Annotated in this window: 44 protein-coding genes; 25 read left to right on the forward strand and 19 right to left on the reverse strand. The window is 75.4% G+C overall.

Going from position 1 to position 42,611, the window contains the following annotated elements:
- Together ACSNN9_RS12635 and ACSNN9_RS12640 are read right to left on the reverse strand one after the other, a co-directional pair.
- The coding region (locus tag ACSNN9_RS12635; RefSeq protein ID WP_436673236.1) for a pentapeptide repeat-containing protein at positions 1-853 on the reverse strand (853 nt) is incomplete at its 3' end.
- Positions 854-1,053: 200 nt separating this feature from the next.
- A complete protein-coding gene (locus ACSNN9_RS12640; RefSeq protein WP_436673237.1) occupies positions 1,054-1,866 on the reverse strand; it encodes an SDR family oxidoreductase in 813 nt (270 codons plus the stop codon).
- A 171-nt stretch (positions 1,867-2,037) separates the two neighbouring features.
- On the opposite strand from ACSNN9_RS12640, the gene ACSNN9_RS12645 reads away from it, so the two are divergent.
- From ACSNN9_RS12645 to ACSNN9_RS12675, 7 genes are all read left to right on the forward strand, one after another.
- Positions 2,038-4,830, forward strand: a complete 2,793-nt coding sequence (locus tag ACSNN9_RS12645; protein ID WP_436673238.1) for a WD40/YVTN/BNR-like repeat-containing protein — start codon at positions 2,038-2,040, stop codon at positions 4,828-4,830.
- Between the two features lie 26 nt (positions 4,831-4,856).
- Entirely contained in the window at positions 4,857-5,711 is an 855-nt protein-coding gene (locus ACSNN9_RS12650; protein WP_436673239.1) for a carbohydrate ABC transporter permease, read from the forward strand.
- 26 nt (positions 5,712-5,737) lie between these two features.
- Complete coding sequence (locus tag ACSNN9_RS12655; protein ID WP_436673240.1) at positions 5,738-7,060, forward strand: ABC transporter substrate-binding protein; 1,323 nt, start codon at positions 5,738-5,740, stop codon at positions 7,058-7,060.
- Positions 7,057-8,106, forward strand: coding sequence for an ABC transporter ATP-binding protein (locus tag ACSNN9_RS12660; protein WP_436673241.1), 1,050 nt, complete (start codon positions 7,057-7,059; stop codon positions 8,104-8,106). Before ACSNN9_RS12655 ends, ACSNN9_RS12660 begins: the two co-directional genes overlap by 4 nt.
- A gap of 38 nt (positions 8,107-8,144) precedes the next feature.
- Positions 8,145-9,014: a carbohydrate ABC transporter permease gene (locus tag ACSNN9_RS12665; protein ID WP_357881537.1), complete on the forward strand. Its 870-nt coding sequence runs from the start codon at positions 8,145-8,147 to the stop codon at positions 9,012-9,014.
- 100 nt (positions 9,015-9,114) lie between these two features.
- The gene (locus ACSNN9_RS12670; protein WP_436673275.1) at positions 9,115-9,729 is read left to right on the forward strand and encodes a GNAT family N-acetyltransferase; all 615 of its coding nucleotides are present in this window, start codon (positions 9,115-9,117) and stop codon (positions 9,727-9,729) included.
- A gap of 28 nt (positions 9,730-9,757) precedes the next feature.
- Entirely contained in the window at positions 9,758-11,176 is a 1,419-nt protein-coding gene (locus ACSNN9_RS12675) for an RtcB family protein (protein WP_436673242.1), read from the forward strand.
- Between the two features lie 35 nt (positions 11,177-11,211).
- On the opposite strand, the gene ACSNN9_RS12680 is transcribed toward ACSNN9_RS12675, so the two are convergent.
- Both ACSNN9_RS12680 and ACSNN9_RS12685 read right to left on the reverse strand, forming a co-directional pair.
- On the reverse strand, positions 11,212-11,643 hold the full coding sequence (locus tag ACSNN9_RS12680) for an archease (RefSeq protein WP_436673243.1): 432 nt from the start codon (positions 11,641-11,643) through the stop codon (positions 11,212-11,214).
- Between the two features lie 41 nt (positions 11,644-11,684).
- Entirely contained in the window at positions 11,685-13,253 is a 1,569-nt protein-coding gene (locus ACSNN9_RS12685; RefSeq protein WP_436673244.1) for an LLM class flavin-dependent oxidoreductase, read from the reverse strand.
- 157 nt (positions 13,254-13,410) lie between these two features.
- On the opposite strand from ACSNN9_RS12685, the gene ACSNN9_RS12690 reads away from it, so the two are divergent.
- From ACSNN9_RS12690 to ygiD, 3 genes are all read left to right on the forward strand, one after another.
- A complete protein-coding gene (locus ACSNN9_RS12690; RefSeq protein ID WP_357883802.1) occupies positions 13,411-14,013 on the forward strand; it encodes an MBL fold metallo-hydrolase in 603 nt (200 codons plus the stop codon).
- 79 nt (positions 14,014-14,092) lie between these two features.
- On the forward strand, positions 14,093-14,311 hold the full coding sequence (locus ACSNN9_RS12695) for a hypothetical protein (RefSeq protein WP_357883799.1): 219 nt from the start codon (positions 14,093-14,095) through the stop codon (positions 14,309-14,311).
- A gap of 110 nt (positions 14,312-14,421) precedes the next feature.
- Positions 14,422-15,291, forward strand: coding sequence for a 4,5-DOPA dioxygenase extradiol (gene ygiD / locus ACSNN9_RS12700; RefSeq protein ID WP_436673245.1), 870 nt, complete (start codon positions 14,422-14,424; stop codon positions 15,289-15,291).
- A gap of 39 nt (positions 15,292-15,330) precedes the next feature.
- Here ygiD and ACSNN9_RS12705 read toward each other — a convergent pair whose 3' ends face one another.
- Complete coding sequence (locus tag ACSNN9_RS12705; protein ID WP_436673246.1) at positions 15,331-15,816, reverse strand: SRPBCC family protein; 486 nt, start codon at positions 15,814-15,816, stop codon at positions 15,331-15,333.
- Entirely contained in the window at positions 15,813-16,175 is a 363-nt protein-coding gene (locus tag ACSNN9_RS12710) for an ArsR/SmtB family transcription factor (protein WP_436673247.1), read from the reverse strand. Before ACSNN9_RS12710 ends, ACSNN9_RS12705 begins: the two co-directional genes overlap by 4 nt.
- A 90-nt stretch (positions 16,176-16,265) precedes the next feature.
- On the opposite strand from ACSNN9_RS12710, the gene ACSNN9_RS12715 reads away from it, so the two are divergent.
- Both ACSNN9_RS12715 and ACSNN9_RS12720 read left to right on the forward strand, forming a co-directional pair.
- Positions 16,266-16,577, forward strand: coding sequence for a hypothetical protein (locus ACSNN9_RS12715; RefSeq protein WP_436673248.1), 312 nt, complete (start codon positions 16,266-16,268; stop codon positions 16,575-16,577).
- Positions 16,578-16,605: 28 nt separating this feature from the next.
- A complete protein-coding gene (locus ACSNN9_RS12720; protein WP_436673249.1) occupies positions 16,606-16,866 on the forward strand; it encodes a hypothetical protein in 261 nt (86 codons plus the stop codon).
- A gap of 36 nt (positions 16,867-16,902) precedes the next feature.
- Here the strand turns inward: ACSNN9_RS12720 and ACSNN9_RS12725 are convergent, their stop codons facing one another.
- The 5 genes from ACSNN9_RS12725 to ACSNN9_RS12745 all read right to left on the reverse strand — a co-directional run bounded on the left by ACSNN9_RS12725 (position 16,903) and on the right by ACSNN9_RS12745 (position 24,040).
- A complete protein-coding gene (locus tag ACSNN9_RS12725) occupies positions 16,903-19,278 on the reverse strand; it encodes a hypothetical protein (protein ID WP_436673250.1) in 2,376 nt (791 codons plus the stop codon).
- Positions 19,275-21,038, reverse strand: a complete 1,764-nt coding sequence (locus ACSNN9_RS12730; RefSeq protein WP_436673251.1) for an ABC transporter permease — start codon at positions 21,036-21,038, stop codon at positions 19,275-19,277. Before ACSNN9_RS12730 ends, ACSNN9_RS12725 begins: the two co-directional genes overlap by 4 nt.
- The gene (locus ACSNN9_RS12735) at positions 21,035-22,333 is read right to left on the reverse strand and encodes an ABC transporter substrate-binding protein (RefSeq protein WP_436673252.1); all 1,299 of its coding nucleotides are present in this window, start codon (positions 22,331-22,333) and stop codon (positions 21,035-21,037) included. The genes ACSNN9_RS12730 and ACSNN9_RS12735 overlap by 4 nt, the downstream gene beginning before the upstream one ends.
- Positions 22,330-22,938 carry an ATP-binding cassette domain-containing protein gene (locus ACSNN9_RS12740; RefSeq protein ID WP_436673253.1) on the reverse strand — a complete coding sequence of 203 codons (609 nt, stop codon included), beginning with the start codon at positions 22,936-22,938 and terminating at the stop codon, positions 22,330-22,332. Before ACSNN9_RS12740 ends, ACSNN9_RS12735 begins: the two co-directional genes overlap by 4 nt.
- 91 nt (positions 22,939-23,029) lie before the next feature.
- Complete coding sequence (locus ACSNN9_RS12745) at positions 23,030-24,040, reverse strand: helix-turn-helix transcriptional regulator (protein ID WP_436673254.1); 1,011 nt, start codon at positions 24,038-24,040, stop codon at positions 23,030-23,032.
- Between the two features lie 44 nt (positions 24,041-24,084).
- On the opposite strand from ACSNN9_RS12745, the gene ACSNN9_RS12750 reads away from it, so the two are divergent.
- The gene (locus ACSNN9_RS12750) at positions 24,085-24,564 is read left to right on the forward strand and encodes a hypothetical protein (RefSeq protein WP_436673255.1); all 480 of its coding nucleotides are present in this window, start codon (positions 24,085-24,087) and stop codon (positions 24,562-24,564) included.
- Positions 24,565-24,616: 52 nt separating this feature from the next.
- Here the strand turns inward: ACSNN9_RS12750 and ACSNN9_RS12755 are convergent, their stop codons facing one another.
- The 3 genes from ACSNN9_RS12755 to ACSNN9_RS12765 all read right to left on the reverse strand — a co-directional run bounded on the left by ACSNN9_RS12755 (position 24,617) and on the right by ACSNN9_RS12765 (position 26,345).
- Positions 24,617-24,922 carry a DUF2470 domain-containing protein gene (locus ACSNN9_RS12755; RefSeq protein WP_436673256.1) on the reverse strand — a complete coding sequence of 102 codons (306 nt, stop codon included), beginning with the start codon at positions 24,920-24,922 and terminating at the stop codon, positions 24,617-24,619.
- Positions 24,919-25,584 (reverse strand): heme oxygenase (biliverdin-producing), encoded by a 666-nt coding sequence (locus tag ACSNN9_RS12760; protein ID WP_436673257.1) that lies wholly within the window; start codon positions 25,582-25,584, stop codon positions 24,919-24,921. The genes ACSNN9_RS12755 and ACSNN9_RS12760 overlap by 4 nt, the downstream gene beginning before the upstream one ends.
- Before the next feature lie 110 nt (positions 25,585-25,694).
- A complete protein-coding gene (locus ACSNN9_RS12765) occupies positions 25,695-26,345 on the reverse strand; it encodes a TetR/AcrR family transcriptional regulator (protein WP_436673258.1) in 651 nt (216 codons plus the stop codon).
- Between the two features lie 113 nt (positions 26,346-26,458).
- On the opposite strand from ACSNN9_RS12765, the gene ACSNN9_RS12770 reads away from it, so the two are divergent.
- The 6 genes from ACSNN9_RS12770 (at position 26,459) to ACSNN9_RS12795 (ending at position 32,968) form a co-directional block, all read left to right on the forward strand.
- Complete coding sequence (locus ACSNN9_RS12770) at positions 26,459-27,943, forward strand: flavin-containing monooxygenase (RefSeq protein WP_436673259.1); 1,485 nt, start codon at positions 26,459-26,461, stop codon at positions 27,941-27,943.
- Entirely contained in the window at positions 27,936-28,862 is a 927-nt protein-coding gene (locus tag ACSNN9_RS12775; protein ID WP_436673260.1) for an SDR family NAD(P)-dependent oxidoreductase, read from the forward strand. The genes ACSNN9_RS12770 and ACSNN9_RS12775 overlap by 8 nt, the downstream gene beginning before the upstream one ends.
- Positions 28,859-29,767, forward strand: coding sequence for an alpha/beta fold hydrolase (locus ACSNN9_RS12780; RefSeq protein ID WP_436673261.1), 909 nt, complete (start codon positions 28,859-28,861; stop codon positions 29,765-29,767). Before ACSNN9_RS12775 ends, ACSNN9_RS12780 begins: the two co-directional genes overlap by 4 nt.
- A gap of 72 nt (positions 29,768-29,839) precedes the next feature.
- Complete coding sequence (locus tag ACSNN9_RS12785) at positions 29,840-30,946, forward strand: CapA family protein (RefSeq protein ID WP_436673262.1); 1,107 nt, start codon at positions 29,840-29,842, stop codon at positions 30,944-30,946.
- A 67-nt stretch (positions 30,947-31,013) separates the two neighbouring features.
- Positions 31,014-31,676 carry a GntR family transcriptional regulator gene (locus ACSNN9_RS12790; protein ID WP_436673263.1) on the forward strand — a complete coding sequence of 221 codons (663 nt, stop codon included), beginning with the start codon at positions 31,014-31,016 and terminating at the stop codon, positions 31,674-31,676.
- Positions 31,673-32,968, forward strand: coding sequence for an MFS transporter (locus tag ACSNN9_RS12795; RefSeq protein ID WP_436673264.1), 1,296 nt, complete (start codon positions 31,673-31,675; stop codon positions 32,966-32,968). Before ACSNN9_RS12790 ends, ACSNN9_RS12795 begins: the two co-directional genes overlap by 4 nt.
- A gap of 77 nt (positions 32,969-33,045) precedes the next feature.
- Here ACSNN9_RS12795 and ACSNN9_RS12800 read toward each other — a convergent pair whose 3' ends face one another.
- Positions 33,046-33,465: a hypothetical protein gene (locus ACSNN9_RS12800; protein WP_436673265.1), complete on the reverse strand. Its 420-nt coding sequence runs from the start codon at positions 33,463-33,465 to the stop codon at positions 33,046-33,048.
- Positions 33,466-33,651: 186 nt separating this feature from the next.
- Here ACSNN9_RS12800 and ACSNN9_RS12805 point away from each other — a divergent pair, with 186 nt between their 5' ends.
- A complete protein-coding gene (locus tag ACSNN9_RS12805; RefSeq protein ID WP_436673266.1) occupies positions 33,652-34,737 on the forward strand; it encodes an S-(hydroxymethyl)mycothiol dehydrogenase in 1,086 nt (361 codons plus the stop codon).
- Positions 34,737-35,366, forward strand: a complete 630-nt coding sequence (locus tag ACSNN9_RS12810; RefSeq protein ID WP_436673267.1) for an MBL fold metallo-hydrolase — start codon at positions 34,737-34,739, stop codon at positions 35,364-35,366. The genes ACSNN9_RS12805 and ACSNN9_RS12810 overlap by 1 nt, the downstream gene beginning before the upstream one ends.
- 67 nt (positions 35,367-35,433) lie before the next feature.
- Here the strand turns inward: ACSNN9_RS12810 and ACSNN9_RS12815 are convergent, their stop codons facing one another.
- Complete coding sequence (locus ACSNN9_RS12815) at positions 35,434-36,378, reverse strand: anti-sigma factor RsbA family regulatory protein (protein WP_436673268.1); 945 nt, start codon at positions 36,376-36,378, stop codon at positions 35,434-35,436.
- Positions 36,375-37,247 carry an MEDS domain-containing protein gene (locus tag ACSNN9_RS12820; protein ID WP_436673269.1) on the reverse strand — a complete coding sequence of 291 codons (873 nt, stop codon included), beginning with the start codon at positions 37,245-37,247 and terminating at the stop codon, positions 36,375-36,377. Before ACSNN9_RS12820 ends, ACSNN9_RS12815 begins: the two co-directional genes overlap by 4 nt.
- Positions 37,248-37,417: 170 nt before the next feature.
- On the opposite strand from ACSNN9_RS12820, the gene ACSNN9_RS12825 reads away from it, so the two are divergent.
- Positions 37,418-37,894 carry a VOC family protein gene (locus ACSNN9_RS12825; protein ID WP_436673270.1) on the forward strand — a complete coding sequence of 159 codons (477 nt, stop codon included), beginning with the start codon at positions 37,418-37,420 and terminating at the stop codon, positions 37,892-37,894.
- A gap of 341 nt (positions 37,895-38,235) precedes the next feature.
- Positions 38,236-38,943: a hypothetical protein gene (locus ACSNN9_RS12830; protein ID WP_436673271.1), complete on the forward strand. Its 708-nt coding sequence runs from the start codon at positions 38,236-38,238 to the stop codon at positions 38,941-38,943.
- Between the two features lie 90 nt (positions 38,944-39,033).
- On the opposite strand, the gene ACSNN9_RS12835 is transcribed toward ACSNN9_RS12830, so the two are convergent.
- Positions 39,034-40,476: an MFS transporter gene (locus ACSNN9_RS12835; protein ID WP_436673272.1), complete on the reverse strand. Its 1,443-nt coding sequence runs from the start codon at positions 40,474-40,476 to the stop codon at positions 39,034-39,036.
- Between the two features lie 85 nt (positions 40,477-40,561).
- Complete coding sequence (locus ACSNN9_RS12840) at positions 40,562-40,798, reverse strand: hypothetical protein (RefSeq protein ID WP_132239717.1); 237 nt, start codon at positions 40,796-40,798, stop codon at positions 40,562-40,564.
- Between the two features lie 147 nt (positions 40,799-40,945).
- Between ACSNN9_RS12840 and ACSNN9_RS12845 the strand changes: the two genes are divergently transcribed.
- Positions 40,946-42,076, forward strand: coding sequence for a geranylgeranyl reductase family protein (locus ACSNN9_RS12845; protein ID WP_436673273.1), 1,131 nt, complete (start codon positions 40,946-40,948; stop codon positions 42,074-42,076).
- 193 nt (positions 42,077-42,269) lie between these two features.
- Positions 42,270-42,461, forward strand: coding sequence for a hypothetical protein (locus ACSNN9_RS12850; protein WP_436673274.1), 192 nt, complete (start codon positions 42,270-42,272; stop codon positions 42,459-42,461).
- Positions 42,462-42,611: the final 150 nt, after the last annotated feature.

The raw sequence follows: 42,611 nt of genomic DNA on the forward strand, positions 1-42,611 counted from the left end.
GGCGGCGCAGGGGGGTGAGGGACAGCGGTGACCAGTGCCCGGGGCGGGTCCGGCCGGACGGCAGGGCGGTGTGCCGGTCGCCCCGGGCCGCGTCGAGCTGCGACTGGTGCAGGAACAGGCTGCCGGACAGGTCCGCGCCGCGCAGGTCGGCCCCGCGCAGGTCGGCGCCGGTGAGGTCGGCCAGGCCGAGGTCGACGCCGCGCAGGTCGGCGCCGATCAGCAGCGCCCCGCGCAGGTTGGCCCGGCGCAGGTCGGCCCGGCGCAGGTCGACGCCGAACAGGTGGGCGCCCCGCCGGTCCACGCCCGGCCGGCCGCCCCGGGCCCGGGCCGCGTCCCCGGCGCGCGACAGCAGCGGGTTGACCCGCCCCCGGTACGCGTCCACGTCGAGTGCCAGCAGCGTCCCGGCGGGCTCCCGGGTGAGCCGCGCGGTCTCGTCGAGCGCGACGGACAACTCGTCGCGCAGCGGCTGCGGCGGTCGCGTCGCGAGCGCCTCGGTCAGGTACCAGAGCAACTCGTGCAGCGGCCGCATCACCGCGAACGTGTCGAACATCCGCGCGGCGGTCTCCGGCGCGTCGCGCCAGTCCCGCCCGCCGAAGGTGTCCTGGGCCACCCGCTGCCCGGCACCGAAGCAGTCGAAGACGGTGCAGCCGGGGAAGCCCCGGTCGCGCAGGTCGGCGTGGATGCCGCAGCGCGAGTCGGCCCGCAGGTTCGGGCAGGGCCGGCCGGCGGGCTTGTCGATGGCGAAGTCGGCCGACGCGGCGAAGGCGGGCGCGACGCAGCAGAGCCCGAAGCACCGGGCGCAGTCGGCGCGCAGCCCGTCCGCCGACGGCGTCGCCTCGGAGGTTTGCGACACGCTGACCGTTCTCCTGCCGATCGGGGGGAATCCCGCCGGCGGCCTCGCGGGCGGAGGCTCCCATTGTCCCGCCGCCGCCCTGCTCACCGGCCGCGGGGTGCGGCTGCCCGCACCCGACGGGCGGGCCGTCGCGAGCCGTCCCGCCCCGGCTCCGCTCACCCCGCGTCGGCGCTACCCGGCGGGCGTGGCCGTGGCCCCGGTCATTCCCCCACCGAACGCCAGCCGTGCGACTCCAGGGCGCTGGCCTGCGGGCCCATCATCAGCATGCCGCCGTCCACCGGCCAGGACGCGCCGGTGACGTACGCGGCGGCGGGCGAGGCGAGCAGCGCGACCACGGCGGCCACCTCCCGCGCGTCGCCGGGCCGCCCGACCGGCACCCCGGGCCGCTCCTCGGTGAACGGGTCGACGTCCTCCTGCCCGGTCATCGGGGTGGCGATCTCACCCGGGGCGACCGCGTTGACGGTGATCCCGTCCGCCGCCAACTCCTGCGCCATGACCTTGGTCAGCAGGCCGAGCCCGCCCTTGGCGGCGCAGTACGCGGCCGAGCCGACCCGGGGCGCGTGCTCGTGCACGCTGGTGATGTTGACGATCCGTCCGCCCAGCCCCGCCGCGCGCATCCGCCGGGCGGCCCGCTGTCCGCACAGGAACGGCCCGTCGAGGTCGACGGAGAGCACCTCGCGCCACTGCTCCCAGCCGGTGTCGACGAACGGGGTGGAGGCCCCGGTGCCGGCGTTGTTGACGAGCACGCCGAGGCCGCCGAGGCGCTCGGCCAGCTCGTCGACGACCGCGTCGGCACCCGGCAGCCGGGTCAGGTCCAGCTCGGCGACCTCGCAGCGCCGGCCGGCGGCGCGCACCTCGGCGGCGGTCCGCTCGGCGCCCTCGGCGTCGCGGTGCCAGGTGACGCCGACGTCGAAGCCGGCCTCGGCGAGGGCGACGGCGCAGGCCCGGCCGATGCCGGAATCGGCGCCCGTGACGACGGCGATCCTCGGGTAGTTCTCGTAACGCGATGGCATGCTGGCGCACTACCCGTTCCATGCGAATGCAACCATGCGTCGATCCCGATCCATGCAGGGGATTGTCTGCGTCGATGCGCTCTGCCATTCTCCACCGTGGACGCTGCCAGCGACGATCGCCAATCCGGAGGGTCGCACCGAGGTGGCGCCGTCATCTGCCGGAGGGACCTCGTGAAGCGCAGACGTCGCCATCTGCTCGTAGGACTGGCGGTCGGTGCCCTGGTGGCGTCGACCGGGCTCATCGGAATCCACTTCGCCGGGGCCCAGGTGCCGGCCCCCGTAGCCGCGGCCGGCGACGGGGAGATGCCGGGCGCGCTCGGCGCCCACATGGAGCGGTTGCGCCAGGCCGTGCCGGGCAGCGACGGCATGTCGCCGGAGGGACCCGGCAACGCCGCGCAGCAGGAGTTCCTGGAGCGCGCGTACCCGGCCGACACGATCAGCATCGCCCAGGTCGACCGGTCCAAGTCGGCGTACGCCGCCGCGGAGCGGCGTGCCGGCGGCACCCGCGGCTGGACCAACATCGGCCCCAGCGAGGCCCTCTACCCGTTCACCGAGTTCCGCAACGCCTCCAACTACGTGCCGAACGCGTACGTCGCGGGTGGCCGGGTCACCTCCATCGACATCGCGCCGGACTGCAACGCCCTGCTCTGCCGGGCGTACGTCACGCCGGCCGGCGGCGGCGTCTGGGGCACCCTGAACGTCCTGGCGGCCGAGCCGAAGTGGTTCTACCTGGGCGGGCCGCTCGGCATCAACGCCGCCGGCTCGGTCAAGATCGACCGCAACGACAAGACCGGGCTGACCATCTACGTCGGCACCGGCGAGGCGAACACCTGCGCCTCCGGCTGCGTCGCCGGCGTCGGCCTCTACAAGTCCACCAACGGCGGCGTCACCTGGAACGGCCCGCTGGGCAAGGACGCGCTCGCGGGCAAGGGCATCGGTGAGATCACCGTCAAGCCCGGCGACCCGAAGACGCTCTACGTCGCCACCACCACCGCCCTGCGCGGCATGTCCAGCTCCTGCTGCACCGGCGTCACCCGGCCCGTGCCCGACGCGGAGAAGTGGGGCCTCTACAAGTCCACCGACGGCGGCGCGAACTGGAAGTTCATCCACAACGGCTCGGCCGACGCCACCCAGTGCACGGGCAGCGCCGCGGAGTACAACAACACCGCCACCTGCTCGCCGCGCGGCGTGCGCTACGTCAAGCTCGACCCGCGCGACGCGAACACCGTCTACGCCTCCTCGTACGCCCGGGGGGTGTGGCGCTCCGCGGACGCCGGCGCCACCTGGACGCAGATCAAGCCCTCGCTGAACCCGGCGGTCTTCCAGACCCGGGCCGCGATCGACGTGACCGCCCTGCCCAACGGCAAGACCCGCATGTACGTCTACGAGGGCAACATCGGCAACCCGTACTCGCGGCTGTTCCGCAGCGACGACGTGGCCGGCGCCGCCCCCGCGTTCACCGACCTGAGCAGCGCCAACCCGGCCGACCCGGGCTACGCCACCTACAACCAGTGCACCGGCCAGTGCTGGTACGACGTGTTCGTGCACACCCCGGCCGGGCACCCGGACATCGTCTACACCGGCGGCTCCTACGTCTACGGCGAGACCGTCGCCCACAAGCGGGCGGTGGTCCTCTCCACCGACGCCGGCGTCAGCGGCACCGACATGACCTACGACGGCACCGACGAGCTGCACCCCAACGGCCTGCACCCCGACCAGCACGCCCTGGTCACCAACCCGCGCAACCCGTACCAGTTCTTCGAGGCCAACGACGGTGGCGTGATGCGCTCCAGCGGCCAGTTCGTGGACCGCTCGGCCTGGTGCGACAACCCGGACCGCAACCTGACCACGCAGGCGCAGAAGGACCGCTGCCGGCAGATGCTGTCGAAGATCCCGTCGAAGCTGGACGGCATCAACAAGGGCATGAACACGCTGCAGTTCATCAGCCTCTCGGCCAGCCCGCACGACCACCGCCTGCTGCAGGGCGGCACCCAGGACAACGGCACCTGGGAGAACAAGGGCGAGCGCCGGCGCTGGGTCAACACGATGATCGGTGACGGCGGCGCGTCCGGCTTCGACGTCGGCAAGCCGGAGTTCCGCTTCCACACCTTCTACGACGCCTCGCCCGAGGTGAACTTCGCCAATGGCGACGTGGGCAGCTGGATCTCGATCTCGGACCCGATCTTCGGGCAGCCGGGCACCCTGTTCTACGCCCCGGTGATCACCGACCCGAAGGTGAGCGGCACGATGTTCGCCGGCACCTCGCGCACCGTCTACCGGACGAAGACGTTCGGGCTGGGCGACCGGAGCCTGGCCGAGGCCAACCGGATCTGCAACACCTGGACCGGCACCTTCGAGGCGCAGTGCGGCGACTTCGCGCCGCTGGGCACGGTCAACCTGACCGACGCCGCGTGGGGCGACCGGGCCGGCGGCGCCGTCTCGGTCGTCGAGCGGGTCGCCTCCGACTCGTCCACGGCGTACGCGGCCACCAGCACCGGTCGGGTGTTCGTGTCCCGCAACGTCGACGCCGAGCCGGCGTCGGCGGTCACCTGGACGCGGATCGACACCGCCGCCACGCCGAACCGCTTCGTCACCAGCATCCACGTCGACCCGGCCGACCCGGCCCGGGCGTGGGTCTCCTACAGCGGGTTCAACTCGAACACCCCGGCCACCGTGGGGCACGCGTTCGAGGTGCGGCTGGCCGACGCCGGCGCGACCTGGACCGACCGGTCGTACGACTTCGGCGACCAGCCGATCACCGACCTGGTCCGCGACGACGTCACCGGCACCCTCTACGCGGCCACCGACTTCGGCGTCCTGCGGCTCGCCAAGGGCAGCACCACCTGGGTGAAGGCGGCCCGCGGCATGCCGAACGTGGAGGTCGCCGGGTTGACCATCGTGCCGGGCAAGCGGCTGCTCTACGCCGCCTCGCACGGCCTCGGCGCCTGGCAGCTCACGCTCTGAGGAAGGCGACCATCGGCAACGACACGGTGAGGGGCCGCGCGCGCGGCCCCTCACCGCTGCCCGAGGTGGCCGGCCGCGCCTGGCGCACCCTCGGCGCGGCCTTCGTCCTGCTCGTCTTCGTCCCGCCGCTGCTGCTGCTGCTCTCCGGCTCGCTCACCGAGCCGGGCCTGCCGCCGCCGCCCACCCCGCAGCTCGTGCCGGATCCGGTCTCCACCACCGGTTACCAGCAGGCCGTCGAGCTGGGCGGGCTGCTGCGCGCCTCGCTCAACTCGGTCCTGGTCGCGGTCGTCGCGGTGCCGCTGAGCGTGCTCGTCGCCTCGCTGGCCGGCTTCGCGCTGGCCCGGATCTCCCCGCGCGCCACCGCCGTCGTCGTGGCGGCCTCCCTGGTCGCGCTGATGGTGCCGGCCACGGCGCTGCTCGTGCCCCGCTTCGCGATCTTCCGGGCGCTCGGCCTGACCGACACCCTGGTGCCGCTGGTCGCTCCGGCGTTGCTGGGCACCTCGCCGCTCTACGTCCTGGTCTACTACCTGGCGTTCCGGGCGCTGCCGACCGACCTCTACGACGCCTGCCTGGTGGCGGACCTCTCGCCGCTGCGCACCTGGTGGCGGGTCGCCCTGCCGCTGGTCCGCCCGGTCACCGCCGGCCTCACCGCGCTGACCTTCGTGCTCACCTGGTCGAACTTCCTCGACCCGCTGGTCTACGTCTACGACCGCGAGCTGTTCACCCTGCCGCTGGCGCTGCGCTCCCTGTCGGTGCTGGACCCGACGAACTTCCCGGTGTTCCTGGCCGGCGCGGTGCTGGCCACGGCACCGGCGCTGGCCGTCTTCGTGCTCGCCCAGCGGCGCTTCCTCCACCACGACGACCCGACGGGACGAGACTGACGATGCGACCGAGGACGGGACCGACCATGCGACCGAAGGCGCTGCTCGCGCTGCTGCTCACCGCCGTGCTGGCCGCCACCGGGTGCGGCTCGGGCTCCGGGTCGTCCGCCGACGGGCCGGTGCGGCTGCTGGTCTTCGGGGCCCCCGAGGAACTCGCCGCCTACCGCACCCTCGTCGAGGCGTACGAGAAGGCCCGCCCCGGCGCCGACGTGCAACTCGTCGAGGCCAGCGACCGCAAGGACCTGCTTGCCCGGCTGGCCACCTCCGTGGCCGGCGGCGCCCCGCCGGACCTGTTTCTGATGAACTACCGCTTCTACGGCCAGTTCGCCGCCAAGGACGTCATCGAGCCGCTGGACGACCGGCTGGCCGCCTCCGAGGTTGTCGACCCGGCCGACTACTACCCGGTGGCGTGGGACGCCTTCCGGTGGAAGGACCGGCAGCTCTGCCTGCCGCAGAACGTCTCCAGCCTGGCCGTCTACTACAACCGCACCCTGTTCGCGAAGTACGGGGTGCCGGAGCCGAGGGCCGGCTGGACCTGGAACGACCTGGTAACCACGGCGACGGCGATGACCCGCGACTCCCGCGGCGTGGTGGTCAAGGCCACCGAGAGCGAGGGCGCGGCGCGGCGCCCGGCCGTGCACGGCCTCGGCGTGGAGCCGTCGATCATCCGACTCGCCCCGTTCGTCTGGTCGGCCGGCGGCGAGATCGTCGACGACCCGGCGAAGCCGACCCGGCTGACCCTGGACACCCCGGCGGCCCGGGAGGCGCTGAAGAACCTCGTCGACCTGCGGCTGGCGTACGGGGTGGTGCCCACCGACGAGGAGGTGGAGGCCGAGGACGACGAGTCGCGGTTCGCCAACGGCCGGCTCGCCATGCTCATGAGTTCCCGCCGCTCCACGACCACCTTCCGCTCGATCACCGGCTTCGAGTGGGACGTCGCCCCGCTGCCGGTCTACAAGGAGCAGGTCGGCGTGCTGCACTCCGACGCGTACTGCATGACCCGGGGCGCGAAGCACAAGGACGCCGCGTGGCGGTTCCTGGAGTTCGCCATCGCCGAGGAGGGCCAGCGGATCATCGCGGCCACCGGCCGTACCGTCCCGTCGCACATCGAGGTGTCGCGGTCGCCCGCGTTCCTCGGCCCGGCCCAGCCGCCGCGCAGCGCGAAGGTCTTCCTCGACGCCATCCCCACCGTCCGGGCGCTGCCGACCGTCTCCACCTGGCCGGAGATCGAGGACGTCACCTACGGCATCCTGGAGAACGCCGTGCACCGGGGCGACCGGCTCGACGACGTCATCCGCGACCTCGACCGGCAGACCCGGCCGATCTTCGCCCGCGGGGAGCACGGGTGAGCGATCCGGGCCTCGCCCTGGCCGGCGTCTCGGCCGCGTACCGGGGTGCGACCGTCCTGCACGAGGTGGACCTCAGCGTCGCCCGGGGGGAGCTGCTGGTGGTGCTCGGCCCGTCGGGGGCCGGCAAGTCGACCGTGCTGCGGGTCGTCGCCGGCCTGGAGCCGGTCACCGCCGGCCGCGTCCGCATCGCCGGCCGCGACGTCACCACCGAGCGTCCGGGCCGGCGCAACGTGTCGATGGTGTTCCAGTCGTACGCGCTCTTCCCGCACCTGAGCGTGGCGGAGAACATCGCCTTCGGCCTTGAGGTGCGCGACACGCCTCGCGCGGTGGCCCGGGAGCGGGCCCGCGCGGCGGCGGAGACCGTCGGCTGCGCCGCCCTGCTGGACCGGCGGCCCGGGCAGCTCTCCGGCGGGGAACGGCAGCGGGTGGCGCTGGCCCGGGCGCTGGTCCGCGAGCCGGACGTGTTCCTGCTCGACGAGCCGCTGTCCAACCTCGACCTGGCGCTGCGGGTGCAGATGCGCGCCGAGCTGCGGGCCCTGCACGACCGGCTGGGCGCGACGATGGTGCACGTCACCCACGACCAGACCGAGGCGCTGGTGCTCGCCGACCGGATCGCCGTGCTGCGCGACGGGCGCATCGAGCAGGTCGGCACCCCCGACGAGATCTGGCGTACCCCGGCCACCACCTTCGTCGCCCGTTTCGTCGGTTCCCCGGCGATGAACCTGCTCCCCGCGCACGGGCCGGTGCGGCCCACGGGCACGGCACCGCGCGGGGCGACCGTCACCGAGTCCGGCCGGCTGGAGATCGGCTTCCGGCCCGAGGCGGTCACCCTGGACGCGACCGACGGCGCGGCGGCCACCGTCGAGCGGGTCGAGGTGGTGGGCGAGGACGCGTACGCGTACCTGACCCTCGACGGCGGCCACCCCGTCGTCGCCCGGGTGCCGGCCGCCCGCCGGCCCGACCGCGGCGCGGCGGTACGCGTCGGCGTGCGCTGGGACGACGTGCACGTCTTCCACGCCGGCTCCGGGCGCCGGTACGCCCCGTGACGAGCCCGGACCGCCGCTCGCGCCGGCAGTTGGCGCTGATGCTGACGCCGTACCTGGTCGGGCTGGTCGGGCTGGTGCTGCTGCCCGCCGCGGTCACCCTGGCGCTGGCCTTCACCGAGTACGACCTGCTGCGTCCGCCCCGCTGGGTGGGGCTGGACAACTTCGCGGCGCTGCTGGACGACCCGGTGTTCCGGGTGTCGCTGACCAACTCGCTGGTCTTCGCGCTGGTGGCCGTACCGCTGCGGGTGCTCTTCGCCCTCGGCCTGGCGCTACTGCTGCACCGCCGGGCGCTCGGCGTCGGCAGCGCCCGCACCGCGGCGGTGCTGCCGACCGCGGTGCCGGAGATCGCCTACGGGCTGCTCTGGCTCTGGCTGCTCAACCCGCTCTACGGCCCGATCAACCAGCTGCTGCGCACGGGCGGGGAGAACGGCCTGACGGCGCTGGGACGCACCCCGCCGCAGTGGCTCACCGACCCGACCGACGCCCGCGCGGCGATCATCGGAATGAGCCTGTTCACCGTGGGGGAGACCTTCGTGGTGCTGCTGGCCGCCCGCCGGGCGCTGCCCCGCGACGTCTACGAGATGGCGGCGATCGAGGACGCCACCGGCTGGGACGTGTTCCGCCGGGTCACGCTGCCGCTGATGGCGCCCGTGCTCGGGCTGCTGGCGGTGCGCGACGCCATCCAGAGCCTGCACTTCTCCTTCGTGCCGGCCTTCGTGGTGACCGACGGCGGCCCGCCCCCGTACGCCACCACCTACCTGTCGCTGTTCGTCTACCGCACCGGCTTCGAGTACCTGCGCTACGGCTACGCGGCCGCCGCGACCCTCGTGATGATCCTGCTGACCGTGGCGGCGGTGCTGGTGCAGTGGCGGCTGATCCGCCGCTACCGGGCGTTCTACCGGCTCTGAGGCACCCGGGGCGGGCCTGTTAATCCCGCGCGCCGGCCCCGGACGCCGTGGCATGATCGCGCACTGCGCCGGCCGCGTGGCGGCGCGCGAGGAGGACGGCATGGAGTTCGAGGTACGCCGGATCGGGCCGGAGTCGACCGCGGCGGCGGCTGCCGTGCTGGCCGACGCCTTCGACGGGTACCCCTGGATGACCTGGACGGTGGCGGCCGACCGGCACCGGGAGCGGCTGGAGGCGATGTTCGCCGGCACCGTCGACGCCGTCGGGCTGCCCTACGGTGACGTCTGGGCGGCGGTCGACCCCGACGGGCGGCCGGCGGCGGTGGCGGTCTGGCTGCGCCCGGACCGGCCGGTGCCCGACGAGGTCTGGGCCGGTGTCGCGGCGCGCAACGCGGAGCTGGCCGGCGACCGGCAGTCGGCGCTGCGCGCCGCCGACGCGGCCTGCGCCTCGCTGCGGTCGGCCGAGCCGGCGTTCCTGCTCGCCACCGTGGGCGTGCGCCGGTCCGACCAGGGCCGAGGGCTGGGTGCCCGGGTGTTGCGGCCCGGCCTCACCGAGGCCGACCGGTCCGGCCTGCCCGTCGTGTTGGAGACCTCCTCGGAGCCGAACGTGCGGTTCTACCGGCGGCTCGGGTTCGACGTCACCGGCCAGGCGCGGGTGCCCGACGGCGGACCCGACGTCTGGGCGATGCGGCGGCCGGCCGCCGGCGAGCGGGTGTAAGGACCGTCCGCCCGGGTAGCCGCCGGGAATGGAGCTGGTCGAGGAGTCGCCGTACCGCTTCCGGATCGACCGGCACGACCCGATGCGGGTGCCGGGGGTGGTGTTCGCGTCCCGGTCCCTGCTGCCCGACGCCGGCGAGGACAAGTCGCTGGAGCAGGTCGCGAACGTCGCCACGCTGCCCGGCATCGTCGGCGCCTCGTACGCCATGCCCGACGTGCACTGGGGCTACGGGTTCCCGATCGGCGGGGTGGCCGCCACCGATGTCGCGCACGGCGGCGTGGTCTCGCCCGGCGGGGTGGGCTTCGACATCTCCTGCGGCGTCCGGCTGCTCGCCGCCGACACCGACCGCGACGGGTTGCGGCCCCGGTTGGACGCGCTGATGGACGGGCTGGGCGAGGCCACCCCGCGCGGCATGGGCAGGGGCGCGGTGTGGCACCTGTCGACACGCGCGGAACTCGACGCGGTGCTGCGCGGCGGCTCCCGGTACGCCGTGGAGCGCGGCTTCGGCGTCGAGCGGGACCTGTACCGCTGCGAGGACACCGGCGCCGTCGGCGACGCCGATCCGGCGCGGGTCAGCGAGCGGGCGATCGAGCGCGGCGCGCGCCAGGTCGGCAGCCTCGGCTCCGGCAACCACTTCCTGGAGGTGCAGGCCGTCGAGGAGGTGTACGACGACACCGCCGCCACCGCCTTCGGGCTGCGCCCCGGCCAGGTCTGCGTGATGATCCACTGCGGGTCCCGGGGGCTGGGCCACCAGATCTGCACCGACTACGTGCGCAGGATGGAGAAGGTGATGTCCCGCCACGGCATCCACGTGCCGGACCGGCAGCTCGCCTGCGCCCCGGTCTCCTCGCCCGAGGGCCGCGCCTACCTGGGCGCGATGGCCGCCGCCGCGAACTACGCCCGGGCGAACCGGCAACTGCTCACCGACGCCGCCCGGCGGGTCTTCGCCCGGGTCACCGGCAGCCGCCTCGACCTGGTCTACGACATCTCGCACAACCTCGCGAAGATCGAGACGCACGACGTCGACGGCGAGCGGCGCGCGCTCTGCGTGCACCGCAAGGGCGCCACCCGCGCGTTGCCGCCGGGCCACGACGACCTGCCCGACGACCTGCGGGACGTGGGCCAGCCCGTGCTGATCCCCGGCTCCATGGGCACCGGCTCGTACGTGCTCACCGGCGTGCCGGGGGCGCCGGCCTTCGCGTCCACCTGCCACGGGGCCGGCCGGGTGCAGAGCCGCAAGCAGGCCGTGCGGTCGGAGCGCGGGCAGGACCCGCGTGCCCAGCTGGAGGCGCGGGACATCGCGGTGCGCGGCGCGTCCCGGCGCGGCCTGGCCGAGGAGATGCCGACGGCGTACAAGGACGTCTCGGCGGTGGTGGCCGCCGCCGAGGGCGCCGGGCTGTGTCGGAAGGTGGCCCGGCTGGTCCCGCTGGGCGTGGTGAAGGGCTGAGCGGCACGCGGCGTGGGGAGGGGTGAGCGGGCGGCTCACACGTCCAGCGTCACCGCGCAGGACCAGCCCTCGCCGTCGGGGCCGAAGCGCAACCCGTGCAGGGAGACGGCCTTTGGCACCGCGCCGACCAGCTCGACGGCGTCGGTGTCCGTCGTGCGCCAGCGCACCACCAGGCCGCCGGCGCCGTCGTCGGCCACCTCGGTGTGCAGCGGCAGCTCACCCGCCGTCTCCATCCGGAAGATCACCTCGTCGAGTACGCCCACCAGCAGGTCCGCGTCGTCCTCGCCGGCCGGCGCGCGGAACTCCCGCCGCGGGCCCGGCCGCGCCCCGGCGGGGTCGACGAACGTGCCGACCAGCGCGGCGACCGCCTCGGCGACGCACTCCTCGCGGCTCGGCGCCCACGCCTCGATGCGGACGTCGGCGGTGTGCGGCAGGCGGCGGTGTCCCCGCCCGGGTCGTCGCGGCATGCCCCGATCCTCCGCCACCCGGGCGCCGCGCGACGGCCGGTTCAGTTCAGGCCGAGCCGGGCGATGGGCTCGACGAGCTCGCGTTCCTCGTACGCGAGGTGGGACAGCAGCGTGTCGCTGAGCAGGTCGACCGCCGCGCGCAGCTCCGCCATCCCGTCGGTGACGGAGACGAACGCGACAAGCGCGCGGTCCACCCGCTCCAGCACGTCGTGGATCGCGTGGTGCTCCTGCTCGAGGCGGTCCAGCACCGGGGCGAGGCGGGCGTCGCCCCGGCGCAGGTGCGGGAAGGTGCCCCGGTCCTCCAGCGTGTGGTGGGTGGTGACCACCCGGCAGTACGACTCGCAGTACGTGCCGAGGGTCCACTTGTTCTGGCGGATGGTCATGGTGTTGATGTGCGAGCGCGCCGTGCCCGCGTCGACCAGCCCGGCGCCCACCTGCTCCACCAGGTCGTACAGCCGGGTCAGCTCGGCGCGCAACCCGTCGTGCACGTCGATGAGGTGCTGGGCGCCGGCCTGGTCGTGCGGGGTGTAGGTGCGCGCCGGGTCCGGCGGTGGGCCGGTGGGCCGCGTGGTCTCGTCCCAGACCCGGATCGCGCTGCGGCGCACGCCGTCGTCGGGCGTCGGCACGACGGCGAAGGATCCGGCGGGCGGGCGGGGAGCGGCCGGCGCCGCCGCCGGGGCCGGCCCGGCCGCCGGCGGGGCCGCGGCGGGCGCGGTGCCGGCCGCGCGCTCGCCGGCCACGAGTTCGCGGACGGCGGGAGCCACCTCGGCGGCGAAGCGCCGCAGGTCCTCGGGGTCGTCGCTGCCCAGAATGAAGGTGCTGACCCCGTCGCTGAGCGCGAGGTCCGCCAGCTCCTCGGCCCACTGCTCGGCGGGCCCGTGCAGCGGTCCCCGGCCGACGGGGGCGAAGCGGCCGGTGACGTTGAGCAGGCGGCGCACGTCGGCCGGCTCCCGGCCGGCCTCCCGCGCGGAGTCGTCGATGATCGTGTTGCCTTTGCCGAGGTCGCCGGGTTGCAGGTAGCCCAGCGACGGCAGCCACCCGTCGGCCCGGCTCCCGGTCAACGCCAGCATCCGCGGCTTGTACGCGCCGAGCCAGATGCCCACGTCGTGGGCGGGGGCGGGGCCCCGCTTCGCGCCGACCACCCGGTGGAACTCGCCGTCGACCCGGACGCCGCCGCGCGCGTCGACGTCCCAGACCTGGCGGATGACGTCGATCGCCTCGGCCAGGGCCCGCACGCCCTGCCCGGGGGAGAGCCGGCGGCCGCCCATCGCCTCGATGGCCTCCCAGAACGCGCCGGCGCCCAGGCCGAGCTCCACCCGCCCGCCGCTGAGCAGGTCGAGGCTCGCCACGCTGCGGGCGAGCACGGCCGGCGGGCGCAGCGGCAGGTTCGTCACGTTGGCGGCCAGCCGCACCGTGCCGGTCCGGGCCGCCACGAAGCTCATCAGCGTCCACGTGTCGAGAAACGCGGGCTGGTAGGGGTGGTCCTGGAAGGTGACCAGGTCGAACCCGACCTGCTCGGCCAGCATGGCGAGGCCCACCACCCGCCCGGGCTCGGCGTTGCCGGGCGTCAGGAACGCCCCGAATGCCAGCGGGTGGCCGTAGTCGCTCATGTCGGCACTCCCTTCCGCCCCAGCCTCTCACGCGGGTCGGGTGCCCGAGTCGCCCGCCCGCCCCGACCGGTCGCGTCCGCCGGGTGTCAGCGGCGGGAGCGGCGAGCGGGGCGCGGGGAGGGCTGCCGTCGCGGGGACGCCGGCGTACGGTCGGCGGGTGCGGATCACGAAGTTCACCCACTCCTGCGTCCGGCTGGAGCACGACGGCGGCGTGCTGGTCATCGACCCCGGCACCTGGAGCGAGCCACGGGCCCTGGCCGGCGCGGACGCCGTGTTGGTCACCCACGAGCACACCGACCACGTCGACGTGCTCCGGTTGGCGGGCCTCGGCGTGCCGGTCTTCGCGCCGGAGGGCGCCGCGCTGCCCGATCTGGCGCCGCTGCCCGTGACCAGGGTCCGCGCCGGTCAACGGTTCACCGCCGCCGGTCTCGCCGTCACCGCGCTCGGCGGTCGGCACGCGACCATCCACGGCGGCCAGCCCGACTGCGCCAACCTGGGCTACCTCGTCGGCGACGCCGTCTACCACCCGGGCGACTCCCTGCACCGGCCGGACCGGCCCGTCGAGACGCTGTTGGTCCCGGCACAGGCATCCTGGCTGAAGCTCACCGAGGCGATCGACTTCGCCGACGCCGTCGGGGCCGAGCGGGTGTTCCCGATCCACGACGCCCAGCTCAACGAGCGCGGCCTGACCAGCGTGAACGGCTGGTTCGCCGAGACCGTGCGCGGCTACCGTCACCTGGCGCCGGGGGAGTCCGCCTGACCGGCGTTCCCCCGTCCGGCGTCGATCTCCACCGCCACCGGCCGTGTCGTCCGCGGGCCAACTGCTATACGGTCGCTGGGTGAGGGTCGAAGAACACTGGTGGAACGGCGACACGTCCCAGCGCGGGCGTCGGGACGTGTATATCCGCACTGACGGGCAGCGTTGGGACGTACAGGTACGGATCGGCGGCGAATCCGGCCGCTCCCGGGTGCAGGAATGCCCCGGGCGGACGTCGGCGGTCATTTTGGCCGGCGCCTGGCGCGGCAACCACCCCGCCTGGCGCGAGATATCCGGCTGACGGCGACCGTCGGCCTCGGCCGGTGACAACCGGTCGCGGCCGGCGTTGAGGCGGCTGCTCCCTCCGACGATGGTTACGCTCAGGTCACCATCGCCCTCGGGGGGAGCAGCATGAGCAGCGCGACCGTCCCGGCGGTGATGCCGGCCGCGTTCATCGGTCACGGCAGTCCGACGAACGCCCTGGAGCTCAACCGCTACACGCAGGCGTGGCGTGCCTTCGGGCGGGCGGTCCCGCGGCCGCGGGCGATCCTGGTGGTGTCGGCCCACTGGTACATCGGCGCCACGGCCGTCACCGCGATGCCCCGGCCGAGGACGATCCACGACTTCTACGGCTTCCCGCAGGAGCTGTTCGACGTCCGCTACCCGGCGCCCGGCCTGCCGGAGCTGGCCGAGGAGATCGGCGAGGTCGTCCAGCCCACCTGGGTCGGTGCGGACGTCGACTCGTGGGGGATCGACCACGGCACCTGGTCGGTGCTCACCCACGCGTTTCCCGACGCGGACGTTCCGGTCGTGCAGTTGAGCATCAACGCGTTCAAGGGCCCGGACTACCACCTGGGCCTGGGCGCGAGGCTCGCCCCGTTACGCGAGCGTGGAGTGCTCGTCGTCGCCAGCGGCAACGTGGTGCACAACCTGCGGGGGGTGGACCCGCGCATGGCCGACGAGGGCTTCGACTGGGCGCGGCGGTTCGACGAGGCGGCGAAGGAGGTCATGCTCGGCGAGCCGACCGAGGCGGCCTCGCTCGACGCCCACCGCGACTTCGACCGGGCCGTGCCGACGCCGGACCACTTCATTCCGCTGCTCTACCTCGCCGGCCTCGCCGGCGCCGCCGGCAACGGCGCGGAGGTGCTGGTGAACGGGTACGCGTACGGGTCGCTGTCGATGACCGCCTACACGCTGGGGTTGTCCTGCCGCACCGAGGCCCCGCTGGCCGGCGCGCCGGCCCTGCCGACCGACGTGCCGATCGACTCCTCCAACATCTGACGAGCGCCGTGTCGTCGCCCGTCGCCGCCGCCACGGCCGTCAGCGGCCCTTGACGACCTCGACCAGCTGGTCCAGCGCGGCGCTCCAGCCCTCGACGAAGCCCATCTCCTCGTGTGACTTCTTCGCCGAGGCGTCGGCGTGGATCGCCGTGGCGGTGTACTTCGTGCCGTTGCCGGCGCGCTCGAGCCTGATGATCGCGGTGAACGGGAAGTCGTCGCCGGCGACCTGGGGGCGGAAGCCGGGGCCCAGTCCTGAGGTGAAGATCAACGTCGAGCCCTCCTCGACGACCAGGATGCAGCCGGTGTTCGGGTACTCCTCGCCCTCGGGCGAGCGCATCACGGTGTGGAACCTGCCGCCGGGCTGAAGGTCGATCTCGCAGGACGAGGTCGACCAGGGCCGCGGGGCGAACCACTGCACGACCAGCTCGGGCGTGGTCCAGGCCTTCCAGACCAGCTCGGGTGCGACGTCGACGGTGCGCTCCAGGACGAGGTCGAGATTGTCGTTCACACTCGGGTAGGCGGTCATGTCTGCTGCTCCTTCAGGTCGTGGAGAAACGAGTCGAGCTGGTCGAGGCGGCGGGACCACATCGCGCGCTGACCGGCGAGCCAGGTGTCGACGTGCGCGAGCGGCCCGGGGGCGAGCCGGTAGGTCCGCACCCGCCCCTTCTTCTCCGACGTCACCAGGCCGGAGCGCTCGAGGACGCCCAGGTGCTGGGTGAACGACGGCAGTGCCATGTCAAACGGACGAGCGAGCTCGCTGGTCGTCGCGGGCCCCCGGCCCAGGATCTCGACGACCCGGCGGCGGGTCGGGTCCGACAGCGCGTGGAACACGTCGTCCAGGGCCCCGTCGTCGCTTCCGTCTCCGCCGCCCGATTGCTTAGGCATGAGCCTAAGTATGCCCGCGCCCGTCACTTAGGTCAAGCCCTAAGTGAAAGTGGCTGGCCCCGATCAAACCGGGTGGGTCATGCTGGGGGCATGACCGACGTCGGCGCCCCGGAACCGCTCACCCTCAACGTCTACTGTCGGCTCACGGTGGCCGTGACCGACCCGCAGGTGCTCACCGACCACGCGGTGGCCGATCTGCGGGCGGCGGACATCGACTGGTCGGCGGAGGCGGACGACCTCGCGGCGGCGGTGGCGGACCTGCGCAACGACGTCGTGGTGGCGCTGGCGTCCGTGGTGGACATCAGCCGGATGGTCGACGGCCTGCCGGGCGTGGAGGCGAGGGGCGGGTTGTGCTGGGCCGAGCCCGGTCCGCCCCGCGATGCCGTCTGGCGTGCCGAGTGAGGGCCGCCCCGCCGGCCGCCACGATCCGGTGTCGATCCCGGGACACGCCGGCGGGTCGTGGCGGCTGCTCGTCGCCCTGCACGGCTGCCTCCAGGGCCACGGCGCGGTCGGCACCGCCTTCGTGGACCGCAACCAGCTGATCGTGCTGTATCCCCAGGCGAGCACCGCGGCCACCAACCCGAACGGCCGCTGGGACTGGTGGGGCTACCTGGGCGCGACCAACTACCCGATCAAGGGCGGTGCCCAGCTGGAGACGATCATGAACATGGTGCGCCGGCTCGACGGCTGAGCCGCCCCGCGGGCGGGGCCCCTCGGCGGGCCGCGCTCAGGCCGGCGCGTCGCTGTCCACCAGGCGGGCGTCCGCCGCGGCCTGACCGTCGACGTCCCCCGCCTCCTCGCACACGCCCGCCGCGTCCGCCCAGTGCCGCCGGGCCTCGTCGGGGTCGTCGAGCGCCGCCGCCGCGTCGCCCAGGTGCAGCAGCGTCCGCCCCAGGCCGGCCGTGGGCCGCCCGTCGCGCAGCCGCAGGCTCTCCGCCAGCATCTCGTACGCCTGCCGGGCCTGCCCCGGCGTGGCGGCCAGCAGCGCGGCGCCGGCGTTGAGCAGCGCGGCGGCCCGGTTGGTCGGGTCGGCCACGGAGTCGTACTCGCGCAGCGCCGCCCGCCACGACTGCGCCGCGTCGAGGTGCTCGCCGAGCCCGGCGTGCACCAGCACCAGGTTGGTCAGCGCCGCCGCGTAGCCCCGGGCGTCGCCGAGCGCGCGGAAGGCGTTCGCCGCGCGGACCAGGTGGTGGTGCGCGACCGCCAGCTCCCCCCGGGCCAGCCGGGCGGCGCCCAGGCCCAGGTCGGTCAGCGCGTGCCCGGCCCGGTCCGCCGCGGAGCGGTGCCGCCGCGACAGCTCCAGGTGTTCCACCGCGTCGTCGAACTGCCCCAGGTCCAGCAGCACCAGGCCCAGGTTCATCCGCGCCTGCGCGGTGCCGCGCCGGCCCCGCTCCGCCACCGCGAGGCTGAGCGCCGTCGCCGCTGCCTGCGGGTCGCCCCGGCGGCGGCGCAGCACCCCCAGCTCGTTGTGCGCCCAGCCGGCGATCTCCGGTCGGTCGTCGGCCGTGGGGGTGGCGAGCACCGTGCGGCACACCTCCGCCCACTCGTCGAGCCGCTCGGCGTGGGCGAGCCACCCGCACAGCGCCACCGCCAGCCGGAACCACCAACGGCGCACCCGGCGCGGCAGGGTCTCCGCCGCGCCCGCCGGCACTCGCACCACGGCCAGCAGCAGCTCCTGGTGCAGGTCGAACCAGCCGTACGGGTCGTCGTCCAGCGCCAGCGTCGGCTCCCGGTCCGGCGGGGAGCCGACCACCACGAGGCTCGCGGCGTGCCGCTCGGCCCGCCGAGCCAGGTGCCGGGTGAGCCGGGCCTGCGCGGCGACCCGCCGCCGCGCCGGCTCCGCGTCGCGCAGGTGCATCCGGGCGTACGGGGCCAGCAGCGGGCGCACCTCGTAGCGGTCACCGGGCGCGCCGGTGACGAACCCGCCGGTGGCCAGCTCGTGCAGCAGGGAGGCCACCCGGTCCGGGCGACGACCGGCGAGCGCCGCGAGCGTCGGCCGGTCCAGCGGCACCGGGCTGAGCGACATCAGCCGCCACAACCGCCGGGCCTCGCCGCCCAGGGCGTGGTAGGCGGTGTCCCGGGCGGTCACCAGCTGGGTCGCCGGGGAGGCGGCGACGTGCTGGTGCGGGGGCGTGTCGACGGCGCGGCGCAGCGCGTCGAGCACGTCGGTGTGCCGCCACCCGTGCTGCGCCGTACGCCGCCCGAGCTCCGCGACCGTGCGGGGCTGCCGCCCGCAGAGTTCGACGAGGGCGCGGACCGCCGGGTCGGTGCGCGGGTCCGGGCGGTGTGGCCGGGCGACGGGCGCGGTGGCGCCCGCGGCGGCGAACAGCTCGACGGCGTCGTCGGCGTCCGGCTCGGCGAGCCCGTGCGCCACCACCCCGTCCAGCGCGGCCAGCGCTCCCGTGCCGGCCAGCAGCAGGCGGCACGTCCCCGCGGTCGGTGGCAGCAGCGCCCGGACCTGGGCCGGGTCGTCCACGTTGTCCAGCACCACGAGGATCGCCCGGCCGTCGAGCTGGCCGCTCAGCTCGTCGACGGCGTCGGCGAGGTCGTCGGCGCGTCCCGACGCCGGTGGCCGGGTGCCGAGGATCCGGGCCAGCGCGGTCAGCACCTCCCGGGCGTCGTGCGGCCGGCCGCCCCGGCGCAGGTCCAGGTAGTACTGCCCGTCGGGGAAGTCCTTGCGGCACAGGTTGGCGGCCTGGACCGCGCAGGACGAGGTGCCGACGGCCCGCCGGCCGACCACGGCGACCGCGTGCTCCTTCGTCAGCAGGTCGATGATCGCGTCGAGGTGCCCGGCCCGCCCGGTGAACCCGGCCGGCCACGGCAGGGTGGGAGCGCCGACGGCGGGCGGGGCGTCGGGGTCCTCCGGCGTCGCGGCCTGCTGCCGCTGGCGGCGCCACTCGACGACGACGGCGGCGGCGAGGCCGAGCACGATCACCCCGGCGCTGGCGGAACCGAGCTGGGTGACGGAGAGCTCGGAGAGCAGGTTGCCGGTGACGTTGCCGAGCACCGCGCTGACCGTCCCGCCGACCACACCGCCGATCGCGAGCAGCAGGCTCAGCCTCCGCGGCCGCCGCGAACGGACGGGCGGACCCGACCCGGTCACCGGACGCCCCCGGCGACGAGGCCGGCGACGAGCTGACGACGGGCCAGCACCACCAGCAGCACCGGCAGGATCGAGGCGATGACCGAGCCGGCGGCGAGCTCCCCGCTGTTGGCCGCGAAGCCCCGGGTCTGGCCGGCGAGGAACAGCCCCAGCGGCAGCGCGCCCGGCCCGCTGAACAGCAGACCCACCACCAGGTCGTTCCACACCTGCACGAACTCCAGCACCGCGACGGCGACCACGGCCGGGCGGTTGTGCCGGGCGAGCAGCCGCAGGGTGCCCCACCAGTGCCGTCCGCCCACCCGGGCCGCCCGCACCTGCTCGGCGGGCAGGTCCGCGAACGCGTTGCGCAGCACCAGCACGGCGAACGGCACGCCCAGCGCGACGTGCACCAGCGCCAGGCCGCGCGCCGTGCCCGAGGACAGCACCACGCCGAGCACCTCGTTGACCGGCCCGGCGATCACCTGCACCGGCACGATGCTGGCGGCCATCAGCAGCAGCACGGTGGCCTGGGCGGGCGGCCCGGTCAGCCAGGCCAGCGGGTACGCGGCGAGCAGCGCGACGCCCAGCACGACGGCGGTGACCACGCTCGCCAGCACCAGCGTGAAGCCCAGCGTGCGCCACAGCTCGGCGCCGGTCAGCAGGTCCCGGTAGGAGTCGAGGCCGGGCGGGCTCCACCACCAGCCCCGGGCCGCCGCGTCAACGGTGCCGTGCAGCGAGGTGGCGAGCAGCACCCCGAGCGGCACCAGCCAGGCGAGCGCGGCGCCCGCCACCAGCAGCCGGGTCGCCCGGCGCGGCGCGGTGGCCGCCGGGTCGGGTGCGGCGGGCGCCGCGTCCCGGGGCGGCGGCCACGCCTGCCGCACGAACAGCGCCGCGACGAGCATGCCGGCGACCACCGCCACCAGCCACACCACCCCGAGCGCGGCGCCCTCGCCGGTGGTGGCGCCGTTGGAGGTCTGCCAGACCCGCAGCGCGAGCACCGACGCCTCGTCACGCACCGAGCCGGGCGTCATCACCAGGATCAGGTCGAACGTCCTGGCGGTGCCGAGCGCCGCCAGGGTGAACACCACCGCCACGGTCCGCAGCAGCAGGGGCCGCCACTGCGCGTCCCAGAGCACGTCGCGGCGGTTGCCGCCGTAGGCGCGGACCGCGTCGGCGAGGCTGGGCGGCACCGCGTCGAGGGCGGCCCGGAACACCAGCACGGCCAGCCCCACCCACGCCCACACGAACGCCGACATCAGCGCCACCGTGACCAGGCCGGGGCCGAGCAGTTGCGGGGCGTCGGCCGCCGACCCGCCGGTCAGCGTCGTGGCGACCAGGGTGGCCAGCCCGCGCTCCGGGCCCGGGTCGTACATCAGCCGGAAGGTGACCCCGGTGACCACCAGCGGCAGCGCGGTCGGCACCACCAAAATGAGGCGGACCAGCCTGCCCTCCTGCGAGCGGCGCGACGCGGCGGCGAGCAGGTAGCCCAGCACGGTGACCACCGCCGGCACCAGCAGGGCCCAGAGCAGCGTGCGTCCCACCACGGCGCCGGTGCCGGGCGCGGCCAGCGCGGTGCGGAAGTGCTCCGCGCCCACCCACCGGCCGTCGGTGGTGACGCTGGCGTGCAGCGTACGCAGCACCGGCCACGCCACCAGCCCGCCGAGCAGCAGCAGGGCGGGCAGCAGCAGCGCCGAGGTGGCGCCCGCCGCCGGGTAGGCCCGCCCGCGCCGGGGCGGCCCGACGTCGTCGAGGAGCGCCAGCTCGCCCAGGACCCGCCTCACCGGCCGCCACCCGCCGACCGGGCCGCCGCCGCCAGCTGCCCCACGGCCCGGCGGGCCGCCCTGCCGGCGGCGACCCCGTCGGTGACGTCGGCGAAGAAGTCCTGCATGATCCGCCAGATGCCCACCCCGTCGGAGCCGGTGAACCGGCCCGGGAGTCGGTCGGAGAGGTCGAAGCGTACCGCCCCGGCCGTGCGCAGCTCGGCGGCGAGCCGGCGGCGGACGGGGTCGCGGTAGTCGTCCAGCGGCACGGACACGTTGGGGGAGAGGTAGCCGCCGGAGCGGAGCCACGGCAGGAACGCGGAGCCGCCGCTGAGCCAGCGCACCAGCTCCGCCCCGCGGGCCGAGCCGGCGAACGCCACGGCCGCGTCGCCGCCGACGATCAGCGGCCTGTCGGCCAGCCGGGAGCCGGGAAAGCGGAAGGTCTCCGGCTGCTCCGGGCCCCGCCGGAACCGGCGGCTGACGTCGTCGACGAAGTCGGCCTCGAAGAGCATCGTCGCCCGCCGGTGGTGCACCACCTGGATCACCGACTCCTCGTACTGGGTGAGCAGGGCCCGGCGGCCGCCGCCGGGGAAGGCGCCGTCGACGCTCCACAGCTCGGCCAGCCGGTCCAGCGCCGTGTGCACCGACGGGCTCCGCCAGTCGGCCTCGCCGCGGGCCAGCGCCTCGTAGTAGCCGGGCGGGGCCACGTCGGCGAGCACGTTCTCGAACCAGTCGGTGAGCACCCAGCCGTCGGCCGCGCCGATGGCCAGCGGCGCCGGGCCGTCGCCCGCGCGGGCCCGCGCGCCGAGCCGCCGGGTGAGCGTCACGAGCTGGTCCCAGGTGCGCGGCGGCGTGGGGAGCATCGACGGGAAGTACCAGAACAGCGACTTGTGGGCCGCCTTCACCCAGACGCCGTAGCGGCGCCCGTCGGCCGAGAGCAGGTCGGCCATGCCGGGCGGGAGGGCGTAGCTGGTGGCGGGGGTCAGCTCGTGCAGCCAGCCGCGCCGGGCGTACTCGACGACCAGTCCCGACCTGGGCAGGATCGCCACGTCGGGACTGGTGCCGGCGAGCTGGCGGGCGCGCAGGAACGCGTCGATGTCGTTGCCGGCGCTGATCACCTGCACGTCGGCGTCGTAGCCGGCCACGACCTCGCGGAAACGGGCCAGCTCGCCGCCGCTCCAGACGACCGCGACCTGGACCGCCGGCGGCGCGCCGGCGCAGCCGGCGACGGCGGTCGCGGTGGCCGCGGCGGCGGCCCGCAGCAGGGTGCGGCGGCTCGGCCGCGCCGCCGCCCTGGCCCGGCCCGGCGGCGTCACCCGTCCACCTCGGCGGCGACCGGCACGTCTGCCAGCGTGCCCGGGTCGGCCGTGCACACCAGCACCGCCACCCCCGGCGTGTCCGGCGGGGAGAGCCGGTCGACCAGGTCGGTCAGCCGCCCACCGCCGGCCGGCCCGACCGGCAGGTCGATCACCAGCACCTCGGGCAGGCAGACCACCGCCCGGGCGAGCGCGACCCGGAACCGCTGCGCCTCCGACAGCAGGTGCGGGCGCAGCCCCAGCGTCGGGGCCAGCTCCAGCCGGTCGACCACCGTAGCCGTCCAGGCGTCGGCCACCTCCCGCACCCGCTCGCGCCGGCGCTGGCCGTAGGCGATGTTGCGGCGCACGGTCAGGTGGGGCAGCAGCGCGCCGCCGGCCGGCACGTAGGCGATGCGGCGGTGCGGCGGCGGCAGGGAGGTCACCTCCCGGTCGCCGACCAGGACCCGGCCGGCGACCGGCGCGGCCAGCCCGCTCACCACCCGGGCGACGGCGGTGCCGACGGGCGGGGCGGCCACCAGGGCGGCCGTGGCGCCGGCGGGCACGTCGAGGGTCACCGCGGCGGCCCCGGGCGCGGCGACCAGTTCGCACAGACGTAACGTGGCCATCACCTCCGGTGACCCGGGCAGTCGTTCCCAGGGTCGCACAACCGGACGACAACCGGCGCCCCGCCACCGTCCGGTGTGGAGGGCGCGCGGCTCAGGCCGGCACCTGCCCACCGGCGCGGCCGGCCGGCCGGGGTGCGTAGAGGGCGGCGAGGCCGGCCGCGGTCGCGGCGAGCCGCTCGCGCAGCGCCGCCGGGGCCAGCACCTCCACGTCCGCGCCGAGCCGCAGCAGGTCGCCGTGGGCGTGGGTGAGCGACTCGATCGGGATGACGGCGGTCACCCAGCCGGCGTCGTCGGGCGGACCCGCGGTCTCGTCGACGGCCGCGACCACCAGCTCGCTGGCGATCTCCCGCAGCCGGTCCCGTCCCCGTCGGGAGAGCCGGACCGTCGCGTCGTCGCGGTGCAGGCCGGCCCGGAAGCGCAACACGTGCGCCCGCCACCAGCCCGGCAGGTCGAAGCCCGCCGGGCGCGCGAACTCCTCGTCCAGGGCGGTCAGCGACAGGATCTGGTTGACCCGGTAGGCGGCGGGCCCGTCCCGCCCGGACCGGCCGGCGACCGTGTACCAGCGCCCGCCCTTGAGGACGAGCCCGTAGGGCTCCAGCACCCGGTCGACCTCGCCGGTCCAGCTGCGGTAGCGCACCGCGACGCGCCGCTGCCGCCAGACCGCCTCGGCCACCTCGGCCAGGTGCGGCGAGGCGTCGCCGTCGGCGTACCAGTGGGGGGTGTCCAGGTGGAAGCGCTCCTGGATCCGCGCGGCCCGCTCGGCCAGCTCGGGCGGCAGCGCGGCGTGCAGCTTGAGCTGGAGCGTGGCCACCGCCGCCCCGTAACCCAGCTCGGCGGCGGGACCGGGCAGCCCGGCGAGGAACAGCCGCTCCGCCTCCTGGGCGGTCAGCCCCGTCAGCCTCGTCCGCCAGCCGGCGACGAGCTGGTAGCCGCCCGCGTGCCCGGCCTCGCCGTAGAGCGGGACGCCGGCCGCGTGCAGCGACTCGACGTCGCGGTAGACGGTGCGGGTGGACACCTCCAGCCGCTCGGCGAGCTGCGCGGCGGTCATCCGCCCGTGGGCCTGGAGCAGCATCAGGAGGGAGAGCAGTCGACCGGCCCGCATTCCGCTGACAGTAGTTGTCAGTGGAACGCCCGTACCGTCCCGGCATGGCTTTTCGCGACAAGGAACTTCGGGTGCTGGCGCCGCTCACGATCGCCGGCCGTCAGCTCAAGCGCTACCACGTCGACCAGCCGGAGCGCCGGATCTCCCCGGAGGTGGAACGGGCCGCGTACGCGGTGCTGCCCCGCCTGCTGCCCGCCGAGGACGGTGACGGCACGCCGGCGGCCGGCTGGGTGGTGCTGCACCGGGGCGCCGACACGGGGGCGTACCTGCTGGCGTACACCTGGGTCTGGGACAACGTGGTGCGGGTGCGCGTCGCGGCGGCCGGCCAGCCCGCCCTCGACTGCCCGGACGACGACCCGACGCGCTTCGTGGAGCTGGACCGGCCGTGGGCGGGGTGCGTCTGGGAGCTGGGGGTGCTGGAACACGAGCGGGCCGCCTGGGTCCGGCACGTGCTGGCGCCGGAGCGTCCGGACCTGCCCGGCTGGCTCGCCGACACCCGCCCCGAGGGGCCGGTGGGCCGCTGACCAGGGAGCCGGCCGACCAGTGCTGGCAACGTCCGGCCGGCACGCCCGCCGGTCAGCCCGCCGGGCGTGGTGGCAGCCCGAGCCGCTGGCACGCCTCCCGGTACATCCGTACCACCTCCTGCCGGATCTCGCCGCGTTCGGTCAGCCGGTGGGCGAACGCGACCCGCACCGGAACCTCGATGTCGTCCACGGTCACGGCGAACTCCATGCCCTCGTCGTCCAGGCCGGTGGCCCGGGCGCGGGTGGCCGTGGACTGCCCGCCCAGCGTGCGGCAGATGAGCAGCGAGTCCTCGGCGTGGTCGTCGTTCATGTGCCGGCAGACGGCGGCGACCACGTCGGGGCCGAAGGGGGCGGTCACGCGGCCGCCCCCGCGGCCGGCACGAGCCCGGACAGGGCGGCGAGGACCTCGGTGTTGTGCCGGTACGCCACGAGCACCTCGTCCCGCAGCGCGGCCCGGCCCGCCTCGTCGAGCGGGAGGTCGTCCAGCCTGGCCCGGTAGGCGTCCTTGTACGCCTTCGGGTCGGTGATCCGGTCGAAGCGGTGGAACGCGGCGCCGGCGTCCCCGGTCAGCCCGTAGTGCCGGGCGAGCGACCGTCCGATGTGCAGGCCACCGGAGAGGTCGCCGAGGTAGCGGGTGTAGTGGTGGGCGACGAACCGCTCCGGTGCGCCGGCACCGACCGCGCGCAGGCGCCCGGCGTAGGAGACCGTGGCCGGGGTCGGCTCGATCCGCCGGCGCCAGTCGGCTCCGAGCAGGAACTCCAGGTCGGCGGCGAGGGCGGGCAGCCGGGTCAGCGCGTCGTCGACGAACGGGCCGGCGAGAGGATCGTGGCGCATCGCCTCGGCGGCCCCCTCCAGCGCCTCGTAGATCACGTGGTGCTGCATCACGAGCGCGGCGTAGCCGGCGCGGTCCAGGTCGCCGGCCACCAGGGCGCGGACGTACCGCTGGGACTCGGCGCCCTGGTGGGCCTCGGCGCTGGCGGCCCGCAGTTCGGCCGAGAACGGGGTGCGGGTCGGACTCACGTCTCCTCCAGGGGGACGGGGCGGGCCGGTCCCGCCGTCGGGGAACGGCCAACGGTAGCCGGGTACGACCTCGACGTCGTGCCGGCACACCTCGGCGGACAGCGGCGCGGTCAGCCCGGTGGGGGAGTGGTGCCGCGGTAGATCGCGGCCAGCCAGACGTCGCGCAGCACGTCGACCACGTCGCGCTCGGCCACCGCCGGCCCGTCGCCGGCGAAGGTGGCGTACCAGACGCGCTCGTTCATGGAGTTGAGCGCGATGGCGAGGTCGCGGGCCGGCACCCCGTCGGGGGCCGCCCCGCGCCGCCGCTCGGCCACGATCGCGCTCTCGATCGCGTGCACCCAGCGCTCCAGCACCCTCGCCCACAGCTGGCGCACCTCGGCGTTGGTGCCGCGCACCTGGGCGCAGGCCAGCACCACCGCGCGGTGCGCCCCGAACGTCTCGTGGAACCGGTCGATCAGCTCCCGCCAGCGCGCCGGCGGGTCCTCGGCCAGCCGCTCCAGCACGTCCCCGGCGGCGTTGTCGGCCTCCTCGATGACCCGGTCCAGCAGCGTCAGCAGCACCGCGTCCTTGGACGGGAAGTAGAAGTAGAAGGTGGGCCGGGAGATGCCCGCCCCGCGCGCCAGGTCGTCGATGGAGATGTCGGCGAAGGCCCGCTGCCGCAGCAGCCGCTCGGCGGTGGCCAGGATGGCCAGCTCCCGTTCGTCGCCGACGGAGCGCGCCGCGCGCCGTCCGCGCCCGGTGGCCGTACGGGCGGGTGTCATGCCCGGTGACTCTACACCGGATCGACACCGCGTCGATCGAACTCGACAGGGTGTTGACGAGCCTCGACAGGCGTGGCTAGTGTCCGGTGTCTCACCCGTGGACGGGAGACGAGATGGCCACCGACCACGTCGACGTGCTCATCGTCGGCGCCGGCCTGTCCGGCGTCGGCGCCGCCTGCCACCTGCGCCGCCACTGCCCCGGGAAGACGTACGCCGTGCTGGAGTCCCGCGACGCGATCGGCGGCACCTGGGACCTGTTCCGCTATCCCGGCGTCCGGTCGGACTCCGACATGTTCACCCTCGGCTACTCCTTCAAGCCGTGGACGGACCCGAAGGCCATCGCCGACGGCGACTCGATCCGCGACTACGTGCGCCGCACCGCCGACGAGTACGGCGTCACCGACCACATCCGCTTCCGCCACCGGGTGGTCCGCGCCGACTGGGACAGCGGGAGCGCCCGCTGGACGGTGCACGCCCACCGCGACGACACCGGCGAGACGGTCACGCTGACCTGCTCCTTCCTGTTCACCTGCGCGGGCTACTACCGCTACGACGCCGGCTACACGCCCCCACTCCCGGGCACCGAGCGGTACGCGGGGCGGATCGTGCACCCGCAGCACTGGCCGCGAGACCTGGACCACACCGGCAGGCGGGTGGTGGTGATCGGCAGCGGCGCCACCGCCGTCACGCTGGTGCCGGCGTTGGCCGAGCGGGCCGCCCACGTCACCATGCTCCAGCGCTCACCCACGTACGTCCTGGCGCTGCCGTCGCGCGACGTGCTCGCCGACGCGCTGCGGCGCTGGCTGCCGGCGAAGGCCGCGTATCCGGTGGTGCGCTGGAAGAACGTCCTGCTCTCCACCGCCAACTTCCAGCTCAGCCGGCGCGCGCCCGCCCTGGTCCGGCGGCTGCTGCTGCGCGCCGTCCGGGGCCGGCTGCCGGCCGGCTACGACGTCGACCGGCACTTCTCGCCCCGCTACGACCCCTGGGACCAGCGGCTGTGCGTGGTGCCCGACGGCGACCTGTTCACCGCGCTGACGACGGGCCGGGCGTCGGTGGTCACCGACACCGTCGACACCTTCACCGAGCGCGGGATCCGGCTCGCCTCCGGCGAGGAGTTGGCCGCGGACGTCGTCGTCACCGCCACCGGGCTCAACCTGCTCGCCCTCGGCGGCATGACGCTGACCGTGGACGGCGCGCAGGTGGAGCTGTCCGGCACCGTCGCCTACAAGGGCATGATGCTCTCCGGGGTGCCGAACTTCGCGATGACCCTCGGCTACACCAACGCGTCGTGGACGCTGAAGGCCGACCTGGTCGCCACCTACGTCTGCCGGCTGCTGCGCCACCTCGAACGCACCGGCCAGCAGGTCGTCACCCCGCTGGCGCCTCCCGACGGCGAACTGGAGCCGATCATCGACCTGACGGCCGGCTACGTACTGCGCAGCGTCGACGTCCTGCCCAAGCAGGGCGCCCGGGCGCCGTGGCGGCTGCACCAGAACTATCCCCGGGACGTCCTGCTGATGCGGCACGGTCGCCTCACCGATCCCGGCGTGCGGTTCTCCCGCGCCGGCACACCGCAAAGGAGGACCGTCCGTGCGTAGGTTCGTCTTCACCGGCGGCACGGCCGTGGTGACCGGCGCCGCCAGCGGGATCGGGGAGGCCCTCGCCCACGCGCTCGCCCGCCGGGGCAGCGACCTGGTGCTGGTCGACCGCGACGCCGGGCGGCTCGACGCCGTCGTCGCGGCGGTCCGCGCCGCGTACCCCGACCGGCAGCTCACCGCCTACGTGGTCGACCTGGCCGACGCCGCCGCCACCGCGCGGGTGGCCGAGGAGATCAGGCGGCGGCACCCGGCGCTCCGGCTGCTGGTCAACAACGCGGGGGTGGCGCTGGGCGGCCGGTTCGACCAGGTGAGCCTGGACGAGTTCAGCTGGGTCGTCGACGTCAACTTCCGGGCCGTGGCGCAGCTGACCCACGCGCTGCTGCCCACCCTGCGGGTCGAGCCGGGCGCGCACCTGGTCAACGTCTCCAGCCTCTTCGGGATCATCGCCCCCGCCGGGCAGACCGCCTACGCGGCCAGCAAGTTCGCCGTCCGCGGCTTCACCGAGGCGCTGCGTCAGGAGCTGGCCGGCGACGGGATCGGCGTCACCTGCGTGCATCCGGGCGGGATCCGCACCCGGATCGCACAGAACGCCCGGGTGGGCAGCGGCGTGCCCGCCGAGGAGTTCGAGACCGGCCGCCGGCAGTTCGAGAAGCTGCTGACCATCGACCCCGCCCGGGCCGCCGAGGAGATCCTGCGCGGCGTGCACCGCCGCCGGGGCCGGGTGCTGATCGGCTGGTCGGCGAAGCTGCCCGACCTGCTGGCCCGGGTGGCGCCGACGTCGTACCAGCGGGTCGTGGCCTTCGCGCTCGACCGCGTCGGGGGCGAGCCCACGCGCCGGCTCACCACCGGGTCGTCCGTCCCGGCGCAGCGGCAGCCCGAGGCGGCCCCGGCGGCCGACCCGGCGGGGGAGCCGGCGTGAGCGCCCCGGCCGGCCGCCGGCACGTGAGCGTGGACGGCCGGCGGGTGTGCCACCGCGTCGACGGCGACGGGCCGGCGGTGCTGCTGCTGCACGGCATCGGCCGCACCCTGCGCGACTTCACCGAGCTGCACGAGCTGCTCGCCGAGCGGTTCCGGGTGCACAGCGTCGACCTGCCCGGCTACGGCGGCTCGCTGCCGATGACCCGCCCCTGCACCTTGCCGGCGCTGGCCGACTTCGCCGCCCACTACCTGGACGCCGTCGGCGTCGACCGGCCGGCGCACGTGGTCGGCAACTCCCTCGGCGGCGCGGTCGCCATGCGCCTCGCGGCGTCCGAGCCGGCCCGGGTGGCCAGCCTGACGCTGGTCAACAGCGCCGGGTTCGGCCGGGAGGTGACCATCGCGCTGCGGCTGCTGGCGCTGCGCCCGCTGGGCCGGCTGCTGCTGCGGCCCAGCCGGTGGGTCGCCCGCCGCGCCGAGCTGTCGCTCTTCCACGACCCGGCCTTCGCCACCGCCGACCGCGTCGCCCACGCCCTGGCGGTCGCCCGCCAGCCGCACGCCGCCCGGGTGATGCTGGAGACCGCGCGCGACCTCGGCACCTTCCGCGGCGTGAGCCCGCAGTGGCGGGAGGAGCTGCTGGCCGAGGTGGAGCGGCTCGACGCCCCCACCCTGGTCGTCTGGGGCGACCGGGACCTGATCCTGCCGGCGGCGCACCTCGACGCCGCCCGGTCCCGGCTGCCGAGGGCCCGCACCCACCTGTTCACCGACTGCGGGCACATGCCGCAGATCGAGTGCGCCGAGGAGTTCCACCGCCTGCTCGTCGACTTCTGGGCAGCGACCGGCACGGACACCCCGCCCCGCGACGCCGCCGACGCCGGCGACCGCCCGGCGGCCGCCGGGACCGGCTGACCCGCGTCCGTGCGGCGTCGTCGGCCGGCCAGCGGCAGGTGAGCGGGCGGCCGGACGGGGAAAGCGGGCCGGATGCCCGACCTGACCCTCTTCCTCGGCGGCGACGTGATGACCGGGCGGGGCGTGGACGCGATCCTGCCCAGCCCCGGCCCGCCCGAGCTGCGCGAACCAGCGGTACGCGAGGCTCGCGGCTACGTCGACCTGGCCCGGGCCGCCAACGGGCCGGTCCCGCTCCCGGCGGCCCCGGCCTGGCCGTGGGGCGACGCGCTCCGCCTGCTCGACGAGCTGCGGCCCGACGCGCGCCTGGTCAACCTGGAGACGGCGGTGACCGGCCGGGGCCAGCACGCCCCCGCCAAGGCGATCCACTACCGGATGCACCCGGCGAACCTGGCCTGCCTCACCGCCGCCCGGCTCGACGTCTGCGCCCTGGCCAACAACCACAGCCTCGACTTCGGCCCGGTCGGGCTCGCCGACACCCTCGACGCGCTGGCCGCCGCCGGCATCGCCACCGCCGGCGCCGGTCCGGACGAGGCGTCGGCCTGGCGACCCGCCCGGGTGCCACTCGGCCCGGGCCGCGACCTGCTCGTCTGGTCGGTGGCCGCGCCGTCCAGCGGGGTGCCCCCCACCTGGGCGGCCGCCGCCGGGACGCCGGGGGTGGCGTACCTGCCGGAGGTCTCGGTCGCCTCGGCCGACGCGCTGGCCGGGCGGATCGCCGCCGTGGCCGGGCCGGGGGACCGGGTGCTGGTCTCCGTGCACTGGGGCACCAACTGGGGGTACGAGGTGCCGCCCGCGCACGTCGACTTCGCCCACCGGCTGGTCGACGCCGGCGTGGACGTGGTGCACGGGCACTCGTCGCACCACCCCCGCCCCGTCGAGGTGTACCGCGACCGGCTGGTCCTCTACGGCTGCGGCGACCTGGTCGACGACTACGAGGGGATCGGCGGGCGGGAGGCGTACCGGCCGGAGCTGCGGCTGCTCTGGCTGCCGACCCTCGACGCGGCCACCGGGGCGCTGCGGCGCCTGCGGGCGGCCCCGGTGCGGATGCGCCGGATGCGCCTGGAGCGGGCCGCGCCCGACGAGGCCCGCTGGCTGGCCGGGGTGCTCGGCGGTTCCGACCCGCCCTTCGCGCCCGGGTTCGCCGTGGACGGCGACGGGCTGCTGACGCTGCGTACGCGCTGACGGTGGCCCGCGCCACCCCCGGCGGGGGCGCGGGGTGCGCCGAGGAGGTGGGCCCCACCATAGATACATGACGCATCCCTCCCCGTCGGGCCGGACGGTCGCGCCCTCGGCCGCCGAGCGCGCCTACCGGCACCTCAAGCGGGAGATCCTGGAGCGGATCCACCCGGGCGGGTCGCTGGTCAGCGAAGGGGAGATCGCCGAGGCCACCGGGGTCTCCCGCACCCCGGTCCGGGAGGCGCTGCTGCGCCTGGAGGCGGAGGGACTGGTCCGGCTCTACCCCAAGCGGGGCGCGCTGATCCGCCCGGTCTCCGCCCGCGAGATCACCGACGTGATCGAGGCGCGGCGGCTGGTCGAGCTGCACGCCGCCGAGCGGGTCTGGCCCCGGCGCGCGGCGCTGCGAGGCGAGCTCGCCGCCCGGCTCGCCGAGATGCGCGAGGCGCACGCCGCCGGCGACCTGACCGCGCTGATGCAGGCCGACCGCGCGTTCCACGCCACCGTCGTCGACGCGGCCGGCAACGAGATCCTCGCCGAGCTGTACCAGCGGCTGCGCGACCGGCAGCTGCGGATGGGGGAGGCCAGCTTCCGGCTCTCGCCCGGCTGGGCCGAAACGGCGCTCACCGAGCACGCCGACCAGCTCGCCGCGCTCGACTCCGACGACCCCGGGCGCTGGCTCGCCGCCGTCGCCGCGCACATCGACAACGCCGCGGACGTGCTGCGGGCCCTGCGGTGAGGGTGCGGACCGCGCCGCTCGCCCCGCGCCGGTCGGCGGGCGGCCTCGTCTGGGGCGTGGCCCTGGCCGCGTACGTGGCCGCCGTGTTCCACCGCAGCTCGCTCGGCGTCACCGGCGTCGACGCGGCGCACCGCTTCGACGTCAACGCCTCGGCGCTGGCCACCTTCTCCGTCGCCCAGCTCGCCGTGTACGCGGCGATGCAGGTCCCGGTCGGCGTCCTGCTCGACCGGTTCGGGTCCCGCCGGCTGCTCATCGCCGGCGGCGCGCTGATGGTCGCCGGCCAGCTCTGCTTCGCCCTCGCCACCGACGTGCCCCTGGCCATCGCCGCCCGCGTGCTGATCGGGCTCGGCGACGCGATGACGTTCATCAGCGTGCTGCGCATCGTGGCGCTGTGGTTCCCGGGGCGGCGCTACCCGATGATGACCCAGCTCACCGGCACGCTCGGCCAGCTCGGGGCCATCCTCGGCGCCGTACCGCTGGTGGCGTTGCTGCACCGGGCGGGCTGGACCCCCGCCTTCCTCACCGCCGCGGCGGTCGGGGCGACCGTGCTTTTGACGGTCGTCGTCGCCGTCCGGGACACTCCGCGCGGGCAGGTCGCGGCCGGCGCGTCGCCCACCCTCACCGACGTCCGCCGCGAGCTCGCCGCCGCGTGGGCCCAGCCGGGCACCCGGCTGGGGCTCTGGACGCACTTCGTCACCCAGTTCTCCGGCGCCGTGTTCGCCCTGCTCTGGGGGTACCCGTTCCTGGTGCAGGGGCAGGGGCTCAGCCCGACCGCGGCGGCGTCGCTGCTCACCCTGATGACCGCCGCCATGCTGCTGACCGGGCCGGTGATCGCGCACCTCTGCGCCCGGCACCCGTTCCACCGCTCGGTGCTGGTCTTCACGATCACCGGCGCCACCGCCGCGGTCTGGGCCGTCGTGCTCGCCTGGCCGGGCCGCGCCCCGGGCTGGCTGCTGGTCACGCTGGTGCTGGTGCTCGCGGTCAACGGCCCGGCCTCGCTCATCGGGTTCGACTACGCGCGCAGCTTCAACCCGGTCAACCGGATCGGCAGCGCCACCGGGGTCGTCAACGTCGGCGGCTTCGTCGCCTCGATCGTGCTGGTGCTGGCCGTCGGCGTGGTGCTCGACCTGGCGACCCCGGCCGGGCGGGCCACCCCGGACCTGGCCGCCTTCCGGTGGGCCTTCGCGGTGCAGTACGTCCTCTGGGCGCTCGGCGCGGTCCAGGTGCTGCGCTACCGCAACGCGGCCCGCCGCGAGGTCGCCGCCCGGCCACCCGTCGCGACGCCGACCTGACCCCCGTCGCGACGTCCCCTGGCCCGCAACGACGCCTGTCCGACCCGCCGGTGCTCCCGGACCGGCCGGCCGGGGCCTCAGCAGCGCCGGCGGCCGTGGGTGAGGTCGTCCAGCACCAGCGTCAGGCCGGCCCCGAACAGCCAGACGTCCTTGGCCAGGCCGATGCCCTGCTGGGTGGGCCGGAGGCTGCCCGGCTCGCGCATCCCCGGGGTCCTCAGGTAGAGCTGCACCAGACCCGCGCCGAACGCGGCCAGCCCCAGGCCGGCCAGCGCCGACGGGACGAACGGCGCGAGCAGCGCGGCGCCCAGGGCGATCTCGGCCCGGGAGAGCAGCCGGGCGAAGCGGTCCGGGTCGAGCTTCCCGAGCCGCGGAACGGCGCCGACCGCCATCCCGTGCAGGCCCTGCGCGGCCTCCCCCTCCAGCGACCGCTTGCCCATCCCCGAGTTGAGGACGAACGCACCGATGCTGACCCGCAGCGGCAGATGGCTGACCTTCATGGCGCACTCCCGTCCGAGCGTCGAACCGTGCCCCCGCCTACCCCTCGCCGCCCGGGATAACCGCCCGCCGGCCCCCGGTCGTCCGCGACGATCGGGGGTAGTTTCGCCCGAGGGACGTGATCGAGGTGCCGCGGCAGCGCACCGACGGACGGCGGCGCGGCGCGCCGGCGTGGAGCAGGAGGAACCGTGAGCCAGCAGGTCAGGGGAGTCATCTCCCGCAGCAAGGGCGCGCCGGTCGAGGTGACCACGATCGTGTTGCCGGATCCGGGGCCGGGCGAGGCGATCGTGCGGATCCAGTCCTGCGGGGTCTGCCACACCGACCTGCACTACCGGGAGGGCGGCATCAACGACGACTACCCGTTCCTGCTCGGGCACGAGGCCGCCGGCGTCGTCGAGCAGGTCGGGCAGGGCGTCGACGGCGTCGCGCCGGGCGACTTCGTGGTGCTCAACTGGCGGGCCGTCTGCGGGGTGTGCCGGGCCTGCCGCCGGGGCCGCCCGTGGTACTGCTTCGCCACCCACAACGCGGCGCAGAAGATGACCCTCACCGACGGCACCGAGCTCACGCCGGCGTTGGGCATCGGCGCCTTCGCGGAGAAGACCCTGGTCCACGCCGGTCAGTGCACCAAGGTCGACCCGGCGGCCCGGCCCGCCGCCGTCGGGCTGCTCGGCTGCGGCGTGATGGCCGGCCTCGGTGCCGCCATGAACACCGGCGGGGTCACCCGGGGCGACTCGGTGGCCGTGATCGGCTGCGGCGGCGTCGGGGACGCGGCGGTCGCCGGCGCCGCGCTGGCCGGCGCGACGACGATCGTCGCGGTGGACACCGACCCCCGCAAGCTCGACTGGGCCCGCAGGTTCGGCGCCACCCACACGGTCGACCCCCGGCAGGACGACCCGGTCGAGGCGATCCGCGCCGCCACCGGTGGCTTCGGCGCCGACGTGGTGATCGACGCGGTCGGCCGCCCCGAGACCTGGAAGCAGGCCTTCTACGCGCGCGACCTGGCCGGCACCGTCGTGCTGGTCGGCGTGCCGACCCCGGAGATGACCGTCGACCTGCCGCTGCTGGACGTCTTCGGCCGCGGCGGCTCGCTGAAGTCGAGCTGGTACGGCGACTGCCTGCCCAGCCGGGACTTCCCCGTGCTCACCGAGTTCTACCTGCAGGGCCGGCTCGACCTGGACGCCTTCGTCACCGAGGAGATCGCCCTGGACCAGGTGGAGGAGGCGTTCGCCCGGATGCACCGCGGCGACGTGCTGCGCTCGGTGGTGGTCCTCTGATGGCCGCCCGCGTCGACCACGCCGTCACCTCCGGCACGTTCTCCCTCGACGGTCAGACCTTCGACGTGGACAACAACGTGTGGGTGGTCGGCGACGACGCCGAGTGCGTCGTCGTCGACGCCCCGCACGACGTCGAGGCGATCCTGGCCGCCGTCGGCGACCGACGGGTCCGGGCGATCCTCGCCACCCACGCGCACGACGACCACGTCCGGGTGGCCCCGGCGCTGGCCCGGGCCACCGGCGCGCCGGTGCTGCTGCATCCCGCCGACCGCGTGCTGTGGGACATGGTGCACCCCGACGAGGCGCCGGGCGGGACGCTGCGCGACGGGCAGACCCTCGAGGTGGCCAGCAGCACGCTGACCGTGCTGCACACGCCCGGCCACAGCCCCGGCGCGTGCAGCTTCCACACGCCGCAGCTCGGCGTGGTCTTCACCGGCGACACGCTCTTCGCCGGCGGGCCGGGGGCGACGGGACGCTCGTACAGCGACTTCGGCACGATCGTCGCCTCGATCCGGGACCGGCTGCTCACCCTCCCGCCGGAGACGGTCGTGCACACCGGGCACGGGGCGAGCACCACCGTCGGCGCCGAGGCTCCCCACCTCGACGAGTGGCTGGCCCGCGGGCACTGAACCCGCGCCCACCCCGGCAGCCCCCGGGAGGTCGCTCAGCGGCCGTCCGGGGGCCGCCGGGCCCCGGTCACGCCGGGCGTCGCACGTACATCCGCACGGTCGTCCCGGCCGCCGTGGTGTGCACGCGGACCAGGTCGCACAGCGCCTGCACGATCACCAGCCCTCGGCCACCGATGCCGTCCGCGGCCGGGGTCAGCCGCCCGGCGAGCGGGTCGGTCAGCCAGCCGTCGTCGTGGATCTCGCAGACGAGGTGCTCGGCGGTGCGCCACACGCGCAGCACGCCGGTGCCGCCGGCGTGCGCGATGCTGTTCGTCGCCAACTCGGTCACCGCGATCTGCAGGTCGGCCAGCCGGTCCTCGTCCAGGCCCACGGCCTCGCCGTGCCCGGCCACGAACCGCCGCACGGTGGACAGCGTGTCGAACTCGTAGACCAGCGTCGAAACCGGCTCCGCCGGGGTCGGCAGGGGCTTGTTGTAGCGCGCGACCACCTCCGCCGGGGCGTACTGCGCGCTCGGCCGTCGCCCGGCGTGGTCGACGAGGATCGGGTGCGTGGCGTACGCGTCGGCCACCACGTCGGCGTCGAGCCCGGCGGTGTCGTACGGGCAGAGGATCGTCGCGTCCCGGCCGGCGAACGCCATGTTGATCAGCGCCTCGTGCTGGGCGCACGCCGGATACTCCGTGTCGCTGCGTCCGGCCCAGATCGGCTCGCCGATGATCCGCACCCGGCGGCCGGCATGCTGCTCGATGAACGCCTGCAACACCCAGGGGATGATCCGGCCCGGGTTCCGGCCGGCCTGCGACATGTCCGCCCAGCGCACCGTGGCCGCGGGGCCGACCGCGGCGCGGACCAGCCGCAGGTTGGCGTCGGGCATCGCGACCAGCACCGGCTCCCCGGCGGCGAGCCCGTCGGTGACGAACGGCACCGTGCCGGCGAGCAGACCGTCCACGTCGTGGTAGAAGAGCCCCTCGTGTACGAAGGCGCCCGCCTCCTCCGCGTGTCGCGCCCCGGTCATGCGGGCTGCCCCACGGGGTGGGCGAACCCGGTGTCGCGCACCAGGTCGAGCAGGCGACGCACCACCGGACGGCACCCGACCAGCCGGAACCCGTCGGGTGCCGACGTCCGCTCGGCGTCGAGCAACGCGCTGGCGGCGGCCACGTCGGCGAAGCTGACGTCGGACACGTCGAGCACCGCCGGTCGTCCCGACGGGGTGGGGCCGGCCAGCCCGGTCAGCATGGCGCCCAACGCCTCCCGGTTGCTCCAGTCGATCTGCCCGACCAGCCGCAGTCCCGGCGGGTCCGCCGTGCGGTACGCCCGCAGCAGCGGCACCCAGGCCCGGTCGGCGCCCGGCCCGGCCGTCGCCGGATGGACGGCCGCGACCGCCCGCCACCGGTCGGCGGGGAACAGCCGCCGGTCGTAGAGGCACAGCGCGGCGGCCCGGCCCGCGGGGAAGAGCGCGTTCATCGCGGCCTCGTGGCGACGCAGCTCGGCGAGCGGGGTGCCGTCGCGCGACGCCCACGCCATGTCGCTCACGAGGCGCAGCCCGGAGTGGCCCTCGCGGTGCGCCCGCGCGATCTCGACCGCCAGCCTGGCGACGGTCGCGTCCGACGCGGACCGGCCACCGTCGCGGTGGACCTCGACGGCCGGCAGGATCCGCAGCCGGCCGTCCACCCGCGCCGCGTCCGGCGACCCGCCCGCGGACCGCACGGCGGCCACGACGGCGGCGGGCTCCAGCGCGTCGAGGAGGCAGAGGACCTGCTGACCGAGGCGCAGACCGGTGACGACGAAGCGGGCGACGGCATCGAGAGCGTCGGCGTCGTCGTCGTACGTCCAGCAGACGTGGTCTCCCAGGGTCACCTGCTCGACCACCGCACCACCAGTCATTCGTCGCCTTCCACTTGGCGTCCCCCACTGTAATCGCCGGTCCCCACGCAGGCCCACCGGGTGAAACGTCGGCGTCGCTCCGCCGCCCACCCGGCCCGGCACGGGAGGGGAACCGTCCGCCCACGGCCGTGATGCGTCCGGCTCGCGGCGCTCGTCTAGGCTCTGGCGACATGACCACGCACGATGCCGGCAGCACCCCCGCCGTACGCCAGCTGCGCCTGGTGGTGGAGGCCGAGGACTACGACGCCGCGGTGGCGTTCTTCCGCGACGCGCTGGGCCTGCCGGAGCAGGCCGCGTTCGCCGGGGAGGGCGACGCGCGGGTGGTGATCCTCGACGCCGGCCGGGCCACCCTGGAGATCGCCAACCCGGCGCAGAAGCGGATGATCGACGAGGTGGAGGTCGGGCGGCAGGTCGCCCCGAAGCTCCGGGTGGCCTTCGAGGTGGACGACAGCCGCGCCGCCACCCGTCGCCTGGTTGCCGCCGGCGCCACGGAGATCGCCCCGCCGACTGTGACGCCGTGGCAGTCGCTCAACGCGCGCCTCGACGCGCCGGCCGGCCTCCAGATCACCCTCTTTCAGGAGCTGCGCGGCACCGAGGAGCGGGCTACCCCGGGCGACACCGCAGGGGCACACGACCGCGCGGAGTGAACGTGCGCCGCGCGGCGGCCCCGGCGGTCACGGCGCCTGACCGCCGGGCGGATCGTGCCCGCCCGGGCGGATCGTGCCCGCCCGGGCGGTTACGACCGCCGACTGCGTTCCAGGCAGCGGCGCCCCGCACGTCCCGTCGCCGAGTGTGCGCTCCGTGCGTCCCGGTCGCGGGGTGACCCGGGTCGCAGCATCGCGGGGCCGGGTCATATCCGGAATGCCCGACAGAGCCGGCTGGTTGTGTCCCCCGTACCGCCGGAGCCGAAACCCCGTCCGGCGCGGAAGTTCCCCCTCCAGGAGTGCTCACCCAGGGAGCGCTTCGCCTGACCGAAAGGGCAACCATCGTGAAGTACGACTTCACTCGATGGCTCCCGGCCATCGCGAAGGACTCGAAGGACTCGAACCGCAAGATCGCGCTGAGCGTGGTCGGTGTCGCCGCCCTCGGTGGCCTCGCCTTCGGGCCGACGGCCGTGGCCGCCCCGGTCACGACCGCGCCCCACGAGGGCGCCGTGGCGGCGATCGAGCAGGCCACCGGCAAGAGCCGGCCTGGCGCGGCCGAGGAGTCGGCCCTGACCACGGGCGGCACCACCACCAGGCCCGCCGCCGACAAGCCCAGCCGCGCGGAACTCGTCCCGCACGGGGTGCAGGGTGCCCAGTCGCGCATCCCGCTCGACGAGGCACAGCTCGCCAACGCCAAGGCCATCGTCGAGGAGGCCAAGGAGACCGGCGTGGGCGAGCGGGGCGCCGTCATCGGGATCGCCACCTCGCTGCAGGAGTCGAAGCTCTACAACCTCGGCCACCTGGGCGCGTACAACGACCACGACTCGCAGGGCCTGTTCCAGCAGCGTCCGTCGTCGGGTTGGGGCTCGCCCGAGCAGATCACCGACCCGGAGTACGCGTCGCAGGCGTTCTTCCGGGCGCTGAAGAACGTGGGCGGCTGGCAGGACCTGCCGCTGACCTCCGCCGCGCAGACGGTGCAGGTCTCGGCCTACCCCTTCGCGTACGCGCAGTGGGAGGAGCAGGCGGCGGACATCGTCTCCCAGCTCTGGTGACACCCGTCTGACACGACCGGCCGGCCCTGAACGGAGGGCCGGCCGGTCGTCGTCTCCGCGCCCGGGACCCACCCGAGGTGGCCGGTGCCGTCAGCGACGGTGACCGATGGCCACGTCGACCAGGGCCGCGACCAGCGCGAGCGCGATCACCCCGGCGGCCAGCAGCAGCGAGTGCCGGAAGGCGAGCGAGAAGTTCCCACCGCTCGCGGCCAGCGAGGAGAAGAAGATGGAGCCGACGGCGGCGATCCCGGCGGCGGAACCGATCCGCTGGCCGGTCTGGAGCATGCCCGCCCCGCTGCCCGCGTGCCGCACCGGCACCTGGGACAGGGTCAGGGTCTGGTTCGGCGCGATCACCAGTCCGCTGCCCAGCCCGGCGACCAGCAGGGGAGCCGCGGTCAGCCACGGCACGGTGGCGTCGCTCGGGGCCAGGGCGAGCACGCCGACCACCGCGACGAGCCCGGCCACCACGGTGAGCAGCCCGACCGCGACCAGCGGACGTCCGAAGCGGTTGACGATCCGGCCGCCGAGCGCGGACGCCGCCGCCGAGCCCAGCGCGAACGGGGTGATGGCCAGGCCGGCGACCAGCGCGCTGTAGCCGAGCCCGTTCTGCAGGTAGAGCGTGAAGATGAAGAAGATCGCGGTGAACCCGCCGAAGTAGACAAGCGCGATCAGCGATCCGAGGGCGTACGACCGGAAGCCGAACAGCCGCAGGTCGAACAGCGGTTCCTGGCGCCGGGCGTACCACCGTTCCCAGGCCCCGAAGCCGGCCAGGGTGAGCAGCCCCGCCGGCACGAGCAGCCACTTCGCCGGGCTCCGCCACTCCTGCTGTACCAGCGGCAGCAGCACGAGCAGCACGCCGACGCCGAGCAGCAGCACCCCGACGGGGTCCAGCCGCCGGTGGTCCCGGGGGCCGGCCGGGCGGGCGGGAAGCAGCCGCCAGCCGAGGACCACCGCGAGGACGCCGACCGGCACGTTGACGAAGAACACCCAGCGCCAGCCGTGCTCCTCGCCGCCGACGGCGATCAGCAGGCCGCCGAGCAGTGGGCCGACGGCCGTGGAGATGCCGATGGTGGCCCCGAGCAGCCCGAACGGGCGGCCCCGCTCGGGGCCCCGGAAGAGCTCCTGGATCAGCCCGGTGACCTGCGGGTTGACCACCCCGGCGGCGGCGCCCTGAAGCAGCCGGGCCGCGATCAGCCACGCGGGGGAGGCGGCCAGCCCGGCCAGCGCGCTGGCCAGCGTGAACAGGGTGATCCCGAAGACGAACGCGTTACGCCGCCCGCGCGCGTCGCCGAAGCGCCCGGCGGAGACCAGCACCAGCCCGAACGTCAGGGCGTACCCGGAGAGCACCCACTGCAGGTCGCTGGGGGAGGCCCCGAGGGCGCGGTCCATCGATGGGACGGCGACGTTGACGATGCTCACGTCGAGCAGCGTCATGAAGGCGGCGACCAGCCCGACCCCGAGGGCCTGCCAGCGCCGCCGGTCGTCCGGCGACGCGGTGGCCTCGGCCGATGGTGGCGCGCCCGTGGGGCTCATCGTGCCTCCCGCGGACCGGTGGACGGGCATCGCTGAGCGCTACCCCGGTCCCCGGGAGGCGAACCAATTCGCGGCGCGCGGCGCCTCACGCCATCTGGCGGGCGCAGAACCGGGGGCCGAAGTCCAGCCCGGCCATCGGCGAGTCCTCCCGGTGCAACAGGTTCTTCTCGGTCAGCTGGTGCAGCGGCGCCCGCAACTGCTCCTCGGTGAGACCGGCCTCCTCGGCGATCAGGTCCGGGTACGGCACCTGCCCCCGGGCCTCCAGCGCCGCGACCGCGTCGTACACCCGCTCCTCGACATCCGACAGCTGCACCTGCCGCATGGCCTTCCTCCTTAGCCTGTCCCGCCCCTGAGCGGGCGGTTGCGCCGCGCGGTTACCCGGTCGGCGACCGAAGATGCGCACCCGATCGGGCGGTGCCCCGGCCGCGCCGACGGCGCCGGACGCCGCGGTTTGCCCTACGCTGCACCAGTGATCGTCTGGGATCTCGCCGTCGTCGGCGCCGGCCCCGCCGGGCTCTCCGCCGCCCACGCCGCCGCCCGTGCGGGCGTGCGCACGCTCGTCGTGGAGCGCGCCGCGCACCCGCGCTACAAGACCTGCGGGGGCGGCCTGATCGGCACCTCGCTCGCGGCGGTGGCCGACCGGATCGAGGTGCCCGCGCACGACCTGGTCGACCGGGTGACGTTCACTCGGGACGGGCGACGGCGGTTCACCCGCCGCCATCGGAGCGGTCCGCTGGTCAGCATGGTGCGCCGGGAGGAGTTCGACGACCGCCTGCGCGCCGCCGCGGTCGCCGCCGGCGCCGAGGTCCGCGAGCGCGTCGCGGTCCGCGCGGTCGAGCAGGACCCCGACGTCGTACGCCTCAGACTCGCCGACGGGAGCACGGTCCACGCGCGGGCGGTGGTCGGGGCGGACGGCTCCTCGGGCGTGACGGCCCGGCACGTGGGGGTGCGCCACCGGCAGGTGGACCTGGGGCTGGAGCTGGAGCTGCCCGTGCCGCCGGAGGAGCAGGCCCGCTGGCGCGGCCGCCTCCTGCTGGACTGGGGGCCGCTGCCCGGCTCGTACGCCTGGGTCTTCCCGAAGGGGGACCGGCTGACGGTCGGCGTGATCGCGGCCCGGGGCGAGGGGGAGCGGACCAGGGCCTACCTGCGCGGGTTCGTCGACCGGCTGGGCCTGTCCGGGGTGGAACCCGCGCACGACTCCGGTCACCTGACCCGCTGCCGGAGCGAGGACTCGCCGCTGCGCCGGGGCCGGGTGCTGGTCGCGGGCGACGCGGCGGGGCTGCTGGAGCCGTGGAGCCGGGAGGGGATCAGCTACGCGCTGCGCTCCGGCGAGCTGGCCGGTGCGGCGGTCGCCGCCGGTGACCTCGCGGGGTACGACCGGGCGGTCACCCGGGACCTGGTGCCGTCGATGCGCGCCGGGCACCGGCTGCTCGACGTGTTCGCCCGGCGGCCGGGGGTCTTCCACGCGTTGTTGGCCACCCCGCCGGGCTGGCGGATGTTCGTGCGGTTCTGTCAGGGGCGGGCGAGCTTCGACGAGACGCTGCGCCGCGCCCCGGTCCGAGCGGCCCTGGCACTGCTGGCCCGGCTGCCGACGGCCTGAGCGCGCAGCCCGCTCGCCGGTCCGTCGGTCCACGGGTCCCCGCGCTCCCCGCGGTCCGTCGCTGCGTCGGTCCGCGGGGAGGACCTTGGCTCGCGGCCCGACGCACCGGCTTTCACCCAGGATCCTAGGACGCTTTAGGGGTAGTGCCCGCCTCCACCAGTGCGCAGAATGACGACGTCGAGGGAGAGAAGCGATGGCTGAAGAGCGCTCCGGCACGTCGTTCACGGACGACGACTACACCTTCCTGCGGCACGTACGCTTCGGCGAGATGCCGCCCGGGGTGCGCCCGGAGGAGCGGACGGCGCTGACCGAGACCGACCCACGGCGGGATCTGCCGGACCCGGGCGACGAGCAGGACCGGTGGGACCTGCGGCACGGGGCCTGACGACCGCTCCGGGCCGGGCGAGGGCGCGCCCCGCGTCGGCGACGCGTCGCGTCGGGCCGCCGACCGGTGACGATTCCCGTCCCGCGCCGACACGCGGACGCGGCTCCGCGCCGACACGCGGACGGGCCGTGGGCGGATCCTGTCTCTTAT

Source organism: Micromonospora sp. URMC 107 (assembly GCF_051386315.1).
In the GTDB taxonomy this organism is placed as follows: domain Bacteria; phylum Actinomycetota; class Actinomycetes; order Mycobacteriales; family Micromonosporaceae; genus Micromonospora.

What these genes read in the sequence shown, in the direction of transcription:
- ACSNN9_RS12640 (WP_436673237.1), bottom strand. Translation starts at nt 1,866, where the DNA reads ATGCCATCGCGTTACGAGAACTACCCGAGGATCGCCGTCGTCACGGGC.
- ACSNN9_RS12655 (WP_436673240.1), top strand. Translation starts at nt 5,738, where the DNA reads ATGCGACCGAAGGCGCTGCTCGCGCTGCTGCTCACCGCCGTGCTGGCC.
- ACSNN9_RS12665 (WP_357881537.1), top strand. Translation starts at nt 8,145, where the DNA reads ATGCTGACGCCGTACCTGGTCGGGCTGGTCGGGCTGGTGCTGCTGCCC.
- ACSNN9_RS12670 (WP_436673275.1), top strand. Translation starts at nt 9,115, where the DNA reads ATGGAGTTCGAGGTACGCCGGATCGGGCCGGAGTCGACCGCGGCGGCG.
- ACSNN9_RS12675 (WP_436673242.1), top strand. Translation starts at nt 9,758, where the DNA reads ATGGAGCTGGTCGAGGAGTCGCCGTACCGCTTCCGGATCGACCGGCAC.
- ACSNN9_RS12680 (WP_436673243.1), bottom strand. Translation starts at nt 11,643, where the DNA reads ATGCCGCGACGACCCGGGCGGGGACACCGCCGCCTGCCGCACACCGCC.
- ACSNN9_RS12685 (WP_436673244.1), bottom strand. Translation starts at nt 13,253, where the DNA reads ATGAGCGACTACGGCCACCCGCTGGCATTCGGGGCGTTCCTGACGCCC.
- ygiD (WP_436673245.1), top strand. Translation starts at nt 14,422, where the DNA reads ATGAGCAGCGCGACCGTCCCGGCGGTGATGCCGGCCGCGTTCATCGGT.
- ACSNN9_RS12705 (WP_436673246.1), bottom strand. Translation starts at nt 15,816, where the DNA reads ATGACCGCCTACCCGAGTGTGAACGACAATCTCGACCTCGTCCTGGAG.
- ACSNN9_RS12710 (WP_436673247.1), bottom strand. Translation starts at nt 16,175, where the DNA reads ATGCCTAAGCAATCGGGCGGCGGAGACGGAAGCGACGACGGGGCCCTG.
- ACSNN9_RS12715 (WP_436673248.1), top strand. Translation starts at nt 16,266, where the DNA reads ATGACCGACGTCGGCGCCCCGGAACCGCTCACCCTCAACGTCTACTGT.
- ACSNN9_RS12740 (WP_436673253.1), bottom strand. Translation starts at nt 22,938, where the DNA reads ATGGCCACGTTACGTCTGTGCGAACTGGTCGCCGCGCCCGGGGCCGCC.
- ACSNN9_RS12745 (WP_436673254.1), bottom strand. Translation starts at nt 24,040, where the DNA reads ATGCGGGCCGGTCGACTGCTCTCCCTCCTGATGCTGCTCCAGGCCCAC.
- ACSNN9_RS12750 (WP_436673255.1), top strand. Translation starts at nt 24,085, where the DNA reads ATGGCTTTTCGCGACAAGGAACTTCGGGTGCTGGCGCCGCTCACGATC.
- ACSNN9_RS12765 (WP_436673258.1), bottom strand. Translation starts at nt 26,345, where the DNA reads ATGACACCCGCCCGTACGGCCACCGGGCGCGGACGGCGCGCGGCGCGC.
- ACSNN9_RS12770 (WP_436673259.1), top strand. Translation starts at nt 26,459, where the DNA reads ATGGCCACCGACCACGTCGACGTGCTCATCGTCGGCGCCGGCCTGTCC.
- ACSNN9_RS12785 (WP_436673262.1), top strand. Translation starts at nt 29,840, where the DNA reads ATGCCCGACCTGACCCTCTTCCTCGGCGGCGACGTGATGACCGGGCGG.
- ACSNN9_RS12790 (WP_436673263.1), top strand. Translation starts at nt 31,014, where the DNA reads ATGACGCATCCCTCCCCGTCGGGCCGGACGGTCGCGCCCTCGGCCGCC.
- ACSNN9_RS12800 (WP_436673265.1), bottom strand. Translation starts at nt 33,465, where the DNA reads ATGAAGGTCAGCCATCTGCCGCTGCGGGTCAGCATCGGTGCGTTCGTC.
- ACSNN9_RS12810 (WP_436673267.1), top strand. Translation starts at nt 34,737, where the DNA reads ATGGCCGCCCGCGTCGACCACGCCGTCACCTCCGGCACGTTCTCCCTC.
- ACSNN9_RS12815 (WP_436673268.1), bottom strand. Translation starts at nt 36,378, where the DNA reads ATGACCGGGGCGCGACACGCGGAGGAGGCGGGCGCCTTCGTACACGAG.
- ACSNN9_RS12820 (WP_436673269.1), bottom strand. Translation starts at nt 37,247, where the DNA reads ATGACTGGTGGTGCGGTGGTCGAGCAGGTGACCCTGGGAGACCACGTC.
- ACSNN9_RS12825 (WP_436673270.1), top strand. Translation starts at nt 37,418, where the DNA reads ATGACCACGCACGATGCCGGCAGCACCCCCGCCGTACGCCAGCTGCGC.
- ACSNN9_RS12835 (WP_436673272.1), bottom strand. Translation starts at nt 40,476, where the DNA reads ATGAGCCCCACGGGCGCGCCACCATCGGCCGAGGCCACCGCGTCGCCG.
- ACSNN9_RS12840 (WP_132239717.1), bottom strand. Translation starts at nt 40,798, where the DNA reads ATGCGGCAGGTGCAGCTGTCGGATGTCGAGGAGCGGGTGTACGACGCG.
- ACSNN9_RS12850 (WP_436673274.1), top strand. Translation starts at nt 42,270, where the DNA reads ATGGCTGAAGAGCGCTCCGGCACGTCGTTCACGGACGACGACTACACC.